Source organism: Alteromonas sp. 07-89-2 (assembly GCF_013113925.1).
Classification (GTDB): domain Bacteria; phylum Pseudomonadota; class Gammaproteobacteria; order Enterobacterales; family Alteromonadaceae; genus Alteromonas; species Alteromonas macleodii.
Map to the genome: position 1 here is coordinate 1 of NZ_VTYM01000019.1, position 57,671 is coordinate 57,671.

The following is a 57,671-nucleotide window of genomic DNA, read 5'->3' on the forward strand; positions in this document are numbered from 1 at the left end:
AAGCCTTTTACTCTTTGTCACAGTCCTTTAACTTAGCCCGCTAGGCTTGCAGGACTGTTTCGCGATTAAAAGGCTTCCATTTAGACCAAAATTCGTACACCAAAAGTCAACAGGCCCTAGGCTGAAAGAACCTTTTCAACAAGCTGGTTTTTCTGCTCCTGCGGTAAAAAACTTGCCTTGAAACTATTTGCTACCAACGTACGAATTGTTTTTTCGTCAATACCCAGCGACTGGTGCAACGCTTCAAAATTGTCATTTAAGAAACCACCAAAATACGTAGGATCATCAGAGTTAACCGTGACCAGAAGCCCAGCATCAAGAAGCTGGACAATATTGTGGTCTTTCATGTCATCAATTACGCAAAGCTTGAGATTGCTCAACGGGCAAACAGTAAGTGGAATTTGTCTTTCTTTCAAGAGGTCCATAAGCGCCTCGTCTTCTTGGCAGCGCACACCGTGATCAATACGATCAACGTCCAATAGCTCGATGGCTTCCCAAATGTAAGATGCCGGTCCTTCTTCTCCAGCATGGGCGACAATTTTAAATCCCAGCGCTTTGGCTTTTTTGAAAACACGTTCGAACTTTGATGGCGGATGGCCAAGTTCGGAGCTGTCTAACCCTACCGCCGTGATGTGCTCGTAGTAGGGCTCTGCTGCAGAAAGCGTATCGAAAGCAGCATCTTCAGGCAAATGACGAAGAAAAGACATGATTAAATAGCTACTGATACCGTATTCATCTTTTGCTTTTTCCATCGCCTTCAAAAAGCCTGGCATGAAAATATCGAAACCTATGTCACGCTCTGTATGGGTTTGCGGATCAAACATAATTTCTGTGTGGACGATATTGTCCTCATGACACCGCGTTAAGTATTCCCACATTAAAGCAAAGAAATCATCCTCATCGCGAAGCACGCCCGCCCCTGCATAATATAAGTCAAGGAAGCTTTGTAGATCTTCAAAGTTATACGCCGCTTCTATCTCTTCCACGCTAACATAAGGAAGTGATACACTGTGCTTTTCAGCTAGGCGCCACATAAGTTCAGGCGTTAAGCTACCTTCTATATGCAGATGCAGTTCGGCCTTTGGAATGTTTTTAATTATTGATGACAGCGACATGGCCCCTCACTTATTTGCACCACAACAATGCAATGGCATTTAATTGGTGCGTAATAGTTTATCTTTAATGCTATCTGTAAACGAGTTCTATTGCTCATTTAGGTTTTGTTTGCGGTTTTTTTGACTTCATCTATGTTGATTACTAACCGTTTGGCTGGCTTTGTGCTGCCTGGCTAGTGACCTTGAGTCACGCAATGGCTATTAGTTAGTCATTGTACTGAAAAGTAAGTTAGCACAAAACACACCAACAAGTTGACTAATTGGTCAGTTTATTGCTTTCAACGCACAAAACACACAATGAAATACTAACAGAGAACTCTTGATGTCCAACAACGTAATCGAACGGCTATTTAAGCTGCAGGAACACGGAACAACAGTAAGAACAGAGATCATTGCAGGACTTACTACGTTCGCAGCCATGTCTTATATACTCGTGGTGAACCCAGGTATTCTTGGGTTAAGTGGCATGCCCGTAGAGGGCCTAATTACAGTGACAGCAATAGCGGCGTGTATTGGCACTTTAATGATGGCGCTAATGACTAACTACCCTATTGCGTTGGCACCAGGTATGGGCTTGAACGCCTTTTTCGCGTTTACCATTTGTCTTGGTCGTGAAATTCCATGGGAAGCAGCGCTTGGAATTGTTTTCTGGAACGGCATTCTCTTTTTACTCCTTTCTCTTACCGGAGTTCGAACCAAAATAGCCGAGTCTATACCGCCTTCTCTTAAAATCGGCGTGCAGTGTGGCATAGGTTTGTTCATTGCCTTTATCGGCCTTAAAAATGCGGGGCTGATTGTTGATAATCCTGCAACCTTTGTACAGCTTGGCGACCTTTCTGATCCAGCAGTAATGTTAGCGCTCATCGGCATTATTTTTACTATCGTTCTTATGGTGAAACGCGTTACGGGCGCTATCTTAATCTCTATCGTAACACTCACCTTAATTGGTGCTTTTATCCCCACTGAAAACGGTACCTTAACTGCAACGCCTTCTGCTGTAGTTGGCATGCCAGAATCTATTTCAAACACCTTTATGGCAATGGACTTTTGGTACCCAATTGATCACCTTGCTGAAACGTGGGACCTCATTTTCGCACTTATGTTTGTGAACATGTTCGATACCATTGGCACCTTAATCGGCGTATCTCGAAAAGCCAATCTACTTACTCCCGAAGGCAAGCTACCGAAAATTGGCTCAGCAATGACAGCCGATGCATCAGCGAGTATTGCTGGCGCATTAGTGGGTACATCTCCAGTAACTAGCTATGTGGAGTCCGCTACGGGCGTATCGGCGGGCGGCAGAACCGGGCTTACCGCAGTAGTGGTTTCTGTCTGCTTCTTACTCTCGCTATTTTTAACACCGCTAATGAAAGTTATCCCGCTAATGGCCACTACGCCAGCGCTATTGATGGTAGGTATTTTAATGATGGAATCGATTCGACAGGTTGATTTCGACGACTTAGGTGCGTTAGCCACTGCTTCTGTTGCACTTATCGCCATGCCGCTCACATTCAGCATTAGCGAAGGCATTGCCCTTGGTTTTATTACTTATGTTGGCATTAAGGTAGGTACGGGAAAATTTAAAGAAGTAACACCGCTCACTTATGCACTAGCGATTGTTTTCTTATTACGATACTTATTGGATTTAAAATAATTCAACGGCGCTTATTGGGTGCCTGTAAGTTAACGCTTTAGATACAAAAAAGGTGGCTTTCAACGCCACCTTTCTTATTAGACTAGGCAAGTGAAAAAGATATACGTTTACTTCAATCCATCGTAAGTGAAGGTAACGGCTTTATCACCCATAAATACGATTTTAACGTGCTTACTGTCTTCATTGCCCCATGTACATGCCATGGTACCCATTGTTTTTCCGCAGTTGTCAGCTGAACCCAGAATTGCTTCAACTTCGTCCTGAGACATACCCATATTAGGGGCTGTTAACCTTTTCTGTGCATTTTTGCAGCGTCTGTATGTCATCTAGACAAGGAGGATGTTTGAAGGTCTAGTGGGCCTAAATCGAAAACATTCAACGCAGTATAGATGACATACAGGCGCTGCCCGGAGGGGTCGTCATGGAAGCCTTTTAGACCAAAACTGCACAGAAAAGGATAACAGCCCCTTAGTTATCGTAGTTTTCTTTAGTCAGCTTTGAGCATGCTGTCAGCGCTAGCGCCCCAAGGGCAATAATGGCGAGTTTTGTTTTCATGGTTTTGTCCTTTATTAAGTGAAGGCGATAGCGCTCCATTTGTTTCACTTTCGTCTCTTCACTTTACTGTACTTCAAATATAGTAGGCGTACTGTAAACGCTACGTACGCGGCTTGTCACCACCATCTTTAGGATGAAGCTCCAACCAGTGACGGGCAATTTGCTCTCGTGTCGCTAGCCATACTTTATCATGAGACTTAACGTACTCGATAAAGCGCTTAAGTGCGGCGAGTCGAGCAGGCCGTCCTATTATGCGATTATGAAGGCCGATAGATAGCATCTTAGGCGCTTCTTCTCCTTCTTCATATAACACGTCAAACGCATCTTTTAAGTAGGTGAAAAACTGTTCCCCACTGTTGAAGCCCTGAGGCGTGGCAAAGCGCATATCATTGGTGTCTAATGTGTACGGCACCATCAATAACGGCTTGCTGTAATGGCAGTCGTAGTAAGGTAAGTCGTCAGCATATGAATCGGCGCAATATAAGATATCGTCGCGCTCTGCAATCAACTTCAGCGTATTCGGACTCGTTCTTCCTGTATACCAACCTACAGGTTTACTGCCCGTTAACTGCTCATGAAGAATAATCGCCTCATCAATTTGTTTACGCTCTTGCTCTTCGTCCATGTCTTGATAATGCACCCAGCGCATGGCGTGGCTGGCGATTTCCCAACCTGAATCCATCATGGCTTTTACGGCGTCAGGGTGTCGTTGCATAGCCATAGTGACGCCAAACACAGTAACGGGAATGTCGTATTTATTAAGCAAACGGTGTAAACGCCAAAACCCTGCACGACTACCGTATTCGTAAATAGACTCCATGCTGAGGTGGCGGTCTTTATACGCTTGTGCGCCGATAATTTCCGATAGGAATATTTCCGACGCCTCGTCACCATGAAGCACGCAATTTTCGCCACCTTCCTCGTAATTTAATACGAACTGAATCGCGATTTTTGCTTCGCCCGGCCACTTAGCGTGAGGTACATGTTGACCATAACCAATCAGATCACGAGGGTAAACAGACTCTGTCATGCTACACCTCGAAGTTTTCTGGCACAGATAACCCACAGCCACCGAGCACGAGTTTTACCACTTGTTTTGTAGCGTCTTCAAAATCTGATTTTGTCATCTTTTTACCGCGTAGACGGGTTATTTGCGCAGAGAAGTCAGCATAGTGCTGGGTACTAGCCCAAATAGTGTAAAGCAAGTATTCACCTTCAACAGGAGGCAGTTTGCCGGCCTTTACCCATGCATCAATAACCGCAAGTCGCCCCTTCATCCAAAGCGCATGCTCTTCATCAAAGTAGCCACTTAAGTTTTGTGCACCATTGATAATTTCCATCGCAAAGATCTTTGAGGCCATTGGATGCGTTCGCGACACTTCCATTTTCTCGGCGATATAATTGGCGAGTACCTCGGCTGGGTCGTCTTCTACTGTGGCTTTATCAAAACGTGAGTTCCACAGCGAGAGGGTTTCTTCTAGTACCGCTACGTAGAGCTCTTGTTTTGTTTTGAAATAATACAAAACGTTAGTCTTAGGAAGTCCTGCTTCATCAGCAATTTTTTGTACTGCTGTGCCTTTGAAGCCAAACTGTGCAAAACATTTTTCAGCGGCTTGGAGTATTTTTCTTCTGTTCATAGCGCCAACGCCAGCGTCAGCACTTTTTACCTTCATCATTATTATTAAAATTCCTTTGCAATCTACTTTGCAAGCGCACGGGCAGTATAAATGCTGCATGCCTTTTCGATAGGTTAGCATTTATTGCCGACGAGTTGCTATGCTCTTATAGATCATACATACCCTATGCAGGGAGTGTTAACCATACTAAAACACGAATTACGCGAATAGTTCAAAACCTTGCACGAATCTTGCCTTATTCTTTATTAACAAATCGACGTAGTGCTTAGCAAAAGAAAAATAGAAAGGTATCACTTCTTTTTTTCCAATCAAATTTGCGCAAAATCATGGCCTTTTAGAACTCGGCCTTTTTTTATAAGCAATAAATTGACCAAATGGTCTACTTTTATTGAAAAAATACAGCTATATTAATGAATACAAGAATGAATATAACAAGAAGGTGTGAGTATGATTCGCTTTCTAATAAATAACGATGTCGTTGAATTAAATGAAGCGCGGGCCGACCTCACCCTTCTACAATTTATTCGCGAACATCGCAAAAAAACAGGCACAAAAGAAGGCTGTGCAGCAGGAGACTGCGGTGCATGTACCGTAGTACTTGTGGAACCAGCCTCTTCAAATAGCTCTGCAGAACTTAATTATCGAACAGTGAATAGCTGCATCACGCTAATGAGTGCAGTTCATGGGAAGCAGCTTCTATTCGTTGAGCATTTAAACGATGGTAAACACTTACACCCCGTACAGCAGGCGTTAGTTGATCACCATGGTTCTCAGTGTGGCTTTTGCACGCCTGGGTTTATCATGTCGATGTTTGCCTTATACCACAGCAATACAAAACCAAATCGCGACGATGTGCTGCACGCTTTATCAGGCAACTTATGTCGCTGCACAGGCTACCGCCCTATTATCGATGCTACGATGGCGGTGTGCGAACAAACACCTGATGATCAATTCACTGCACGCCAAGCTGCCACCCTTTCTACATTGCTATCATTATCTGGTGAGAAACCCACTGGTACGGGAAATATCCATACGCCAACGTCTCGCGAAGAACTGAAGACTCTGATTCAAGCGCATCCAACTGCACAGCTAGTCGCTGGCAGCACGGATTTAAGCCTTCAGTTCACGCAACAGCTAAAAGATGTAGAAACGCTTATCAGTGTGACGCATATTGATGCACTAAAACAATGCACCAAAAGCGAGCATTCTCTTATTCTTGGTGCAGCTGTACCGCTAAATGATGCGGCACCTTTATTACTAAATGCATTTCCGCAAGTGGCTGAGCTTGTTACCCGATTTGCCTCGTTGCCTATCCGCAATCAGGCTACCATTGGCGGTAACGTGGCTAACGCTTCCCCAATTGGTGATATGCCGCCGTTATTACTCGCATTGAATGCCATACTGCATTTAGATAACGGCGAGAGCGTTCGTATGATCCCAATTAGCACATTCTTCACAGGCTATCGCGAGACCATGCTGGCGAAAGATGAATGGATAAGTGCAATAGAAATACCATTGAAACAGCCCAATCAAGTATTAGCTGCATATAAGATATCGAAACGATTTGAAGATGATATTTCTGCAGTATGCGCCGTATTTAATGTCACACTCGACAACGGCAAGGTAGAAGCCATTAGCAGTGGCTTTGGTGGTGTAGCAGCAGTTCCGTCAACCTGCAATGCGCTAGAAAACGTTTTGAAAGGTAAGCAGTTCGCTAGCAACGAATGTTTAACATTGGGCAAACAAGTCTTATTCGATGCATTTTCACCTATCGATGATGTGCGCGCTACAGCCCAATACCGTAAAACTGTTTTAGCTAACCTGTGGCATCGCTTCTGGTTAGAAAACCAAACAGCAAACCAAATTGAAACACGGGTGGTGCAGCATGCGTAAGTTAATTGATGCCCCTAATCCACTGCAACAAAACGACAAGCAAAGTGTCGTTCATGTATCTAAAAAGCACGAGAGCGCAACACGCCAAGTACAAGGCAGCGCCAACTATGTTGACGATGTTATTGAACCTCAAGGCACTCTTTATGCTGCCGTTGGTGTAAGCCAATGCGCAAAAGGTACGATTAACTCGATAAATCTTGACGCTGTTCGCCAAAGTGAAGGCGTTGTAGATGTGGTTACGATTGACGACGTGCCTGGCCATAAAGATATTGGTCCTGTGTTCGAAGGCGATCCGTTACTTGCTAATGGCGAAATCAAATTCTTCGGTCAGCCTGTATTTGCAGTGCTTGCCACTTCGGTAAACCTTGCCCGACAAGCTGCGCTAAAAGGGAAAGTAGAGGTGAGTGAAGCCAAACCTATACTTAGTGCCGAAGCTGCCCACCAGCAGCAAACGTTTGTGCGTCCCCTACATCGGTTTGGCCAACATACTGACCGCGTTGAAAGTACATTTGAAAAAGCGCTCCACCAAGCACATGGCACGCTCAGTATTGGTGGACAGGAACATATGTACTTAGAAGGACAAGTGAGCCTTGCGCTCCCTGATGAAGAAGATCGCATGAAAATCTATACGTCTAGTCAACATCCCAGTGAGGTACAAAAACTCGTTGCCGAAGTGCTCGATGTAAAATTGCACCGTGTAATGGTAGACATGCGACGTATGGGCGGCGGCTTTGGCGGAAAAGAAACGCAAGCCGCGCAATGGGCCTGTATAGCGGCTTTACTGGCATCGCGAAATCAATGTGCGGTTAAGCTTCGCTTACCACGCTTCACCGATATGCATGTTACTGGCAAACGTCACCCGTTCGAAAACGAGTTCGACGTGGCCTTTGACGAGACAGGTAAAATTGAAGCCACCCGCATGACAATTAATGGTATTTGTGGGCACTCGCCTGATTTATCTGACGCCATTGTCGATAGAGCCATGTTCCATGCGGACAACGGTTATTTCTTAGGTGATAGCGACATTGTTGGCCACAGATTGCAAACCAATATGGTATCGCACACCGCTTATCGAGGTTTTGGCGGACCGCAAGGTATGATTATGGCTGAAGCCATGATTGATAAAATTGCCCGTGCTATTGGCAGCGACCCCCTATCGGTAAGAAAACGTAATTTATACGGCCCCACGACAGGTAGTCTGACTCCCTATGGAATGAAGGTAGAGCACAACCTCTTACCCGATATGATTGCCGAGCTAGAAGAAACCGCTCAGTATTGGCAGCGCCGTGAAGCTATTGCAGCATTTAATCGCGAAAGCCCGGTGATTAAGAAAGGTTTAGCGCTAACGCCTGTCAAGTTTGGAATTTCATTTACCGCGAAGCATTTAAACCAAGCTGGCGCTTTAGTGCACATTTATACTGATGGTAGTATTCAGGTGAACCATGGTGGTACTGAAATGGGACAAGGGCTTCATACCAAAATAGGCCAAATTGCAGCCAATGAATTTGGACTAGATTTGGATATGATTGAAGTCACTGCAACACGCACTGACAAAGTACCTAACACTTCACCAACAGCAGCTTCAAGCGGCACTGACTTAAACGGAAAAGCCGTACAAAATGCGTGTATTACGCTAAAAGCCCGTTTGGCCGAGTGCTTTGCCAAAAGCTTAGGTCTAGAGGACCGCGCTGGCGACGTGCTATTCATTAATGAGCACGTGGTATTGGATGAGCACAAAATTACCTTTACCGAGCTTGTGCAGCAAGCGTATTTTGCTCGTGTATCTTTGTCTTCAAGCGGTTTCTACAAAACACCAAAATTACAGTATAACCGCGACACCGGTGAAGGCCGTCCGTTTTTCTATTTTGCCTATGGCGTCTCAATGAGCGAAGTCTCTGTCGACACACTTACCGGTGAATATACGGTAGATAAAGTTAACGTGCTCCACGATGTTGGCAACAGTCTCAACCCTGCCATTGATATTGGCCAAATAGAAGGCGCGTTTATTCAAGGTATGGGCTGGCTTACCACAGAAGACCTTAAATGGAATGAAGCGGGTAAGCTGATAAGTGAAAATATGGCGACCTATAAAATTCCGGCAATTGGCGATACGCCAAAAGAGTTTAATGTGAAGTTGTTTGGTAGAAAGAACGCTGAAGATAGCATTTACCACTCAAAAGCGGTTGGTGAGCCACCATTTATGCTGGCTATTTCAGTGTGGTGCGCCCTTAAAGACGCCATATCTAGCCTATCTGGTTACACAATTGACCCGCAACTAGATACACCAGCCACACCAGAACGCGTGTTAAATGCAGTAAGTGCTATGCAGCAGTCTTCCAGTCGAGGCGGTGTTTTATGACACTCACGGCAGCAAAGTCATCTCGCGCGCCCCAATCATTTCGTGCAACAAACTGGTATGAGGGAATAGCCGAATGCCAAGCGCGTAATGAAGGCTATGTGCTTGTGACTGTGGTTGGCACTGCAGGCTCTACACCTCGTGAACCCGGGAGTAAAATGGTGGTTACCGCGTCGCATAGTGTAGATACCATTGGCGGCGGGCATCTTGAGTTTGATGCCATTGCCCGCGCACGAGAGTACCTTGCCAAAGGCGAAGCATGCACTGAACTTCACAGCTACCCGTTAAGCAGTTCTTTAGGACAGTGCTGCGGTGGTGCGGTAAAGGTGCTATTTGACGTGTGTAACGTTCATCAGCAGCACATCGCCATTTTTGGTGCAGGCCATGTTGCAAAAGCACTGGTGCCTATTTTGGCTCAATTGCCTGTACGCATTTCGTGGATAGACAGTCGCGAGGAACTGTTTCCATCGTCTTTGCCAGCCAACGTGCACAAAGTCGTGGAAGAAGCACCAGAGAGCGAAGTTAGACACCTTGATGAGAACAGTTGGCTGATTATACTCACCCACGATCATCAATTGGACTATCGAATTACAGAGCAGGCGTTAAAGCAACCTTCGCTCCCCTTTGTTGGGTTAATTGGTTCAGACACCAAAGCAAAGCGCTTTATTACCAAGCTAACTCAGCGCGGGTTTGACGACAATGCGCTGACTAGGCTAGTTACCCCTATTGGCAATCGAGATATACCTGGCAAGCGCCCCATTGAAGTTGCTGTCTCTATATCTGCTCAAATTATTGAGCGTCTTCATATGAAAGAACCAGCGGGTTGCGCTGTTGGTAAATCAAGCGTTTCAGTGGAGTACGCCGAGAATAAGCGCCACAGACAGCAGACGCATCATTCCAATGAGAGACAACAAGTTTCGGCGCTTCAAAATAAAAAGGACACCACCAGTGACATTAAATGATGTAAATGTGCTAAGCACAGAAGAGGCTTCGTCGTGGTTTGAACAATGCTGCGCGTCGAAAACCTGGATTTACCAGATGGTGAAAGCACGCCCCTACAGCGATATCGATGCACTTACTAACCAAGCCACAAGCGCCTGGGCCAAATGCAGTGATGACGACTACCTTGAAGCTTTTACGGCACACCCCATGATTGGTGACGTTGATTCGTTGCGCAAAAAGTTTGCAAATACCAAAGCCATTGCTGCGGGCGAGCAGTCGGGTACAGCCAGCGCGTCCGAGGCCGTTTTACACCAGTTAAAGGAAGCCAATCACGCCTATTTAGACAAGCACGGGTTTATCTTTATTATTTGTGCCACCGGTCTTTCTGCGCAGACTATGTTAGAAGCATTACAAGCTAGGCTACCCAATACCACACAGCAAGAGATTACCAATGCTGCTGCAGAGCAAATAAAGATAACCCTATTGCGTATTAACAAAGCACTGGATTAACCCCCGTATTTTCAAAAATATGGTCAATACGCATTGAATAGTTTTTAAGGAAAATAGTATGAATACGCTTTCTAGCCACGTACTCGACACTACATTAGGTAAGCCAGCACAAGGCATTGCCCTTACACTTACACTACCTGACGGTAGCACCCTTTCGGGTGAAACGGATAATGATGGGCGTTTTAACAAGTGGGGCGTTGAAGACGGTTTTGCCGCAGGCGTTTATACCCTGCGCTTTCACTGCAAGCCTTACCTTGTAGAAACGCATGGCAAAAGTTTCTACCCACACATTGATATTACATTTGAACTTGATGAGAATGGCGGCCATTATCATGTGCCACTTCTTATCTCTCCATTCGGTTTCAGCAGCTACAGGGGCAGCTAACAAACATGCAGCTTTTTCGTGCAAGCATTGCGCACTTTCCTAACCAAACTACACAGTTCGATAATGACATCGCTATATTCAAAGACGGTGGTTTGTTAGTAGACAATAAAGAAATAAAGGACATTGGCACATTTGAAGAGATAGCAAAGCGCTACCCGGCTGCCAATGTGACAGATTTTTCAGGCAAGTGGATTTTGCCAGGTTTAATAGACAGCCACCTGCATTATCCGCAAACGCAGAGCATAGCCCATTATGGCGAGCAGCTGTTGAGCTGGCTTGAAAACTATACGTTTCCAACAGAAATGCAGTTTGCTGACAGTGAGCACGCCGAAACCATTGCTAACGTATTCTTAAGCCAATTGCTAAAGAACGGCACCACCACTGGTTTTGTTTTCACTACGGTTCATAAAGGTAGTAGCCAGGCGTTATTCAGCGCAGCTAGTGAAATCGATATGGCAATAGTGGCAGGTAAAGTATGCATGGACAGGAACTGCCCTAGTGCGCTTAATGACTGCGCCGACACAGCACAAGCTGACAGTGCAGAATTAATCGAAACCTGGCATAACAAGGGCCGCAACCGCTATGCGCTAACGCCCCGTTTTGCGCCAACCAGTACTGAAGCTCAGCTTGCTGCATTAGGGGAACTTGCCAAGCAGTATCCCGATGTTTTCATTCAAACACACTTGTCTGAGAACTTAGACGAGATTGCATGGGTGAAGAGTTTATTCCCTAAAGCGGACGGCTATTTAGATGTATATGACACCTACAACCTTGTGCGTGAACGTGCGGTGTTTGGCCATGGCATTCATCTTACGCCTAACGAATGGGCGCGCTTAGGCGAAAGCGGCGCTACGGTGGCCTTCTGCCCTACATCTAACCTGTTTTTAGGAAGTGGCCTTTTTGATATGACCGCAGCGCGTGCTAACAAGGTCCATGTGGCTATGGCCACCGATGTGGGTGCAGGCACTACGTTTAACATGTTTAAAACCTACGGCGATGCATACAAGGTTAGTCAATTGCGCAGCGAGCCCATCAGCCCGTTAGAAGGCTTTTATCTTATGACCCAAGGCGCGGCTGTAGCTCATGCGCTTGATCATGAAATAGGCAACTTAAACCCAGGCACCACCGCTGACTTTATCGTGGTTGAGCCTAGGTTTGACGAATTGACACAATTGAGAATAAAAGAAGACGCAGACTTTGACGATGTGTTTTTTGCCTTGAGTATTTTAGGTGATGACCGCGCTATCGACCAAACGTGGATAAGCGGCACCTGCCGCTATAAAAAAGAACATCATTAATAACAGGCTGCTGTAGGGCCTTTTGGCCCTAAATAAGGAGAACAATAATGCCGTGGCTAGATTGGATAAGTTTATTTGTACGTTGGTTCCACGTTGTAGCGGGTGTAGCGTGGATTGGCGCGTCATTTTACTTCATTTGGTTGGATAACAATCTACGCACGCCACCTAAATGGAAGCAGGACAAAGGTATCAAAGGCGACTTATGGGCTATTCACGGTGGCGGCTTTTATGAAGTCGCAAAATACGCCTATGGCCCAGAGAAAATGCCAGAAACACTGCACTGGTTTAAATGGGAAGCCTATACCACGTGGTTGTCGGGCTTCGCACTACTCATTATTGTTTATTACTTTGGTGCTAGCGCTTATCTTATCGACCCATCGGTAAACGCCATGTCACCGACCACGGCAATATCTTTAGGTTTAGGGTTAATCTTTGGCGGACTAGCCTTATACGAATTTGCGTGTCGTAGCCCATTGGCAAAATATCCACTCGCCTTTGGTATTGGATTAGTCGCGCTTGTTTGTATTGTCAGCTACCTGTCTACCCAGTGGTTTAGCGGTCGCGGTGCCTATATTCACGTTGGCGCACTTATTGGCACTATCATGGCAGGGAATGTCTTTTTCAACATCATGCCGAACCAGCGCAAAATGGTAGCAGCTGTAGCCAATAAGAAAGATATTGATCCTAATTGGGGGGCGAGCGCTAAACTGCGTTCGGTGCACAATAACTACTTTACGCTGCCACTGCTGTTTATCATGATTTCAAATCATTACCCCATGACGTATCAACACCCGCAAAATTGGCTGGTACTGATTGCGATAATGGCCGCTGCAGCTTGGATACGTCATTTCTTTAACTTGCGTCATGTGGGCACCACTAAACCTGGTATTTTAGTGTCTGGCGCAGTCGCCATGCTAGCAATCGCCCTATGGGTGTCATGGCCACAGTCGCCATCACATACATCGAATGAAGGACATGAAGATGTGAGCCTTGTCGATGAAGTAGGTAAAAAAGTAACGGCTAACAATGCAGTCGCTCAAGCGAGTTCTGAAGTAAGCAATGAGCGCGTAGTAAGCTTAATTACAACCCATTGTGTGGGTTGCCACTCGCGCACGCCAACCGACGATATCTTTAAAGTCGCGCCTTTAGGCGTAGTATTAGATACATGGGAAGATATTGAAAGGTTTGCGCCACAAGTGGTTCGAAGAACCACCGTGACCAAAGACATGCCATTTTTAAATAAGTCAAAAATGACAGACGAAGAGCGTCAGGAAATAGCGCGCTGGTTCGCTCAAAGACAAAAATAAAATGGCGAAAGCGATGTAGATATCGAGTCTCAGAAATAGCTATCTACATCGCTTTATCAATCGCGGTTAAAACTTGCTGATAACGCTTTTTTCCGTACATTACCTCGTCGGCCTTATCTAGCCACTCCTGCACAGTTTCAATGCCTTCGCTCCACTCAACCCAGCCTACGCTAAAACTGATAGGCACTAGCTTCTTACCATCTACATCGACTTCAAATTTGCAATCAGCAACACGGTTGAAAAAAGCTTCGGTCTCTTTTGCATCTGTTCCATACAATAAAATTACAAACTCATCTCCGCCAATACGTCCAAACCTATCACTATCACGAAGCAAACCACTCATTCTTTCAGAGAATTCAACAAGCGCCTTGTCTCCTACCTTATGACCGTATTTATCGTTAATTTCTTTGAATTTGTTTAAGTCTATATACACGAGCGTTGACGTTTGTTGGCCACGATCCATACGAGAAATTTCGTCACTTAACTGGCTAAATATCTCTCTCCTATTGGCAAGTCCAGTGAGCGAGTCGGTTTTCGACAGGTGCTCTAATTTAGTGACGGCGCTCATCAAAGCTTGTTGCTGCGTTTTCTCTCTTGTTATATCGTCGGCCGTACCTAAAATAAGCGACTGCATTTCACGGTCGTCAAATATCAAGCTTCCGCGATCGTGAAGGTACTTCACTTCGCCCTTCGAGTCGTATATACGATATTGAATATCCCAATTCTGCAAAGGGCGTTGACTGAACAGTTTTAACACCCGTGCTTTATCATCCTCATGTACATGATCAATAAAGCTCATAGGGTTACAGTAAAGTTCGTACTCGTTGCGACCGAATATGTTTGAATAGCCATCGTTAACGTATTGCAGTTTAGACAAGTCTGGCGTCGCCACCCATATAAACGTTCTATCAGAAAATGCGCTAACAATTTTGCTAAACAAGGCATCAATTTGAAAGAGCTCAGACTGTATGCGCTTCTTCTCGTCGATATCTTCCACAATAGAAATAAAATAGTCTGGGTTGCCGCGCTGATCTCTTACTAAAGACACTGTTAACTTCGCCCAAACTTGCTCCCCATCGCGTCTTACATATCGCTTTTCAATCGCATAGTCATCGATATCACCTGACATCAGGCGCTCTAAGTAACTTAGATCTTCATCAAGATAATCTGGCGCAGTTAACTCTTGAAAGGTTAACGTCGTTAGTTCTTCATCAGAATATCCTAAAAAATCACACAGTCGCTTATTCACACGTATAAAGCTTCCATCCACGCTTACGTGAGCGAGCCCAACAGGACAAAAGTGAAAAGTTTTTTCAAACATAGGGCATCGCCCCGTTCGGTAATTGCATTCCGTCGCCTCAAGAGGTGGCACTCAAAGGATAATGAGTACTTTTTATACTTTGGTATAAGTCATTATAGATTAACTTTTTTCATTCGCTAAAAAATGCATCTAAGAAAAAGGCTTAGATAGCGTCTAACTGCGGCATAGCGGTAAAAGGCATTTGATGGTGGAGATTGCTTTTCACCTGAAAAAAGTTGCTAGTCAGCTTTAAACGCTAACCATTACTCCTTTAGTTGCCTATGTTAGCGTTTTTTCTTAATAGGACAGTAAAATGATCGAGTTTTCAGTCGTAATCTATTCTCAACCAAACCAACAAGATGCACTTTTAGACGCACTGTTACCCTTGGTTAAATCAAGCCGAGAAGAAGTCGGCGCAGTGATGTATGACCTACATGCAAGTGAAGAGGGTGTGTTTGTTATTACGGAGAAATGGCAATCTCAGGATGCCCTTGATGCTCATGAAGCTACTGAACACTTTGTTGGTTTCCAAGAAAAAGCCGGAGAGCTTGTTGAAAAAGTACTTCGATTACCGCTAGTGTCGGTCTAGCTCTTTATAAAGCAAATGCGGTGAGATAAATGCTCACCGCTAGCGGTATTTAATCATTCGTGTGGTTTTCAGACCAAACTCTTAGCTGTTCAAGAATATCTAGCGCTGAGCGCCCAAACTCGGTGAGACTATAAGCAACCGCAATTGGACGAGAGTCGATAACGTTGCGGATCACCATACCGTTGTTTTCCAGCTCTTTAAGGCGCTGATCGACCATCTTCCGGCTGGCGCCGCCAAGCATTCTACACAAATCATTAAACCTAACAGGCTCATCTTTGAGATGATAAATAATAGAACCCGTCCACTTTCCACCAATTAGGCGCATTCCACGCTCTATAGCACAAGGTTCTGTGCACGTATTTAGAACGGTTTTTCTACCCTTAGCGTCTGTTTTTATTTCACTTTCCATCTATTTTCCTAAAAAAGCCACCTAGTTACTAAAAGTATACTAATTGTTTGTTTGAACAAGGTAACTAAAATAGACCACATAAGCAAGTTTGGCCTCTAGTATACCTTTAGTTAATTAGTCTAACTCCAATTCGAAAGGTTCATTCGGGCGTCTATGGAGTAAGCGGTTATTAAAGGGAGAGCCAACGCGGCCAGATTTTAATAATACCAATTAAAACAGGCAAAACAGACCGTTCAAACCAAGTACAGCGCCTTGGCGAGAGCATATTAAACATTAACTTCACGGTGACACAAACCATGATTGAATTTACGTTAAATGGAAAAAGAGTGCAGACAAATGCCGCATCAGATACGCCTCTCGTTTGGGTAATACGCGATGAATTTGGACTAAAAGGTACCAAGTTTGGGTGCGGTGTAGCGATGTGTGGCGCATGCACGGTACATATTGATGGTAACGCTATTCGCTCTTGCTCCTATCCCGTTTCGTTAGCTAAAGATAAGAACGTAAACACTATTGAAAGCTTCAACAACGCGCATCCGCTGCAATCTGCTTGGGTAGAAGAGCAGGTTCCTCAGTGTGGCTATTGCCAGTCTGGCCAAATCATGCAAGCAGCGACATTGCTAGATAGAAATCCAAACCCGAGCGACCAAGATATTGTTAATCACATGAGCACCAATTATTGCCGCTGTATGGCTTACGCGCGCATAAAAAAGGCGATTAAGCGCGCTGCAACGTCTTCTGTTCAATACTTTGATCCAACCGCTTCATCAGAAGGGGAAAACGCATGAGCATGAAAAATATCTCTCAAGAAAAGAAAGACATGATCAACTTATCTCGCCGGTCTTTTATGGTGGGATCAGTGAAAACGTCTTTATTCATGGCATTTGGTGCTGCCGCTATTCCATCCCTGCTGTCGGCGAAAGAAAGTATTGAAGCCAAACAGTTTTCTCCAAATATTTGGTTTGAAATGGATACAGATGGCAACGTTACCGTCAACATAGCCAAAGCTGAAATGGGTCAGCATATCGGCACGCCAATCGCTAGAATCTTGGCTGATGAGCTTGAGTGCGACTGGGAGAAAGTGTCTATAGTGCACGTTGATACAGACCCGAAATGGGGCTACATGGTAACAGGCGGCTCTTGGTCAATTTTCCATACTTACAAGCCAATGTCTCAGGCGGGCGCCGCTGGCCGCATGGTGTTAATTGATGCAGGTGCGAAGCTACTTGGCGTGCCTGCCGATAGTTGTAAGGCAGAAAAAGGCTTTGTTATCTCAGGTAACGAAAAAATTAGCTACGGTGATATCGTAGCGAATGGCAAAGTAGACAAAACATTCAGTGCAGATGAGCTTGCTGAATTGCCAATTAAACCGGGTAAAAAACGCCACCTTATCGGTGTTAACGCAGACTACAAAGCACTCGACATCCCGCCTAAAACTAACGGTACTGCGGTATACGGCATTGATGTGGAAGTGGAAAACATGCTTTATGCACGCCCCATTCTGCCTCCGACTCGTTATGGCAGTACAGTAACAAATGTCGACGACAGTAAGGCTAAGAGTCTACCGGGATATAAAGGTTATAAAGTGCTTACCGATCCGAGCGGTACCATCGAAGGCTGGGTCACTGTATTGGCTACAGACTACCCCACAGCGATTAAAGCCGTTGATATGGTGAAAGTCGGCTATAACGCCGGTAAAACCGCTAATGTTTCTGAAGCTGATATACAAAAAGAAGGCGAAAGAATTGTACGCGATCGTAAGGAAGGCACCGTTTTTGTAGACGAAGGAAATATAGAGCTGGCGCAAACACAAGCGGCACAAACCATTGAAGCTTTATACACCACAGCGACTGCCAATCATTTCCAGCTAGAACCACTTAACGCCATTGCTGAATTTAAAGGTGGTAAATGGCATATACATACGGGTAACCAGTGGCAGAGCCTAACACTTCCTACTGTAGCTAAAGCTGCAGAAGTGCCAGAAAGTGATGTGGTCCTTCACCAGTATTATCTTGGCGGTGGCTTTGGGCGACGCCTTTTTGGTGATTGGGTTGTTCCAGCTTTGCTTACAGCTAAAGCTGCTGGCCGGCCAGTCAAACTGGTGTTCATGCGCCCGGATGATACATTATTTGATCAACCCCGCTCTGCCTCTACTTCACTGTTTAATGCGTCGTTCGATGAAAATAATCAGTTTTTAGGCATGGAGCATGCGCTAGCGGCAGGCTGGCCAACACTAAAAATGGCACCAGGATTTCTAGCACCAGGAGTAAACGGTGAAGGGAAAGTCGATATGTTTTCGGCATCTGGTGCCGACCACTGGTACACCATGTCTCACCATCGCGCACGCGCGGTTAACAATAAGGTAGCGCAAGATACGTTTACGCCAGGTTGGCTGCGTTCGGTAGGTCAAGGTTGGATTGTATGGGGCTTAGAATCATTTATTGACGAAGTGGCAGTGAAAGCCAACAAAGACCCCGTCGACTTCAGACTTGCTATGTTAGATGGTAAAGGTAAACAAGGGGGCAAAGCGCCTGAAAGTGTCGGCGGTGCCACACGACTTGCCAATACGCTTGAAATTCTTAAGAAAAAGACTGCGAAAGTTAAACTTGGTGCTGATGAAGGCATTGGCTATAGCGTAAGTGCGGGTCAAGAACGCACTATGCCAGCTTGGCTCGCGACTGCAGCTCATGTTCACGTTAATAAGCGCACTGGAAAGATAACGGTTAAGAAGTTATGGGTTGTGTCTGATGCTGGTATTGTTATTCATCCAGATGGCGCGATGGCACAACTTGAAGGTTCACTGCTGTGGGGACTGAGCTTGGCACTGTTTGAACATAACGAAGTGAAAAACGGTCAGGTTTCAAAAACAAACTTACATACCTACCTTCCTCTACGTATGAACGATGTCCCAGAGATGGATATTGAACTTGTTGAAAGTGAGGAGTTCCCAGTAGGACTGGGTGAACCAGGCGTTATTGGTGTCGCGCCGGCTATCGGCAATGCCGTGTACCAAGCCATTGGTGTACGGCTACGTCATTTGCCCATGCTTGCTCAACACGTTACCGCAGCATTAAAAGCATAAGGGCAGTATGATGAAAATGATAACAGTCCTATTGATTGGTGCTCTCTCATCATTCGTCCTGAGTGGGTGTATTGCAAATAAAAATGACGATAGCGACCATAGTAATTTGACCGCTAGCGATTCAAAAGCAACTAACTCAACGCCTGCTTTTGAAGCTTATCAGCAAGATCCTAACCCAACGACAGCATTTAACTACTTGTTCGATGTAGCAACACATCCACGGTGTGTGAACTGTCATGGTGTTATTGAAGATGGCGCTCACCGACCGACAGTGGGCGACAACAGCGTCCCCCACCCTATGAACATTACCTCTGTGAATAACTTGAAAATGGCGGTGCAAGATGGAAAGTTTGTTCAGGTTGGCGAAACGCACCCCGTAAACTGCCGCGGATGTCACCAAGATGAAAATGCGCGTGAACCTGGCAGGCCACCTGGCGCAGCAAACGAGCTAATGCCAGGTTTTGTATGGCACATGCCGCCTCCTACCATGATAGTTGGCAGCGACATGACACCCTCAAAATTATGCAACAATTGGTTAAATCCCCGTTTGAACTCTTTTCTTGCTCAACGTGGGGGAAGAGATGACATGAAAACGTTCAAAAAAGAATTTGAACACCATGTCAGTGATGATCCATTAGTGAGATGGGCATGGAACCCCGGCCCAGGCAGAACACCTGCACCTGGGACACATGCACAGTTCGCTAAGGCAATGTCGGTTTGGATTAACGGCGGCGCACCTTGCCCGACAGAAAGTTAAGTTAAAAAAGTCTTTGCCAAAAATGAACAGCCCGCGTTTTAAGCGGGCTGTTCAACAAAAGAAGTAGGCATTGCTTGTTTAGGCGAGATTAGAAATGGTAGTGAGCGCTCAATACAAACGATTCTGAACCAGGGTTCGTGTCCCCTAGCCCGCCGTTAGAAATGTGGCCAATTTCAGCTTCTAGCGAAAATGATTCAGAGAAATTGTAGAGTCCGGAAAGTGATGAATAGAACTCAATGGTGTCGCCTAGATTTTCAGATTCATCAACAATGCCTGCGTGAAATGCAACGCGTACTGAAAAGGCATTGTATTTGTAGACATCTTTTGCCAAACCCGCTGCGAAGTAATGTTGGCCTTGGTCCGCATTAACCAGAAGTACGGTAGGTCGTAAACCGTAAAACGAGTCTAGCGGTTTATGGATGTAGGCAACGTGCAATGCGTAACGGTCTGCGTCATCAAACAAGTTCCATACCGCAGCCCCTGCTTTAAGCTCACTTCCTTGCGGCAGGGCTTGAGTAGAAAAAGAAACAAGGGGAGAAAGTAAAGATAATGCAAGTGCGAGTGTTTTTACTGGTGTTTTCATGTTTATACTGTTCTAAGCAAAAGTTAAAAATAGTGTTCCGTCGACACTTCTATTCGAAGCTGTTTTTATACGTGAGTACATAATGGTAATCAGGTTACTTTTTTCAACCTAATAAATATTGGTAACCTTATAACTTTGAGGAAAAACACATTCTTATTTGCTCTAAACGTACAGATTGAATTATTGAATAACCTAGGGTCTTTTGACCTTTGCTGTGTTTTTGCGCATTAAAAATCAACGGATCCTTATAGCTCAACGAGAGCTGGCTGTAGCACTGAGTAAAAATGTATGACTGACGAGAACAACATTGAAAGCAATGTAGAGAGCACCAAGAAAAGTAAGAAAGTACTGGTTCTCTTTGCCCACCCCGCGCAAACCCGTTCAGAAGTAAATGTGCCGCTTTTTCACGAAGCAAAAATGAATAAACACGTTACTGCTGTTGACTTGTATGCAGAGTATCCAGATTTCAATATTGATATTGAACGGGAGCAGCAGCGTTTAATCGACCACGATGTCGTTGTTTTTCTGTTTCCACTTTACTGGTATTCCACACCTTCAATCTTAAAAGAATGGCAAGATTTAGTGTTGGAATATGGTTTTGCCTATGGGCATGAAGGCACTGCACTTAAAGATAAATTATTTCTTTGCGCATTAAGTGCAGGCGGTAAGGAAGAAGCCTATGAGACTGATGGCTTTAATCATTACACCATCAGGCAACTACTCCAGCCTTTAGAGCAAATGGCTCAGATCACGCATATGACCTACATTGCTCCTTTTGCGATCTTTGGCTCTCGTACTGCGCAAGAAGAGCATCGCGTTGCTGAACATAGAGGTAAGTGGACAACCTTGCTAAACAAATTGACCACTAACACCCTGAATCTAGAAAAAGCAAAGCACATCGAGAATCTCGCAGACCTTTGTACGTCGCAAGGAGAGTAACGTGACTGGCTATTTCTTATATGCATTTATCTATCTGGTCGCCGCCGTAATTGCAGTGCCCATTGCGAAGCGTCTTGGATTAGGGTCTGTACTAGGCTATTTAATAGCAGGGCTAGTGATTGGCCCCATATTCGGCCTTGTTGGTGACGAAACTGTTGCCATTCAACATTTTGCTGAATTCGGCGTAGTCATGATGCTGTTTTTGGTTGGGCTAGAACTAGAGCCTCGCTCGCTGTGGGCGATGAAGTCAAAACTAATGGGATTGGGCGGCCTTCAGTTAGCGTTAACCACCGCCCTTATCACAGGCGTAGCCATATTGCTTGATCAGCCTTTTAGCATTGCCCTTACAATAGGCCTTATATTCGCCCTTTCTTCAACCGCCATTGTTTTACAAACGTTGCAAGAAAAAGGGCTGCAAAAAACGGAAGGAGGCAAAAGCGCTTTTTCTGTGCTGCTGTTTCAGGATATCGCGGTTATTCCCATGCTTGCGCTAATCCCCCTCCTTGCCATACCCGAACTGGTCGAAGCAGGAAATGCACATGGCGGCGATACAGGGTCACACGATAGCTTTAATTTAGTTGAAGGGCTTGCCCCTTGGGCTTCAGGTCTTGTGATCATTAGCTCAATTGCCTTTCTAACCATTGGAGGACACTACTTAAGTCGCCCCTTATTTAAGTTTGTTGCTGCATCGGGTTTACGGGAAATTTTTACCGCCACTGCGCTCATGCTCATTATAGGAATTGCAGCACTAATGGGACTTGTAGGTCTGTCTCCCGCCCTTGGTGCATTCTTGGCCGGTGTAGTTTTGGCAAACAGTGAATTCAGGCATGAACTTGAAGCTAATATCGAGCCGTTTAAAGGCTTATTGTTAGGCCTCTTTTTTATAACGGTAGGCGCAGGCATTAACTTTTCCGTTCTTAGTGAGAGCCCAATGCTGATAGCAGGGCTAACCGTAGCTGTTATGCTTGTGAAAGCCATTGTGCTTTTTATCATCGCCTTAATTTTTAAAATAAAAGGCACTAACAAATGGCTGTTCACACTAAGTCTTGCTCAGGCGGGTGAATTTGGCTTTGTGCTATTAAGTTTTGCCTCGCAAAACTATGTGCTGCCCAGCGACATTATTTCTGTTCTCTCGCTTGTTGTTGCCATTTCAATGTTCCTAACGCCAGGACTTTTTATTCTTTTCGACAAGGCCATCATTCCTCGCTACAAAAACGCGAAATCACAGCGAGCTGAAGATGAAATTGACGAGAAAGGCACAGTCGTTATTGCTGGAATTGGGCGCTTCGGACAAATCATTAACCGTCTTTTAGTGGCCAACGATGTAAATACCGTTGTGCTTGATATTCGCTCTGAGCAAATAGACCTTATCAGACGGATTGGCACCAAAGCCTATTTTGGCGATGCATCCAAACCAGACATTTTGCATACTGCTGGCGCCCATGAAGCATCGTTACTAGTTATTGCTATAGACGATAAAGAAACCGCTGCCGAAATGGTGAAATACGCCAAGCACGCATTTCCTAACATTAAAGTGCTTGCGCGTGCCTTTGACCGCGGTCATGGGTATCGCTTGCGCCAGTTGGGCGCAGATTTTGTGGTATCTGAAACGTACCACAGCGCTCTTGAGATGGGCGCAGAGGCACTTCGCTCGCTCAATATTCACCCTTTCCAAGTTGAACGGCAAAAAATGGCGTATAAAAATATTGAGGCTCAGCAAAACGATGTGCTGTATCACGCGTGGGCGGATGAGGCCAGCGGAGAACGAGTAGACAATAATTATCTGAAACTCTTTATTGAACTTGAGTCGCTAATCGAAAATGCGCTAAAAGCAGATTTACATGACAAGCATTCGAAAATGCGTGGCTGGACGCCACCACCGAAAGGCTATGCTGAAAACCTCGCGCCCGATGAGAAACCTGACTAGGGTGAATTGCGAACTAGCCGGCGGTATTTAGAGAGAGTAATTGTCTGATAGTGACCGGACACCCACGAATATTTATGGGCGGTAGCATACTATTGCCTTGTAAAAATAAACAAAAATCTGATCGAAAAGAGAAAAAAGCGCTATAACCTGTATGTATATCAAACTTGTCGTATATTGGCTTTTTATCTTTCACGTTCAGAAGTTAACACGCGCCTTGTACAAGATAACCCATTGCCTTATTGGGAATAAAAAGCGGTCTATTTAAATGGAGAGTTACCATGTTGTCTGAAAAAAGTCTCTTTCACAGCTTAGCCCTGCGCACTGTGATGGTATTTACTGCACTCGCTGGATTAAGTGCGTGTGAAGAAGCCCCCACGCCTCCCAAAGCAGTCTCATCAACACCGGTAACGCTTTATAAAGTGCAGCACTCAGACGAAACCATCGCTAAATTCCCGGGGCAAGTGGAAGCGGCTGAATATTCGAACCTTTCGTTTCGCATTGGCGGCAAACTCCAAGAACTCAAAGTAAAAGCTGGTGAAGAAGTTAAAGAGAACCAGCTTATCGCTAGACTTGATGATAGAGACGCGAAAGCACAGTTAGCCACCGCCCAGTCTCAGTTTGACGTGTCATCGGCTATGTTTGAACGTATGGAGGCTTCCGTTGAAAAAGGCGCGGTAAGCCGCTCTACTTTTGATGAAGCGAAAGCCAATTTTTTAGCCGCTAAAGCCAGTCTGACCAACGCACAGGACCAGCTAAGCTATACGGAGCTTCGCGCACCGTTTGCTGGGCTTATTGCGTCTGTTCCTGTTGAAAATTACCAAGTTATTGTACCGCAGCAAACCATTGCCGAGCTTCATATGCCGGGTGCAATCGACGTTACGTTTCAATTGCCAGAGCAAAAAATGCGTATGATTGATCGCTCACGAGCCCGTGAAAATCGAACATCTGAAATGGCATGGGTGAGCTTTTCAGGTATGCCAGACAAGCGTTACGCGGCCATGTATAAGGATCACGAAAGCACCACGCGACAAGGCGAGCTTAGCTATGAGGTAACAATTACTCTGCCAGAACCAGACGACATCAATGTTCTAGCGGGCATGAGCGCCACCGTATTACTTGATATGTCGAAACTCATTGAGTCTAACGCGAAGCTTTGGCTAGTGCCTTTTGGTGCGGTGGTTACTGACAATTCAGATCCAGACAAAGCGATTGTATGGCGTTTTAAGCCTAGTGATAGCGACGCGACGAAGGGCACCGTAGAAGCAGTAGAAGTGATGATTACGCGCGGTATTTCCAACGGTCTGTTAGTTGAAGGCCCGCTAAACGACGATGATAAAATCGTTGCTGCTGGAGCTCATCTTGTAAAAGAAGGCCAAGCTGTTACGGAGTGGACGAAAGAAGGGGGCCTATAAGCCATGGTCGAGTATTTTTTTCGTCAAAAAGTAATTAGCTGGATGGTCGCCATCATCTTGGGTGTTGGCGGCATTGTGACTTTTCTTGGCTTAGGTCAGCTAGAGTTTCCCGAATTCACCATTAGAAATGCTCTGGTTATTACTCAATACCCAGGGGCAACGCCTGAGCAAGTTGAGGAAGAAGTTACGCTGCAGCTTGAAAAGGCGATTCAGCGTATACCCAACGTAAAACGAATCAGCTCAGTAAACATGGTTGGGCTATCACAAATTACCGTTGAGCTTAAAAGCAGTGTCCAGGCTAAGGACCTAGAGCAATACTGGGACAACTTGCGCCGTAAAGTGGGCGATGCACAAGCATCACTGCCACCTGGCACCAGTACCTCTATTGTGAATGATGACTTTGGTGACGTTTTTGGCCTGCTGCTTACCCTTAAAAGCGAAGACTACTCCCTTAAGCAAATGGAAGACTTTGCAGATTTAATGCAGCGAGAGATTCAGCTTGTTGACGGTGTAAAAAAGGTGTCGATTGCTGGTACCGTCAATGAACAGATTATTGTGTCGTTAGATCACGATAAAATGAAAACTCTAAATGTTTCTGCAGAATCCATTGCAGGCCTTTTAACCGCGCAAAATGTAGTGGGCAACGCGGGTTCGATTAAGGTTCAGGGCAAGCGCCTGTCCATACAGCCCACTGGCGAATTTGATAACCTAGAAGCGTTAGGTCAGGTGGTGATTGGCTCACCTGCAAGCGGCCTTATTCGCTTAACAGATATTGCGACTATTGAGCGCAAGCTTAACGATACCCCTTCAATCCTTTATCACAGTTCTGGCACGCCGGCTCTGTCAATTGGTGTGTCGTTCGCGTCGGCGGTAAATGTAGTTGATGTAGGTAAACGACTTGATAGCAAAATTGCCGAGCTAGAGCAGCGTATGCCCCTAGGTATGACGCTGGATACCGTTTACAACCAGCCCACAGTGGTCGACGATTCTGTAACTGGCTTTCTTATCAACCTTGTTGAAGCCGTGGCCATCGTTATTTTCGTGCTGCTACTTTTCATGGGCTGGCGCAGCGGCGTTCTGATGGGGCTCATTCTTGTGCTTACCATTCTTGGCACTTTTATATTGATGTCGGTAAAAGGCATTGAGTTGCAAAAAATCTCTTTGGGTGCGCTTATTATTGCTCTTGGCATGTTGGTCGACAACGCCATCGTGGTAACCGAAGGCATGTTAATTGGTGTGAGAAAAGGACAAACCAAGCTTCAGGCGGCAAAAGACGTGGTGTCGCAAAATGGGTTACCGCTGCTTGGCGCGACTGTGATTGCCATCACCGCTTTTGCGCCAATTGGTCTATCGCCAGATGCCACAGGTGAATTCGTCGGCTCCCTCTTCTGGGTACTGTGCTTTTCGCTTTTCTTAAGTTGGATCACCGCACTTACCATTACCCCCTTCTTTTTCGACTTACTGTTTAAAACTGAAAAAGAGCGCGGTGCTAATGACGAAGATGACGACCCATATAAGGGCATTATTTTTACGGTATACAAGCGTGTGCTTACTGCTGCTATCAATCATCGTTACGTGACAATTGTACTGGTACTTGTTGCATTAGTAGGCAGCATGGCGTCAGGTAAATTCGTAAAAAATGCATTTTTCCCTGATTCATCCACACCGCTGTTTTTCGTCGATTTGTGGCTGCCTGAAGGTAGCGACATCTTAACCACCGAGCAGTCTATTCGCCGCTTAGAAGACAACGTGTTAGGTATGGAGAATATCGCCAACGTAACAAGCGTTATTGGCGGTGGAGCACAGCGTCTTACCCTCACCTATGCGCCAGAAGACAGATACGCCAGTTATGGTCAGCTTATCGTTGAAACTGATACGGTTGAGTCTCGTGATGCTCGTATGCGAGAAATTATCGAGTTGGTGCGAGAAGACTTTCCTAATGTGCAATACAAGGTAAAAGCACTTCAAGTAGGCCCTTCTGCAAAAGCGGCAATTGAAGCGAGAATCTACGGACCAGAGCCTGAAGTTTTACGTGAGATAAGCAGCGACATTGAAGCCATATTCCAAGCAGAGAAAACCATGGACAGCGTTCGCTTGTCGTGGAGCAACAAAGTCCCATTTGTTGAACCTGTGTTTCTGGAGGAACAAGCCAGACGTATCGGCGTAACGCGAGATGCCGTTCACACCGCGTTTTTACTGAACAATGAAGGTGAAACTGTGGGCCTTTACCGCGAAGGTAGCGATTTAATACCTATTGTCATGCGCAACGATCCAAACCAGCGCTATGACATAGATAACCTCGCCTCACTCAACGTATGGAGCCAAGAACAAGGTAAATATATAAGCATGGCTGATGTTATCAGCAATGTGGATGTATCGCTTGATAACCCTATCATCAAACGCCGCAACCGGGTGCGGATGCTGGCAGTATATGCAGAGCCCATGCCTTTATCCGGTGAGACGGCTGCGAGCGTGCAAGCTAAAGTTCGCCCTCTTGTAGAAGAGCTTAAACTGCCTGATGGCTACCACATTGAATGGGGCGGCGAATACGAGACATCAACAGACGCGCAAAGCGCCCTATTTGCAAGTATGCCTATTGGTATATTAGGTATGTTCATTATCACCGTTTTGCTGTTTGGCAAGCTTCGTCAGGCGTTAGCGATATGGGGCGTAATTCCGCTCACCACTATCGGAATTATTGGCGGCTTGGTGTTAGTTGGTGCACCCTTTACATTCATGGCGCTACTCGGCAGCTTAAGCCTTATTGGTATGGTGCTTAAAAACGGGATCGTATTAATGGAAGAAATAAACGTACAGGCAAAGGGTAACAGTGGCGCATTCGATGCCGTAGTAGCCGCGTCAGTATCTCGTGTACGTCCCGTTTCAATGGCAGCCATCACTACCATACTGGGTATGATCCCGCTGTTTTCTGATGCGTTCTTCGCGTCGATGGCCGTTGTTATTGTATTTGGTCTGACCGTTGCCACCGTACTTACACTGCTTATATTGCCTGTGCTGCACTGTACGTTCCACGGTATAAAGTCAGAATAAAAAGTACGCACAACAAATTCGATTAGTTGTGCGCTAGTTCGTGTAGGTAGCGCAAAAACGGTGCGAACCTAATATTGTTAACAGCCAGTATGAGGAGAGTCTACTCATGCTGGCTGCATACTATCGCTTAGCTGCAATCTAACCTCCCCAACAAAAACTACACCCAGCAGTTTACTTTTAACAAAATTAGTTTATTATGTGTAAACTACACTGTGCAGTATACTTTTTTTATTTAAGGTGAGAGCATGCCCGTTTTTAATCGCATACGCTTTCTTGTTGGAGTTTTACTTATGACATCTTTCTGTGGTTCTTCAAACACCCTTGCTGCAAGCGCGCCGCAACCTGAAAAATTCACTAATACTCATATTGAATATAAAACGACGTGGCGAGACATGTGGAAAGTCACCAAAGCGTATTTTCGTGACAATAGAGATGCTGCAACGCCAACGTTTGACATACCCGTGTCGGCACTTACCCTACAAATGCTTGACGCAGTTGCAGAAGACAGCGTGATAAAGCTGGGCCACTCTACTACCCTATTGAAACTTGCCGAGCGTTATATATTGATCGACCCGGTCTTTAGTGAGCGTGCTTCTCCCGTCCAATGGATGGGACCCAAGCGTTTCCACCAAGCGCCAATTTCACTGGAAGACTTGCCTAAATTAGATGCCGTTATCATAAGTCACGATCATTACGACCATTTAGATAAGGGCAGTATTGAAATACTAAAAAACAAAGTCGACGTGTTTATTACACCGCTAAAAGTAGGCAATCATTTACGTGACTGGGGTGTGGATGCAAATAAAGTTGTTGAGCTAAATTGGTGGCAAAGTACAAAAGTGAGCGACATTGAAATAGTGGCCACACCGTCTCAGCATTTCTCAGGACGAGGTTTATTTGATAGAGACGAAACTCTTTGGGCAAGTTGGGTTATCAAGTCTGCAAATACCAATATCTTTTACAGCGGTGACTCGGGCTATTTTGACGGATTTAAAGCCATTGGTGAAAAGTACGGTCCGTTTGATTTATCGATGATTGAAACCGGTGCGTACAACGAGCTATGGTCTGACATTCACATGCTGCCTGAAGAGAGCTTGCAAGCCCATATTGATATTCAAGCTAGTGTCATGATGCCCGTGCACAACAGTACCTTTGATTTAGCACTACATAATTGGAATGAGCCTTTAATAAAAATCACAGACCTTGCTGGTGCTAAGGGTGTTCCCACCAGTATTCCTATCTTTGGCGAAGTTGTTCCGGTTAAGGGTGCAGGCGAAGCTCCGAACAAAACGTGGTGGTTAGACGAAAGGTGAGTAGCTAATAAATAGCGCTTGCTTCATTATTCTGGGCCTTAATTGCTCGCTTAACTCTATGTTTTGCAGTACATTTATTATTCGCCGCTTAGGCACTATTGGCGGGTATAACAAAAGCCTCAATCAAAGTGATAGTACTCGATTTGGTTGAGGCGAATAATAAATTTCTCAGTTAAAGGAGCTAACTGCTAGCAATGAAGCTGTCTAGTCAAATTAATTTGGGCGTTTTTGCCCTTATGCTTTTAGCATTTACGGTGTTGTCGAGTATTGAGCTAAGCGAAATAAAATCTCGCACTTCAGTGTCAATCGAGCAAGAAGCTGAAGAAGCACGGCTGCGTTACGAAACAACCGTCTTACAAACCTCTGCCTTGTCTTCTCAGTCGAAGCAATCAGTGATTGATGCCTTGCTTCGTCAAATGGTATTGCAGCCGTTTTTATCCGCAGCCAAAGTCATTGATGTCGAAGGAAATGTGTTTGCGAAGTACGAGCGCTCGCCTAACACTATTGTTCCTAATTGGTACTTACAGCTGGACTCCGCACCTGCCGTTAACAAGAAAATTCCTTTTTCGAACAATGATGGTTATTTGTTAGTTACGTCAGACACGTCTTATATTTACACTGAAATCACCGCTATTCTCATCAAAAATGCTGTTATCTTTTGTGGGCTATTTTTCGCCCTCGCGCTATATATCGTCACGGTAACCAAATTTGCTAGGCGCCCCATTGCCAACACCATTAAGAAGCTTAATGAGATAAATAGCCACGACTTCACCCCCTCGCAGGTAAATGCGTTTACAACAGATTACCGCCAACTTACCAGCACAGTGAACACCTTAACCACGTCGTTAGCATCAAAATTTAATGACATTGCTCAGCAATCTGAGCGATTCAAAACAGAAGCCAATAAAGATACATTGACGAAGTTGTCGAACCGCAGTGCATTCGAGCGACACACTCGCGCGCTGTTGTCTGACACGTCTAATTTTCAGGAAAAAGAGCTTATTCTCATCAGGCTCGCTCAACTTACCACTATTAATACTAAGTTGGGCATGTTGGCTGGTGACAATTATGTAAAATCTATCGCGGACTTTCTTGTGCATGAGGCGAAGCACAATTGCAAAAGTGGCTTTGTATTTCGGTTATCAGGCGGAGATTTCGCCTTGATAAGTGAAATTATGGGGAGGGACGAACGGGATTTGATGTTAGAAAATATGTCGAAGCAGTTTGCAAACGCCACGCCACTTCGAGATGGAAGCAAAGCAACGTGGATGGGCGTAACACGTTTTTCTAGCCAAATGTCGTTACAGCAGGTAATGGAAAGTGCTGACAGTGCGTTGATGGCGGCAATGAAAACGCAAAAAGGATGGCAGTTTTCTTCAGAAGTGTCTCAGGTTCATAGCAATACGAAATGGCGTGAGCGCCTCAATTACATCGTGTCGCAGCAATATGCCGATATTCTCATTCAACCCGTGATGAATGTAGAGCGAAACGCACCAGCATATTACGAAACGTTCGCTCGATTTAAAGACAAAGACACCAATGATGTTATACCCATGGCACAACTTATCCCCGCATCGGAGCGATTGGACCTTATTCCTCAAGTCGACAAGTTGGTTGCAGGCATTGTGTTTAAAAAACTAACAGTAACGTCTCATCAGGTTGCTATAAATATTAGTAACGCCTCAATTGCCAACGGCGAGTTTAGACAATGGTTAATTGAAGAGCTTCGAACCCGGGAAACGCTATGCCCAAGACTTATTTTTGAAGTCGAAGATGCAGCGCTTATTCATCATCGAAAAGTAGCCGAAAACTTTTGCCGTCAACTCATACAACTGGGCTGTAGAATTACCATAGAACACTTTGGCGATAACTTTGCCTCGCTTGCGGGTTTAAGAGCAATTCAGCCTCAATTTGTTAAGCTTTCGGGACGGCTAACCCAGGGAATTCATACCAACAAAGATAATCAGTTATTTGTCTCTAGCCTTATCAATATTGCGAAAGGCCTTAATATCCATGTTATTGCGGAAATGGTAGAAAACGAGGCTGAGTCTGTTGCACTGAGCAAGCTAGACGTTGAACACCAACAAGGCTATTACTTTTCTAAACCCTCACTTTGGACAATGTACTAAGTGTAGGCTCGCTGGTCTGAGGCACTGAACGTCAGAATAAGTATTGACGCGTTAAGTGAGACCTCGCGCTTTATACGACTTAATTGTGCGTCGATTCAATGAAACGTTTAAGGCGGTGTTGTGAAAATCTCTTTCATATACACCTCCTTTTAACCGCATTTACTGTTCGTTAAGCAGCTTTATAATGGCGTCAGAGCTAATGGGTTTTGAATACAGAAAGCCTTGCACATATTCAACGTTAAGAGACTTACAGTAGTTCGATTGATTTTGAGTTTCCACGCCTTCAACAACAATGTTTAAATCGAGTTTGTGACCAACATTCACGATAGCCTCCATTAACGCGCTATCGTAGGCATTTTCCGGTGCACCTCTTAAAAATGAACGATCTATTTTTAAGTGGCTAACGGGAAACTGTTTTAAATAACTAAGCGAAGAATAACCCGTACCAAAGTCATCAATCGATATTTCAACGCCTTGGTCGCGTTGCGCTCTCAAATTCTCTAAAATCGTATTGTCAGACTTAATGAGCACATTCTCAGTAAGCTCTAACCCAATATCTTTAGGCAGTAAACCGTGCCGCTCTCGACACTCCCTTAGGCGTTCGAAATAAGCATTCTGCTCTAACTCTTTTCCTGAAACATTGATATCAACGCGAATATTAATGCCCTGCTCTTTCCATAACTGTGCCTGTTTGCACGCCTTTTCTAACACCCAATTTCCAATGTGAACAATTAACTCACTGCGCTCAGCAATGGGGATGAAGATATTGGGTGGAACAGCCCTATCCTCATCTTTAGGACGCCACCTTAACAGCGCTTCACACGATGCCACTTTTCCAGTGAGCAAATCGATTTGAGGTTGATACAAGAGTTCAAACTCATCGTTAACCAAAGACTCATGGAGATAAGCTGCGATACTTCGCTGTTGTCGAACTTTCTGACTTAAAGCGTGGGTAAAAAAATGAAAACGGTTTCGGCCTTCAGCTTTCGCCTGATACATTGCTACGTCTGCATTTTTCAGAAGATCATCAATCTCACTTCCGTCTTTAGGGTACATACTAATACCGATACTTGAAGTGATATGCACGTTTTCAGTGCTAAGTGCGAAGCTCTGCTTGAAACACTCAGTAAGTTTCTTAGCAATGTCAGCACTTTCATTTTCAGAAGTCACTTGTGTGGCGACAAAAACAAATTCGTCTCCACCAAACCGAGCCAGTAGGCCTTGTTCGCTTAGACAATCTGACAGCCGCTTAGAAACAGAGCGCAGTAATTCATCACCCCAGGTATGCCCAAGCGTGTCATTAACTTCTTTAAACATATCTAAGTCAATGAAAAACAAAGCGAAGCCAGACTCATTGCGCGATGCATCCTCAATAGACGACGTCAAAAACTGCTCTAACAGGCGTCGATTAGGCAACTCGGTTAACAAATCTGTGGATGCCATTCGCTCAAGTTCTTGCCTGATGTTGTGCTGCTCACTCAGGTCAATATCCACACAATACATTTCGGGTGAATCTGTGCCTTCTTTCAGCATGACGTGAGATGAGAAAACATGGATAGGCTCGCCACTTTTCTTCTCAAGCACGAGTTCGTCTGAAGGAATTGCCTCACCGTAATCTATCCATCGCTGATGTAGCTTTATCACTTCACTTTTCATGAACGAGGGAATGATGAGATCTTCAAGTTTTTGACCTAGTGCTTCGCACTCACGAAAGCCATACATGTCTTCACTTGATTTATTCCAGTAGATAACTTTTCGGTGCTTGTCATAACCTTGCACCGATACCTTTGGCAAGGCACTAATAAGCTGAAGGAACCGCCTTTCAGCCGAACCATGCTGTTCAAATAACGGGGGCTCTTGGTATTTCTGTAAGCTCATCGTACTCCCGCGAGTGCTAAATTGTTAGATAGCAAAGATATAAAAATGGCCACCATTCTTTTAGTGTAGTCCAAATCACACAGACCACCCGATATTAAAAAGTTAAATTACTCGTGAATATCGCTAAATAAAGAAAAGGGTACCAATGCGTGTTGCGCAGAACTTGGTTAAATAAAAGATGAAATTAAATCGTAAGATGGTGCGTCTACCCTGATTCGAACAGGGGACCTCTACCATGTCAAGGTAGCGCTCTAACCAACTGAGCTATAGACGCATAAAGAATTTTGTTGCACCTGATAGGTGGGCGAATGCCAAGCAACGGCGCGTATAATACTTAGCACAGACACTAGCTGCAAGTAAAACTTATCAAATGATGATTCAAGTGACTAATTTGACAGCAATTAGCCACTTTCTTCAACAATTGCGATTAACTTATATCATTTTAAATGGAAGCGGCTTGATAGCGTCTACTAAGGATCCGTCGTTAACAGCACGCATAAAATATTCACCCAACCTGTCGGTTTCTTTCAATACTGTTTGCCAATACTGGATGCGCGTTTTTGCATCGAGTACTTCAAAATCTTTCCTATCGGGGATTTTGCTATAAGGCAAATTAGCAACAAACGATGCCGAAGGCACAAGCATTACAACGTTATCGTAGCTTGAACGATGAGGCACTCTGCCCTTCAAGCCCTTGTCAAACCACCCTGGAATGGGCTTGTCATAAAAATGAGGGTATAACACTAAGCCATCATCTGGTCCGAAGGACAAATCGAAATGGTAGTCAATAATACCGCCATCTCTATACATTCCGGCTGGCGCCCCTTCAATATGCTGTACGCCCTCAATAACCACAGGAATAGAACCAGACGCTAGCAGCGCGGTATGAATATTTCCATGCGTTAATGCATGGTACTGAGTAGGCAATTGATACGGGTCGTTTATCGCAAACTCCGTACCCGGCGTTGAAAACACGTAGCGCTTATATAAACGAGAAAGGTGTCGTCGGTTCACTGTATTGGCCGCTGCACTCATTGCCAAGCCCGAAAGTTGCCTAAACTTACTTTCAAAACGAGTAGCACCTAAACATTTAGCAACGATCAGGTGCGCTTTAAAGCGGGAGTTAGACAGCACTTCTTGCTTACCTGCTTCATCCACCATTTCTTTCAGCAGGTCTTCAGCTTTAGCCGTAATTTCTCTAGGCGTTGGCTTATCACTGCTATAGGTCGTTGTTGAATAAGAAGAGGCTAGACGATTTATGGCTGCTAGGGGATCATTTTGAACAGCGCAAATGGTACGAAACGCACCTGCTGAAGAGCCAATCACGTGAATTTGATGCTTAACGTTGGCAAACCACTCAGGGAACAGTACGCGATCTAGACCAGCCAGAGAAAACCATTTCGGGCCGCCAGATGCCCCCAGAAAATAGCTAAATAACTCAGGCGTAAACCCGTTTTTCATTATGGATTCACGTGCTTTTTTACCTGCGTATATTTCTAAGGGTGCCACTCAATGTCCTCGCTGTGCGCTAAATAGAAGATCTGTATAAAGCGCTTGATAAATATTTAGGGGGTAGCAAGCCATGACTAATAAACCCAATAACTTCCCCATTTAATTAGTTTCGGGGGAATTTAACAGTTAAAGGCGCGAAAGTAACCTTTATAGCAATGCCCTCACATCTGCTCAGACCAGACTTTTCAACGACTTCACCCGAATCTTAAGGCGTTAGTGCATCTATCACTTTTACAAATATTCGATACTCATCTTCAGTGATATTTTCCAAACGCTTATTTTGCCAAGCCACAATTTTAGGCAACAGCGCCCGATAGATTCGTTCTCCTTCCACTGACAATGAAATTAATGTGGCCCGTTTATCTCGCTTGCTCACACGCTTAACGATAGCATCTCGCTTAACCAATCGCTCCAGCGCTCGCGAAACCTGCACTTTATCTAGTCGTGTTGCAATAGCGATTTCTTTTGCCGTTAGCAGTGATTTTGGCGAGCTTTCATTTCGACCGCCTAATGTGGCTAAGATTCGCCACTCTGGTTTAGTAAGTTTATATTCTGCATATTCTTTTGAGAGCGATTCACTTAAATCGCTCGCAAGCATGGCTACCTTGTAGGCAAGCATATCTTCTAACTGCATGTTTTAAGCCCTTATCACTGTATTACTCTTGCTCTATTTACTTCTGTGACCGCCTTAAGAGCCATGGTTGTTTTTCATTTACCTTAGGCGTTACTTATACCCCACAGTGTCGCTACCATCGGTCGAGCGTTCAGGCGCGCTCAACATTAACCCAGGTAACTTTCACAGCTAACATCGTGCATTAAAAACACACAATACGTGTAACCTTGTAATGGCCCTCACATGAAAGGTGTAAAGCTAGCGTACCAAATGACGTTGGCTCCATTCCCTCTACTCGCCCTTCGCCATTGATTTACATTTCATTTACCTCTAGCCTAAATCACATAGTTTCATTTGTAACTACTTTATTTAGCATTCATCTGTACAGCCACATCGATGGCCGCCTGTGGGAGGGTTTATGGATAATTTATCGTATTTAACGGGTTTTAATAACGAGCACGAGACAGAGGCGCTGCCGGGTGCCCTTCCTAAAGGCCAGTTCAGCCCACAAAAAGTGAATTATAAGCTTTACGCTGAACAGTTTAGCAGTACAGCATTTACTGCCCCACGAGCAGAAAACCGCCGCAGCTGGACATATCGTTTACGCCCTTCTATTGCTATGGGCGACTTTGAAAAAATTGATAACGGCCTGGTAAGAACAGCACCTGAGTCTGATGTCCATTGCCCTCCGAATGTACTCAGGTGGGACCCTGTACCCTTACCAGAAAAAGACGTTGATTTTGTAGACTCGCTTGTAACCATTGCCACTAACGGTGACGCTAAAGCCCAAGTAGGTATGGGCATTCACTGCTACAGTGCCAGTGCTAACATGCAAAATCGTGTTTTCTACTCATCAGACGGAGAAATGCTTATTGTCCCCCAGCTAGGTGACATGCTGATCACCACCGAGTTTGGAAAGCTCAACCTGTCTGTAGGTGAAATAGCCGTTATTCCTCGTGGCGTTCGATTTTCGGTTAACCCTAATAATGGGCCAATTCGCGGATATATATGCGAAAACTACGGTCATCCTTTTGTGCTGCCAGAGCGCGGCCCAGTAGGCGCGAATGGTTATGCGAACCAGCGTGATTTTTGCTATCCCACGGCTTGGTTTGAAGATAATGAGACGCCTCACACTTTGGTAAACAAGTTCTGTGGAAACTTGTTCGAAGCAAAACTCGATCACTCTCCCTTTGATGTGGTGGCTTGGGTAGGTAACTCTGCCCCTTATAAATATGATTTGTCCCGTTTCAACGTTATGAACACCGTAAGTTTTGACCACCCGGATCCATCGATATTTACCGTGCTTACCTCACCATCTGAGCTGGAAGGTACGGCGAACGTTGACTTCGTTATTTTCCCTCCAAGGTGGATGGTTGCTGAAAATACATTTCGCCCACCGTATTACCACAGAAACATTATGAGCGAGTTTATGGGGCTAATTGAGGGGATGTACGACGCCAAAGAACACGGTTTTGTGCCCGGCGGCATGAGCCTTCACAACTGTATGACTCCCCATGGCCCAGAAGCTGAAGTATTTGAAAAAGCCTCGAACGCCGAGCTTTCACCGCAGCGTTATGAAAACACGCTGGCGTTTATGTTTGAATCTCGCTATGCCATTGCGCCAACGGAGTTCGCTTTAAACAGTGATATTCGTCAACGAGATTATTTGGCGTGCTGGAAAGGCCTTAAAAAGTACTACGATGGTGAAAAATAAGCGCCCTGGGATTTGTAACGTTACACGTACCGATACCTAAACGAGCAATTGTACTGATTTTTGAACACTACCGACAAGCATCACCTTTGCTTAATAGTATTTATTTTCAACAAGTTAGGGGAAGTTAGCTTTCCCTAACTCAGCTTCTCATTCACGGGTGAAAACAAAACGTTACAGCTTTGCTTTCCATGCCCAAAATCCTTGAACTCGACACCTATTGCTTGCTTTTTCACTGCGCCCTTACAATCAGGTAACAATTATAAAATGTGATTTACGTTGAGGATGTATCGCTATGGCTGATTTGTTTGAAAACCCTATTGGTTTAGACGGGTTTGAATTTTTAGAGTTCACTGCGCCGAAAAAGGGCATGTTGGAACCCATTTTTGAAGCTATGGGCTTTACCCTTGTTGCTCGCCACAAATCAAAAGACGTGGAATTATGGCGTCAAGGCGACATCAATTTATTAAGTAACTACGAAAAGAAATGTCATGCAGCCTATTATGCCGAAGAACACGGTCCATCAGCGTGTGGTATGGCATTCCGCGTTAAAGATTCACAGCACGCATATAAAGAAGTGCTTGCCCGCGGTGCTCAGCCTATGGACACCCATACCGGTCCAATGGAACTGAAACTTCCTGCTATTAAAGGTATTGGCGGTGCGATGCTTTACCTTATAGACCGTTATGAAGGCGAAAATACCATTTACGACATCGACTTCAATTGGATTGAAGGCGTTGATCGCCATCCTGAAGGATGTGGCTTCCATACGCTCGATCACCTCACCCATAATGTGTACCGCGGCCGCATGAATTTCTGGGCAGGGTTCTACGAAAAGCTATTCAACTTTAAAGAAATTCGCTATTTCGATATTAAAGGTGAATACACGGGTCTATTATCGAAAGCAATGACGGCACCAGACGGTAAAATTCGCATACCGCTAAATGAAGAGGCGGTTGGCGGTGGTGGCCAAATTGAAGAGTTCTTAATGAAGTACAATGGTGAAGGTATTCAGCATATCGCTTTCGCTTGTGACGACCTAGTGGCGTGTTTAGATAAGCTTAAAGCGAAAGGTATGAAGTTTATGACGCCTCCACCAAACACTTACTACGATATGCTTGAAGAGCGTCTTCCTGGGCACGGCGAAAACGTAGATGAGCTACAAAAGCGCGGTATTCTATTAGACGGCACGACGGAAAATGGTGAGCCTCGCCTACTACTTCAGATATTTTCTGAAACCGTTTTCGGCCCAGTATTCTTTGAATTTATCCAACGCAAACAAGATGAAGGTTTCGGCGAGGGTAACTTCAAGGCACTATTTGAGTCAATTGAACGCGATCAGGTAAATCGCGGCGTGCTAAACAAGTAATTCGATAGCTAACACAATACTAGGGCAGCAAGTCTCATCACTTGCTGCCTTTTTCATAAAGCGCGCACGCAGCGCCGCTTGGGTCAATAATGACACAAAAGCTGTCTTTGCCGTGATGACGTATATCACCCGCCTGTTTTCCACCTTTGGAAGTAACTTCTTTCAACGCGGCATCTAGATTTTCTACGGTAAAGTAATTAATCCATCCGCTTGGGTACTGCGCGTTTACACCCCGCTTATGACAAATGCCGCCCACAGGTGTGCCGTCGGCCTTCATCATGACATAATCATTGTAGCCACCCATATCTATGGGTTCTTTCTTCCATCCAGTCACCGCTTCATAAAAGCTGACAAGTTCGTCTGCGTTTTCTACCGTAATATCGCACCATGAAGAATCTGACATTGTCTCTCCCTCTGTTCTTTTGTTTAGGGCTGTTGTTTTGTTAGGGCTCTATTTATGGTTGAGGCATTTTTTCTAGTCAGCGCTTTTGTTCTGATTAGAGATCAAATACCCAGTAAGCTACATAACTGATAAGCGCAATGCCCCATTGCTTCAATAACCAAAACCCAAGACTAAATTAACTACTAACAGTAGTACCTTACTGAATATTTGTTAACTAATAGATCATTTTAATGTACCGATGTTTTAAAGGTAAAAAGGCTAGAGTCTATTGACCTTTGCTGTACATCAAAGATCAACATGGCAAAAAGAGTTCGATCATTTGAATCTCGCGTTTTAGTAATACGCAAATTTCTGAAAAAAGCCATGGTTGTCAAGCTAAGAAATTGCAAAATTACAAAACATTTTTTATTTTAGTTGTAGACATGGCCTGTGGAAAATGCTTGTGAAATTGAGAATGTTATCCACTGAACATTGTTTGTACAGTTTATTTATTCTTTTAAATACATGCACTTACAACAAAGCCCCAAACTACTCAACAAACTTATCCACAGATTAAGTGGATAACACGTAGCACTTAATCACAGTTAGTGGTTTAATGTGAATATCTTCGAAGTTATCTTTTTTTCGGTTTCTCATGCCCAAACAAACACTTTTAGTCAGAGAATCTTTGTTTACCATTCACAGCTTGGATCCTGAAACCAATATCCCCGCATCTGTACTTAATAGCCCTCTTTTTTTCTTAGGTAAAACAGAAGATGAACTATCTATTGTTGTGCCTGACTCGGTAGACGTACCGTCACTAGATAGTGATGAAGGTTGGCGTGCACTTGAACTGTTAGGACCTTTGCACTTGTCCATGGTAGGGATCATGGCCCAAATTGGCCAAGTGTTAGCATCAGCAAAAGTGGCCATATTTGTGGTATCAACCTTCGACACTGACTTCTTTTTAGTAAAAGACAATAAACTAAAAGATGCCATTAGTGCGCTTAAGAAAGCTGGCTATTCGGTAAGTGAGGACGTTTAATACCGTGAATGCTAAGCAACTACAATACGCACCAGACAGTTTTACCAAGCAGTTTGTAACTTTAAGCCCATTTTCAGGGCAAGTGGTTTCACTCTCACACATTGACGATCCCTATTATAAAAGTGGCCTTTTGGGGCCTGGTGCAGCAATAAGCTCAACGTCAAATACTGTCGTATCGCCTTTCGCTGGAAAAGTATTAACTGTTTCCCCGCTAGATTACGCAATCGACATACAGTCTAGCGCGGGCCTTAAATGCAAGATTAAATATGGTGGCGATACTAGTCATTTGCATGGCGCACAATTCGCCTGTTCTTTGAAGCGGGGCGATGAAATAAGACTTAAACAAGTACTTTTTACCGTGAATGCTGCATGGCTAAAGCAGCGCGGTGTTAGCAATACCTGTTCAATGACGTTGCTTAATGCAAATGCGCTTATAGGCGTAGTGCCTACGCATCAAAAGTTTGTCGAAGCGGGCGAAGATACGTTGTTGACACTTTACCTCTAAGGCCTGTTGACCTAATTGTAAAACCGGCTTTCAGTCCTGAATGATTTACTATTAAAAATCATCGCAAGTGAGTTTATCAACGTATCAACAGCTTGTATGATGGAGCACATTGAAAAACAAAAATGTACAGGCGCACTGTTTTCGGGCTATTGCGGTTTTCTATTTTCTCTAGCTCTTCGAAACAGCGCCACATAATGGCACTGTTCTAACCAGCGTCTTTCATTGCAAACAACAAAGTAGTACGGAATAAATCACCATGAGCACAATCCTTTATGGGATCCCAAACTGTGACACCATTAAAAAAGCAAAAAAATGGTTAGCAGACAACGATATCGCTTTCACATTTCACGATTACCGCAAGGACGGGATAGATAACGACTTTCTTGTACGCGCCGAGTCTGAGCTTGGCTGGGAAGCAATGCTCAACAAACGCGGCACGACCTTTCGCCAGCTAGAAGAGCAAGAGAAAGCGAATCTAGATAAAGATAAAGCACTGGCCCTGCTAGAGCTTCATCCTGCCATGGTTAAACGCCCTATCCTTGTTCATGACAACGCGTTTTATATTGGCTTCAAACCCGCGCAGTATGAGGAAATATTTTGTTAAACGACTCTGTTATTGAAATTGCGAAAGAATTAATTAACCGCCGTTCTGTAACGCCAGAAGACGCAGGTTGCCAAGAAGCCATGGGCGAGTTTTTAGGTGCTTTAGGGTTTAATAACGAAACCATGGTATTTGAAGACACGACGAACCTTTGGTCTCGCAGAGGTAAAGAAGGCCCGGTATTTTGTTTCGCAGGCCACACTGATGTAGTGCCTAGTGGCCCTGAGTCAGCATGGAAAACACCGCCATTTACCGCGACAGAAGTTGACGGTTATCTGCATGGGCGCGGCGCAGCTGACATGAAAGGCAGTCTTGCCGCTATGCTAGTTGCCACCCGCGAGTTTGTGAACAAATACCCTGATCACAAGGGAAGTATTGCGTACCTTATTACTAGCGACGAAGAAGGCCCTTTTATAAACGGTACCACCCGCGTTATTGATACCCTTGAAGCCCGCAACGAAAAAATTGATTGGTGTATTGTTGGCGAACCCTCTTCAACCGATGAAGTAGGCGATATTGTTAAGAATGGCCGTAGAGGTTCATTAACGGGTGATTTAATAGTAAAAGGTATCCAAGGCCATGTCGCCTACCCTCATTTAGCTAAAAACCCTGTTCATAGTGCAATGGCGGCCCTTGACGAGCTAGCTAAATCTCATTGGGATAACGGTAACGACTTTTTCCCTCCCACCAGCTTCCAGATATCAAACATTCACGCGGGTACAGGTGCGGGCAATGTTATCCCGGGCGAGATGCACGTTTGCTTCAACTTCCGTTTTTCAACGGAAGTAACCGACCAAATTCTCATTGAGAGAGTCACGGCAATTTTGGAAGCCCATGAACTGGAGTACGAGATTAAATGGACGTTTAACGGTCAACCCTTTTTGACCGATACGGGTGCCCTGTTAGAAGCCACTCAAGGTGCAATAGCGGCAGTTAAAGGAACACCTACCGTGCTGTCTACTGCTGGCGGTACATCAGATGGTCGCTTTATCGCGCCAACAGGTGCACAAGTGATAGAGCTAGGCCCGGTGAATGCCACTATTCACAAAATTGACGAGTGCGTGAAAATGTCTGACCTTGAACAGCTTGCTGATATGTACTTCGGTATCTTAGAACGCTTGCTGGCTAAATAGCCGCAATTGATGGTTATGAATCAAGTGCCAGAAAAAGCGTGGTTGGGCCAGCACAACGACTATCTCGTTGATGCTGGCAACGGCCATAGACTGCATCGCGACGTGATATCGCCGTTTCTTGCCATGCAAGATGCTGCGCAAAAAGACGGTATAGACTTACAGTTGGTCAGTAGCTTTCGTGATTTTGACAGACAAACTGCCATTTTTAACCGCAAATGGGCAGGTCAAGCACAGCTTCTTGATACCAACGGTGAGGAACTGCCATTCGAGGCACTAAGCGATAATGAAAAGCTTCATGCTATTTTGACATGGTCAGCACTTCCTGGCGGCAGTCGCCACCACTGGGGCACTGACATCGACGTGTACGACAGAGCTGCCGTGCATAACTGGGGGGGTAAGTTTAATCTTGTCGAAAGCGAATATCTGCCTGACGGACCGTGCCATGCTCTTTCATGTTGGCTAGCTGACAATATGGAACAGTTTGGCTTTTATCGTCCTTTTTCGGTTAATACGGGTGGCGTCGCAGTAGAGCCATGGCATTTAAGCTTTCGAAACACAGCGTGTGTTTTCGAAAATGCCAGGCATTTAGATGGCTTTACAAAAGCCATAGAACAAAGCGATATAGAAGGTAAAACATGTATTTTGCCACAGCTACCTAGCTTGTATAATCGCTACGTATTGAACAAAGGGCTGTAGCCTACGGAATTTTTATGAGTACTACCTGGGTCATCATCATTATTGTTTTAGTATTGGGCGTTGTGATTGGGAATATCACGCTGCTTAAATACAGTGCTAGATTTAAATTTCCGACACCTTCTAATCCTTATGATGAAAGTGACGACGATTCAAACAAGGGCAGTGAAAGCGCGAGTACATCCCCTAAAGACCAAGATAAAAACAGCAACACCCCAATGAAATAACCCTATTCTGATAGAGTCTGTCGCGGCATTTTAATCGAAGCCCTGAGTAGAGCTTTTATAATTAGAATCTTTTACCCATTGTTGGCACTTCAGTATTAGGGCTCTCAATTATTCATTCACAAATCACTTTTCACATTTAAACACACTCTAAGAGGTTCTAGACGTGTCTAAAAAACAATCCTTACTGGGCAATATCGGCGTACAAGTTGTCATTGCCATGATTATTGGCACCGCTGTTGGCGCCTTTATGGGTGAAAGCGCCGAAATGTTCGCACCACTGGGCGCCATTTTTATCAATTTAATTAAAATGCTGGTCATTCCACTGGTGGCAGTGGCCCTTATCTCTGGCGCTGCGGGGCTTGGCAACAGCACTAATGCAGGAAAAGTGGGACTAACTACCCTTGCTTATTTTGCTTTAACGTCAGCACTTGCCGTAACACTGGCCCTCATTATGGGTGAAGTGTTTAAGCCAGGAATAGGTATCGACGTTTCTGCGGTAGAAGGTATGTTCTCTGGTGAATACGCTTCTAAAGGTGAGCTACCTTCGTTTTGGGCTACCGTTACGGGTATGATCCCCACCAACGTATTTGCGTCGTTAACCAACGCGAACATTCTTCAAATTTTGGTGTTTTGTTTGTTCTTTGGCCTCGCCCTTTCTAAACAGCCTAAAAAGAACCGCGAGCCTATTTTAAATGGCGTGAACACTATCGTTGATGCCATGGTGTGGATGATCAACTGTGTGATGAAAATCGCGCCTATCGGCGTATTTGGTTTAATGGCTGAGGCAGTAGGAACATTTGGTTTTGCCGCGCTCATGGTGGTATTCAAACTCTTCTTGGTGTTTACTGCGGCGATTTTAGTATTTGGTTTTGTGGTTTACCCGCTTTTGGTACAGCTATTTACAAAAACGTCGGCTAAATCATTTCTCGTGGCTATGAAAAAGCCTCAGGCGGTAGCTCTTTCAACCGCGTCATCCATGGCGACACTGCCGGTTACTATGAATACAGTAGAGAATGAGCTAGGTGTAAGAAACGCAACGGCATCTTTCGTACTGCCGTTAGGCGCCACCATCAACATGAGCGGAAATGCCATTTATTATGGCTTGGTAGCGGTGTTTTTTGCGCAGCTTTTCAATATAGATTTATCAATGGGTGCATATGTTGCCATTATCCTAACGTCTACCCTTGGCGCGGTTGGTCAAGCGGGCGTTCCTGGGCCATCATTCTTGGTCGTTGCAGTGTTGCTTGCTGCCGGCATTCCCATTGAAGGTTTACCCCTGCTATTTGCCTTGGACAGAATTTTCGACATGATCCGCACTGCGCTAAATATTACGGGTGATGCAGCATGCGCAGTGATCGTAGATACGATTGCCATTGATGCTGATGCTGTTGAAGAGCAGGTAATAGAAAATACGGCCAATTAAAGCTGCGCTTTACAGCAAACGAAAAAGGTGGCCTTTGCCACCTTTTTAGTCTTGTTAGCAACGCGAACAACACGCTACTGTGGTTGTGTAGCGCCTTTGTTTTTCACATACTTTTCAAGCCACTGATCTTGTTCCCAAAGCGTGTGTAAAACACTTTCCTTGGCACGATATCCATGACTCTCCTTAGGCAACATAACTAAACGTGTCACCGCACCTAAGCCTTTGAGCGCGTTAAAATAACGCTCACTTTGCATCGGGTATGTACCGGAATTATTATCAGCCTCACCATGAATAAGTAAAAGCGGGGTTTTCATTTTTTCAGCATGCATAAATGGCGACATGGTGTAATACACCTCTGGTGCATCCCAGTAATGGCGCTCCTCCGACTGAAAACCAAATGGTGTGAGTGTGCGGTTGTAAGCACCAGAACGTGCAATTCCTGCGGCAAATAAGTCAGAGTGCGACAACAGGTTTGCCACCATAAACGCACCATAACTATGCCCGCCCACTGCAACACGCGCTGGGTCAATAATTCCTTTTTGGTCAAGTGCATCTATCGCCGCTTTTGCATTAGCAACGAGCTGAGGCCTAAAGGTATCATTTGGCTCTTCATCACCCTCTCCTACGATAGGGAATGAAGCATCGTCCAATACAACGTAGCCCTTGGTAACCCAATAAATAGGTGAACCGTACCACGGGTAAATGAATCGATTGGGGTTTTGCGTGTTTTGACCCGCGCTTGACTTGTCCTTAAATTCTTCTGGATAAGCCCATAAGATCATAGGGTAGCGCTTGCCTTGCTCATAGTCTGTTGGCAAATACAAAGTGCCCGTTAAGTCCAATCCATCTTTACGCTTGTACGTAATCACTTCTTTTTTTACGTTTTGAATGCTTTCAAACGGGTTTTCAAAGTGTGTTAATTGCGTCAACGTATTGTTTTTTAAATTGCGGAAATAGTAATTAGGGTAGTCACGCTTAGACTCAATTCTTACCAACAAGCGATCGTTTTTAATATTGAAATCACGCAAGTCCTCAAATTTGTCTGTGTACGCGCTTTTATATACACGCGATGTTTCAAGGGTTTCTAAATCTAACTTATCCAAGAATGGAAACTGTCCTTCAGGTGTAAACCCATCCCCTAACAAAAACGCATTATTTCCTTCTACTGCTAGCACATCTTTAAAATATCCATTTTTACGGGTAACAAAGTTGCCAGGGTCGCTGTATTTATCTTGATAGCTTCGATTTGAAATAATTTGCGCAGACTGACTTTGGTCTGGGCTAAACAAGTACGTTTTAATATTGCGCGTATTCCACCAATAATCCATGGCGATGGCAACGCTATCGTTATTCCAAATGAAGCGGTAGAACCTGTCTTCTGTTTTAAGAATTTGCTCTGCTTCACCGTTAAACGGTGCTTCCAGCTGCATAAGTTTATCGCGGTGCGTCACCTCGACTTCTGGGTCGCCCCCATCAAGCGCTTCGGCATACACAATCGTGTTGGGTTTGTCGTTGCGCCATTGAACATCGCGAGGCCCCGTTCGAACAGCCATAAAACCTTGTGGTAGGTCTTCAATAAGCGGAACGTCTACGAGCGTTTTTACTAGCTTGCCTTTTTTATCGTATAAGTTAATGCTGTGCCCAAAGCGCTGATAGGTCACTAAATAAGAAAATGGCGCTTTATATTCCTCGACCATCACATAGTCGCCGGCGGGAGAAACGCTAACATCGCCATACATACCTGATGCAAGCCAAGGTGAAGCCTTGCCTTTTAGTGGAACCTTATAAATTTCAGACCGCGCTAGTTGCTCAAAATTAAACTCGTCGTTTTTGTTTTTGAGTAAGTCTTGGTAGGTGCGGTTTTGTGCTTTTTTGCCGTCACTTACTGAAATCGTTGGGCCGCTTGGCACGGCAACACTGGTATCGATTAACGCTTTTCTGTCTTTCGGTACGACTTTAGCCAAAAGAGAACGACTATCCGCATTCCAGTTCAACGTATCGCTCATATTTGCATTGATAGGTTTGTCAAAGACCTTTCTGGCGGTTGCTGCTTCAATATCAAGCACCCAAAGTTCAACGCCCTTCTTCGCTGTATGAGTAAATGCCATGTAGCGCTGGTTAGGGGACCAAGTAAAATTGGTTAACCGAGGCGCTTCTGGCATACCTTTAATAGTAAGGCTATCATTACTACCTACCCGCTGAACCTGAAGATTGTTGTAATACGTTACGCGGCTTCCAATGTTAGTAGTAGGGTCAATTCTTAGCCCTGCTAAACGAAGCTCTTCTTTCGATAAGTCTTCTATCGACTTATAGTTGTCGCGAAACAACAGCACTATATTCTGTTGTGCATCGTCTACCAGTGTCGCTGGAGCTAGCGTAACGTCAACCAAATCGAGAATTTCTTTAGACGGCTTTTGATATTTCAGTGCGTCCTGCGCAAATAGCTGACAGGAGCATGCGGCGAGTAGGACAAACATCCATTTTCTTAGCATTACATTTCCTTAGTTTGAACTTTTGAGGATAAATAGGAACGAAAAAGCGAGGTATTGCCGTCGTTAAGAACAACTGGCGAAAACCTCGCTTTGATCAAGTAGGTAATTGCATACTTTGAGGTGTGCGAGCTTTTTGATTTTATAAAGGGGTTGTTTTCACTGCGGTACCGCTAATGCTCACCATAAGCATACTGCCTTTATCGCCAATCACTTGATAGTCTAAGTCGATGCCAACCACAGCATTTGCGCCCACACTTCTCGCCTCGTGCTCAAGCTCAGTAAACGCTAACTTTCGTGCAGTGGTTAGCTCTTCTTCATATGAACCTGAGCGACCACCCACGATGTCGCGAATAGAAGCGAAAAGATCTTTAAATACGTTTGCGCCCATCACGGCCTCGCCCACAACAATACCGTAATAAGCTTCAATTTTATGCCCTTCAAGCGTTGGGGTAGTTGAAACAATCATGCGTAACTCCTTTTAATGTGAACTGTTTATTCTGCGCTATTTAGGACAAACGTCCTTTAGCTGTTATCTTTAAACCACTGCTGAATAGACTTAACAAGCGCCTGTGCATTGTTGGAATCATAAGCCACAGTGGGCTGGTTGCCCCACACCGGTTTTGGCCACGCACAATCATTTTCAAAACGTGCGACGTGATGAACATGAAGCTGCCTTACCACATTGCCTAGTGCTGCCACATTAAGTTTAAGCGGTGAAAACAAGGCCTGCATGGCTTTTGATGCCAATGCAGACTCTTTAAGTAAAGTAATCTGCTCTTCTTCTGACAAATCGATAATTTCCGCAATATCATTTCTCATTGGCACTAAAATGAGCCAAGGAAACTGACTATCATTCATCAACAGTACACGACACAGCGAAAGATCACAGACAAAAAATGTATCATTGTGTAAACGGCTATCAAGTTTAAACATCTAGCTTATCCAACGTAGTAGGCACAACGGTTAACAAGGCGCGTTGCCCAATGGCCACTTTTGCATTCGGAAAAACAATGGCTTCGCCGTCCTGCTCTGCTATGTACTCTTTACCCGGTTCAGAAGCCAATACCGTACCTTTAGGGTAGTCAGTAAAGTTGGGCGTATCGTCATCGAAATGAAGCGTAAACTGTTCTTCGTTTCGGTTTATAACTTGGTTCACGCGATAAATATCAAGGTCATCCATATCAACCGTAGGCGCGTACTCGGTTTGAGTAATTAGCTGCGTTATCGCTTGTTTCGCATCTTCAAATCGACGCATATCGTTTTGCCCAAATGGACGCACTTTGCCGAGTTCAACCGTAAACGCGTGCGCGTTGTATTGATATGACGAGAAATAGCTAAAGGTGGTTGTCGAACTTTCCGACAGCAATATGGTTTTCACACCACACGCTGCGAGAAATGCCAGCTGGCCTTTGCTGTGTATTCTGTCATGAAGATAAGGATATACCGCAAACTTTTCATTTTTTGAGGCGCGAATTGCGGTGTGTAGGTCGTAGTGATATCGGGTGCCCTCACCCGCTTCGAAGAAAGACGCCACAGCGCCTTCAAGCTGTTTAGCACGAACGCGCTCTTCGTTCACTAAACCTTCGCCTTTCGAGTGTGCTCCGCTAAACAAGCGGTTCATGTTCTCTTCAACGAAACGCTCTGCAATATCCATCGCGGGCAGGTTGCCAAATAAGAACAAAACATCATGTGCCAGCGTTATGTTCCCTGTAAGGATCCCCTTAACCAAATCATCACAGATTTCGATAGGTGCGGTTTCATTACCGTGAACACCACACGATAAAACAATGCGTTTATTAGGCTTAGAGGTTGGCTGCACTGAAAAACTAATAATGCCAGGTGCGGTAATATCGACGAGTGTACCATTAGCTAATGTAAATTGATGAGAGCGTTCAAATAATGCGGAATTACGGCGAGAAAGTGTTAAAAATTGGCCGCTTTCGATAAGTTCTTGCATAAGTGTGAGCTTTGTCTACGTTGTCTAATCTCGAATGCTTCCAGTGTACCCAGACAGGCCTTCAAAATCACGTTATCTCACTGTTTAATTCCCAGTAGCTGTAAGCATTGAACAACGCAACTACAGTTTGCCGCTCTTTCAGATACTACGCTTGAGCGCGTCTAGGCGAGTTGCCGATAATTATCTCTTGTTGGGTAAGCTGTACGAAATCATCGAATGGAATGGCGCGAGAGAACAGGTATCCCTGCCCTTGTGTAACCCCTATTTCTCTGAGTATGTGAAGCTGCTCTACGGTTTCTATGCCCTCGGCGACTACACAGCACTCTTTTGCATGCCCTATCACTTTCGCCGCTTCGATAATGGCGCGATTAACAGGGTGAGCTTCAAGTTCCATCACAAAGGACTTATCGATTTTCAGCGCATCCAAATCCAGATCTCGAATATAAGCAAGATTTGAATACCCTTTACCAAAATCATCTACAGAAATAGATACGCCTAAGCTTCGCAGCTCATCTAACTGCTTTTTCACCATTAATGAATTAGACAGTGCCACGTCCTCGGTAAGCTCCAACTCGATTAACGAAAGCGGCATTGAATACGTACGACTCAGCATCGTCAGTGTTGGGACTAACTGGTTGTCGTATAACTGTGTGGGGGAAATATTCACAGACAGCATTAAGGACCGCTTTATTAGGTCCAATTCCGAGAGCGCCCTAAAGGCTTGCTCAAGCGTCCAGTAGCCCAGTTCGCTCATCATATTATACGACTCGGCCGCTTCGATTAGCGGACCTGGAAATAAGACGCCATCAAGGGGGTGATTCCAGCGAAGTAAGCACTCAGCCCCCACTACTTCTAGCGTTGTCAGATCGACTTTTGGTTGATAGTAAAGCTCGAGTTCATTTTGTGCTAATGCACGTTTTAAATCTGCTTTTAGCGCTAAACTTCTGCCCGTGTCGGTTTTGTCTGACTTAGTCAACGCGAAGTAATTTTCGTATTTGTTTTCTTTTGCTTGTTTTAAAGCCGTTTCCGCTCGGGAAACAAAGGAAGTGATATCAAAGTCATTCTTAATACTGCACACCACACCTACGTTAAAGTCTGCGATAAAAGCCGTACCATCGTAATGCATTGGCGTTTTGAAATGCTCGACTAAGCGTTCGAACATTTGTCGCATTACGGTTTCATTACTTTCATTAGGAAAAACGATGCCAAAAACATCACCACTGATACGGCCAATCGATACCGCAGTTCCAAATAGGAGTTGGATGCGGTTGGCTATTTCAAGTAAAAAGCGATCGCCTACATGAATGCCCAGACTGGTTGTCACATCAGAAAAACGCACTACATCGACCAGCATCAATGAAATAGAAGCACTGCGAGACGCTTGCTTCGAAATGCTATCGATAAACGCATAGCGATTGGGAATGGTTGCCAGTGATGTGTGTTGGCTCATGATGTTTTCCTTGAGCTTTACGCTTCGAGGTACTAAAAACAACTAGTTATATAAAACCATGGCGCTACGAAAGGCGCAACGACAGTAACGTATTATTTTGTATACCGTCTTATACTTTTGTACAACATTAGCCTAATATTGGACAAAAACATGGCTGTAGTACTTATTTCTGGTGACGTTAAGAACAAACTGCGCCGTATTTTGAACCCAATACGAAACAACGAAGAAGTATTTAGAGGGTAATAAAAAACCCGGCGAGTGTACCACTGCCGGGCTATTTCTTTACGGTTCTGCGATTAGCTTTCAATCTTACACGGTGAAAGTTTCCAAACGCGTTCTACGTAGTCACGAATTGAACGATCTGAGGTAAATTTACCCATCTTCGCTGTATTGATGATGGCCATTTCCGCCCAACGCTCTTTGTCGCGGTATGCAGCATCAACTGCAATTTGTGCATCAGAATAAGCACGGAAATCTGCAAGCACCATGTACGGGTCACCGTTATCAAGTAAGCTTTGCTTAATTGACACCAATGCACCTGGTTTACCTGGCGTAAAGTAATCCGTTTCTAACCAATCCAGTACAGCTTTAATTTCTGGATCTTTATAGTAGTAGTCATGTGGGTTATAGCCATTCGCTTTAAGCTCGTTCACTTCTTCTACTGTAAGCCCGAAGATAAAGATGTTGTCATCGCCCACTTCTTCAGCAATTTCAACGTTTGCACCATCAAGTGTACCAATAGTTACCGCACCGTTCAGTGCAAGCTTCATATTACCGGTTCCTGATGCCTCTTTACCTGCCGTACTGATTTGCTCAGATACGTCTGCCGCTGGAATCATTTTTTCAGCGAGTGATACACGGTAGTTTGGTAAGAATGCTACTTTAATCTTGTTATTTACGCGCGGATCGTTGTTGATCTTATCCGCTACCTTGTTAATAGCGAAGATAATATCTTTCGCAAGCTTGTAGCCCGGTGCGGCTTTAGCACCAAACACAAATACACGCGGGTGCATATCGTAATCAGGGTTTTCTAGAATACGACGGTATAGCGCCATAATATTCAGAAGCGCTAAGTGTTGACGCTTATACTCGTGCAAACGCTTAATCTGCACATCGAAAATGGCGTTAACGTCTACTTCTATATCAAGTGACTTGCGAATTTCCTCTGCTAGCAACTCTTTGTTCTCAAGCTTCACTTTCATGAACTGCTTCTGGAACGTTTTATTGCTCGCAAATTTAGCTAACCCTTGCAGTTTGTCTAAGTCGCGCGGCCAGTCTTCACCAATCTTTTTATCGATTAGCTTAGACAGCGCTGGGTTACACGCTTTCAACCAGCGGCGTGGTGTAATACCGTTGGTTACATTAGTTAGCTTACCTGGGTATAGTTCATCGAACTCTGGGAACAGAGACGACTTAACAAGACGAGAGTGCATTTCTGCCACACCGTTAACGGCAAATGAACCGATTACCGACAGGTGGCCCATACGAACCATCTTCTCGTTACCTTCTTCAATGATTGAAAGCTTAGCTTTCATGGCATTGTCACCAGGCCACTTCTTATCAACCTCTGCCATAAAGCGGTGGTTAATTTCATAAATGATTTCTAGATGACGAGGAAGGATCTTCTCAATCATGCGCGCAGGCCACTTTTCAAGTGCTTCTGGTAGCAAGGTGTGGTTGGTATATGCAAATACTTTTGTACAAATCCCCCACGCTTCATCCCAGCCAAGCTCTGCGCGGTCAACAAGAATGCGCATTAGCTCTGGTATAGAAATAGCTGGGTGCGTGTCGTTTAGCTGAATAACAACCTGATCGGCGAAACGGCTCCAATCGTCACCATGAGCACGCTTGTAACGACGGATAATGTCTTTAAGCGAGCACGAGCAGAAGAAGTACTGCTGAATAAGGCGAAGTTCTTTACCCGCTTCGGTCTCATCGTTTGGATAAAGTACTTTTGAAATCGTTTCAGCTGATACATTTTCACGCTGTGCATCAACATAACCACCCGCATTGAATACGTCCCAGTTGAAGTAGTCAGACGCTTCTGACTGCCACAACCGCAGTACGTTTACGGTTTTACCTTCGTAGCCTACAACCGGAATGTCCCACGGCACACCTTTTACAATTGAGCCAGGGTGCCATTCTTTTAGCACTCGTCCGTTGTCGCCATATTTAGTCTCTACATAGCCGTAAAGCGATACTTCTTGAATAGATTCTGGACGGCAAATTTCCCATGGATTACCGTAGTCACGCCAGCTGTCTGGACGCTCGATTTGCGCACCGCTTTTAATTTCTTGGCGGAACAAACCGTGCTCGTAATGAATACCATAACCTATTGCAGGTAATTCCATTGTCGCCAGTGAGTCGATGAAGCAAGCCGCTAGTCGGCCAAGGCCACCATTACCTAGCGCCATATCAGGCTCTTCTTCAAGAATGTCTGAAATTTCAACACCTAGCTCTTTCAACGCGCCACTAGCTACATCGAATAGGCCAAAGTTTTGCAGGTTGTTTGAAAGCAAACGGCCCATTAGGAATTCAGCAGAGAAATAATGAACGGCGCGCGTGTCGTTCAGGTAATGACTTTTCTGGGTTTTGCGCAACCCTTCAAGTACTTGTTCTTGAATTGCAGCGCACGTTGCTTTCCACCAAGCGTGATTGTTTGCTTTGTTTTCGTCGGTGCCTAGCGTGCAGTGTAAGTGTTTAATAACCGCTGCTTTGAATGCAGCCTTATCGATCACTGGAGAGGGTTGCGTCTTGGTCGCTTTTGCGTTCATTTTGCGTCTCACTCTTAAGTAGAAGCGGTGTTTACACACCGAAAACGTAATTTAATTACAGAATAACTTCAGAATATGACAGCAATATAGCAGCGCTTAAACGATTATGTTGTAATAATTTTGTTAAAATAACAAAAAATCGCATGAATTCGTATGCATTCGTGCGATTTTTAACAATTAATTTACAAAAAGGAATTTAAAGTGATTTATTTTTGTACTTATTTAATTATTTTTCCGACTAAGGCTTCGGCTTCAGCAATTAGATCCTGTAAGTGGCTTTCACCGTTAAAGCTTTCTGCATAGATTTTATAAATTTGTTCGGTGCCAGACGGACGCGCTGCGAACCAGCCATTTTCTGTCGATACTTTAACGCCACCAATTGCCGCGTTGTTACCTGGCGCATGGGTTTGAACGGCAGTGATAGGCTCGCCCGCCAACGTATCGCTAGTGACGACAGATGCATCCATCGCCGAAAGCTTTTGCTTTTGTTCAAGGGTTGCTGCCACGTCAACACGGCTGTAAACCGGCGCTGCAAATTTTTCCGTTAGCGCTTTGTAGTGCTCGCCAGGATCTTTGCCTGTGATGGCTAGGATTTCAGCTGCCAGCAAACAAAGAATAAAGCCGTCTTTGTCTGTCGCCCACGTGCTTCCATTGCGTTCAAGGAAAATTCCACCAGCACTTTCTTCACCCGCAAAACCAATAGTGCTGTTTGATAAACCATCAACAAACCATTTAAAGCCTACCGGCATTTCAGCTAAAGGTTTACCTAAGCTGTTGGCTACGCGATCAATCATACTGCTAGACACCAGTGTTTTACCGATATTTAAATCGCTAGGCCATTCTGGGCGGTGAGTATAAAGGTAGTTAATAGCCACGGCCAAATAATGGTTTGGGTTCATTAGGCCCGCACTTTTGCACACAATACCGTGACGATCGAAATCAGGGTCATTGCCCCAAGCTAAGTCAAAGTTATCTTTCAGCTCGATAAGCCCTGCCATCGCATAGGCAGACGAACAATCCATGCGAAGCTTACCGTCTTTGTCCCGGCGCATAAAACCAAACTGTGGGTCAACCGCGTCGTTAACAACGGTAATGTCCAAGCCATATTTATCTGCAATTCGCGACCAATAGCCTATGCCTGCACCACCTAATGGGTCAGTACCTAACTTCAAGTTAGCTTTTGCAATCGCTTCCATGTCGATAACGCTTGCAAGGTCTTCAATGTAAGGTTCCATGAAGTCTTCTTCACGAACCAATTTGCGGGCGGAAGCTTGACGAATATCAATGCGCTTAACATTTTTATTGCCATCTGCAATTAATTCATTTGCGCGTTCTTGAATTTGTTTGGTTACGTCGCTGTCCGCAGGCCCACCGTGAGGCGGGTTGTACTTAAATCCACCGTCTGAAGGAGGGTTATGAGAAGGCGTAATGACGATACCATCTGCCTTGTCGGTGTTACCTGCACGATTGTAGCGAATAATAGTACGTGAAATAACAGGTGTCGGCGTATAGCCCATGCTTTCATTGTCTGCGCGCTGCACGACAACATTGACACCGTTTGCACACAAAACTTCGATAGCGGTAATCATGGCAGGCTCAGATAACGCGTGGGTATCTTTACCAACGAACAGCGGACCGTCGATACCTTCTTGTTTACGATACTCTACCAATGCTTGGCAAATTGCACTGATGTGGGTATCGGTAAACGTAGCGTTGGAAGCTGTACCTCTGTGACCTGACGTGCCAAAAGAGACCGCTTGACCCGGGTCATTCATATCCGGTTTATAGCTGTAATACTGGCTCACTAACTGCGCTACGTTAATGAGTTGCTCTTTTGCTGCATGCTGTCCAGCCTGCGGATGTAATGCCATGAAAAAAATCCTTATTTAGAAGTTTCGTTGTTCTATACCTTGGCTTGCTATTTACCTTCTGAAGAGAAACGCGCAATCACGGTTTCAATAACATCGGGTTGATAGCCTAAGTTACGCAAAACTTGTTCCAGCATATTCGTTTTCTTGGCAGTATTGTTATTTGTTACCACCCAGAACGGGCTATCAGGGATAGCTTTAGGATTAGTACTGCTGCCGTTTTCCAACAATGCCGCCTTACTTGTCGCAAAGTACGTACGGTTTTTACCTTTTATACTTTCAACACGAGTAAAGTTTTCTGCATTAAGCTTGTGCGCTGCACTTAAAACAAACAAGAACTGGTCAACGCGCTTGGTAAATGTGCCTAATGCATCTTTTGACACCGCATCAAGAATGTCTCTTTTCGAGTGAGCTTCTGTTGCTGGCGTTGCTGAAGAGACTTCTGGCGTCTTCTTAGTTGCCCTTGAAGTTGCAGGAGATTTTGCTGCCGTTGCTTTAGCAGGTGCTTTCTTCGCTGCGGCTTTTGGCGCTGCTTTTACTGCTGCACTGGCTGTCGCTTTAGTAGGCGCTTTGGTTTGTACTTTAGTCGCCACTTGAGTTTCAACTTCGGGTGTTGACTCACTTGCGTTATCTGCGGTTTCTACAACGTCTGTACTTTTTGATTCGCTTGTTTTTACAGATGTAGATGAAGCCCCACCATGCTGGACACCATGGGACACGGCACCGTCTTCAGGCAAAAGTAAACGTCTTAAAATTTGTGATGCACTCTCACCAATATGCTTCGTTTGGCTGGCGATGAAGGCATATAAATCGTCATCTATTTCAATGCTTTTCATAACTACTTCCTTTTTAAGAGGCACCATTATAGACAACACAGATAAACTCCGCAGCACTTAATAACAGATGTTTTGCGGGAATCTATGCTAATAAGGTAGGAAAGTGACGTTTTACTGCTTCCCGTTCCGTCGTATTTACTGTCGATATAGTCCATGTAAGCCGTTTTTACTTTTTTTAAAATAGACGTCGCCTTAACAACATTAAGAACATAGGAGAAACAACTCAACGAACCATCAAGTCGCTGATATACCTGCGTATAAAATTTAACAGGTAATTCAATAGAAAGCCTTTCACTATCGTTGCTATTATTAAGAAGTAGTGACCTTCGAAACACCGCATTGTCGGCACTCGTTACCGTTCGCTAAACATGTAAACTAGAACATGAACTCAGACATGAACTTAAACATCATTGCGCAACATCCTTAGAAAAGCCTTAATCGCTTTCTCACTGTTTAATACGTAGTGTGACAGAGTAACTTTAAACTTAAGTGACAATTATATGCGCCAAGATATCATCAATGTACAGCGGGCTCTTAGTCAGAAAATTATTGGTAAAGATCACCAGTTAAAACTCGCAATAACTTGTTTACTTGCCAATGGCCACTTATTAATTGAAGACTTACCGGGAATGGGTAAAACCACCCTTTCTCATGCGCTTTCCCAAGTTTTTGGCCTACAATATTCTCGCATTCAATTTACTTCTGACTTACTCCCATCAGATATGTTGGGCGTAAACATTTTTCATAGTAATGAACAAGACGAGGCAAAGCGCTTTTCGTTTAGACACGGCCCTATTTTTAGCCAAGTGGTGTTAGCGGACGAGCTAAACAGAGCCAGCCCAAAAACACAAAGCGCCCTGTTAGAAGCGATGGAAGAGCGACAAGTAAGTATAGATGGTGTAACCCATGCGCTACCCTCTCCATTTTTTGTTATTGCTACACAAAACCCAAGCTATCAATCGGGCACTTATCCCTTGCCAGAGTCCCAACTCGACCGTTTCTTTATGCGTATCTCTTTGGGCTATCCAGCGTGGGAAGCAGAAAAAGCCATGCTATTGCAGCAGGATGCATCAGCACCGCTTGCACAAATACTAAATGAGGAAAATTTGCGCGAGATGCAACGAGAGGTAGCCGCTATTCATACCAGCGATGCCATTATTCATTACATTCTAAGATTGGTGAGTGAAAGTAGAGAAAGTAATGATTACCCTAATCCCCTATCGCCACGAGCGAGTAGAGCGATACTCCAAGGTGCCAAAGCCTGGGCGTTAGTTTCCGGAAAATCATATGTTACTCCCGAAGATGTACAGGCCGTCTTCGTGGCCATTACCGCTCATAGGCTAACATTGTCTTCACATCAGTTGGCACAAGGGCAGCAAACCCATGCTTTTGACGGTGAAAAACTGAGCCAGAAATTACTCGATAGTATTGACCCACTGGCAGCCTAGCATTCATGAATTTTCGGAGCGCTAAAGGTGCGTAGAATGCCAGCTTCACTTTCAAATTACCTACAACGCAGGCTATTAAAGTGGTTAGACAGGCGAGTTCCGGCTTCTCACGAACATCACCTCAACGTAAACAGTATTTTTATATTGCCGAGCGGATTCGGTTGGTCTTTTATTATTCTATCGCTGTGTTTGTTTTTACTTGGCACTAACTACCAAAACAACTTGATGTTGCTGCTTAGCTATTTGTGCTTAAGCATTATGCTATTAACGCTGTTTTACACTCATCAAAACTTTGCGCGTTTAGCGCTTAAAGCGACGCCCCCCAGTCCATTTCACTGTAACTTACAGGGTGAATTGCAGCTTCAGGTTATCCCTCACGCGGCAGCGTCAACGAAAACGTGCAATGGTGTATTAGCAATAAAGTGGCTAAATACAGTGCGCCCCATGGATACGACTGCTCATGCAAGCAATGAAAACATCTCAGTGGACCAGCAGACGTACAGCTTTTCTTTAAACGACAATGAAGTTACGGATACAAGACAAACGCAAACCCTCAGCGTGCCTCTTTCAATACCAGTCCGGGGGCGATTTGCACTGGGCAGACTAACCAT

General features: G+C 44.7%; 49 protein-coding genes and 1 tRNA gene (1 of these 50 running past the window's edge). 29 read left to right on the forward strand and 21 right to left on the reverse strand.

The window, feature by feature from the left end; genetic code table 11:
* Positions 1 to 116: 116 nt before the first annotated feature.
* Positions 117 to 1,115: an adenosine deaminase gene (locus F0261_RS13220; protein ID WP_171338193.1), complete on the reverse strand. Its 999-nt coding sequence runs from the start codon at positions 1,113 to 1,115 to the stop codon at positions 117 to 119.
* A gap of 322 nt (positions 1,116 to 1,437) precedes the next feature.
* Here F0261_RS13220 and F0261_RS13225 point away from each other — a divergent pair, with 322 nt between their 5' ends.
* Positions 1,438 to 2,769, forward strand: coding sequence for an NCS2 family permease (locus F0261_RS13225; RefSeq protein WP_171338194.1), 1,332 nt, complete (start codon positions 1,438 to 1,440; stop codon positions 2,767 to 2,769).
* Positions 2,770 to 2,876: 107 nt separating this feature from the next.
* Here F0261_RS13225 and F0261_RS13230 read toward each other — a convergent pair whose 3' ends face one another.
* From F0261_RS13230 to F0261_RS13245, 4 genes are all read right to left on the reverse strand, one after another.
* A complete protein-coding gene (locus F0261_RS13230) occupies positions 2,877 to 3,044 on the reverse strand; it encodes a hypothetical protein (protein WP_231514267.1) in 168 nt (55 codons plus the stop codon).
* Positions 3,045 to 3,237: 193 nt separating this feature from the next.
* A complete protein-coding gene (locus tag F0261_RS20120; protein WP_275446548.1) occupies positions 3,238 to 3,372 on the reverse strand; it encodes a hypothetical protein in 135 nt (44 codons plus the stop codon).
* 52 nt (positions 3,373 to 3,424) lie between these two features.
* A complete protein-coding gene (gene puuE, locus F0261_RS13240; protein WP_014949074.1) occupies positions 3,425 to 4,354 on the reverse strand; it encodes an allantoinase PuuE in 930 nt (309 codons plus the stop codon).
* A gap of 1 nt (position 4,355) precedes the next feature.
* Positions 4,356 to 5,000: a TetR/AcrR family transcriptional regulator gene (locus tag F0261_RS13245; RefSeq protein ID WP_014949073.1), complete on the reverse strand. Its 645-nt coding sequence runs from the start codon at positions 4,998 to 5,000 to the stop codon at positions 4,356 to 4,358.
* A gap of 408 nt (positions 5,001 to 5,408) precedes the next feature.
* On the opposite strand from F0261_RS13245, the gene xdhA reads away from it, so the two are divergent.
* Genes xdhA through F0261_RS13280 form a run of 7 tightly spaced genes read left to right on the forward strand, consistent with a single transcriptional unit; the run spans position 5,409 to position 13,652 of the window.
* The gene (gene xdhA / locus F0261_RS13250) at positions 5,409 to 6,854 is read left to right on the forward strand and encodes a xanthine dehydrogenase small subunit (RefSeq protein ID WP_014978976.1); all 1,446 of its coding nucleotides are present in this window, start codon (positions 5,409 to 5,411) and stop codon (positions 6,852 to 6,854) included.
* Positions 6,847 to 9,213 carry a xanthine dehydrogenase molybdopterin binding subunit gene (xdhB, locus tag F0261_RS13255; RefSeq protein ID WP_171338195.1) on the forward strand — a complete coding sequence of 789 codons (2,367 nt, stop codon included), beginning with the start codon at positions 6,847 to 6,849 and terminating at the stop codon, positions 9,211 to 9,213. Before xdhA ends, xdhB begins: the two co-directional genes overlap by 8 nt.
* Complete coding sequence (gene xdhC, locus F0261_RS13260) at positions 9,210 to 10,172, forward strand: xanthine dehydrogenase accessory protein XdhC (protein WP_014978974.1); 963 nt, start codon at positions 9,210 to 9,212, stop codon at positions 10,170 to 10,172. Before xdhB ends, xdhC begins: the two co-directional genes overlap by 4 nt.
* Positions 10,159 to 10,662 carry a 2-oxo-4-hydroxy-4-carboxy-5-ureidoimidazoline decarboxylase gene (gene uraD, locus F0261_RS13265; protein WP_014978973.1) on the forward strand — a complete coding sequence of 168 codons (504 nt, stop codon included), beginning with the start codon at positions 10,159 to 10,161 and terminating at the stop codon, positions 10,660 to 10,662. The genes xdhC and uraD overlap by 14 nt, the downstream gene beginning before the upstream one ends.
* Before the next feature lie 58 nt (positions 10,663 to 10,720).
* Positions 10,721 to 11,047 (forward strand): hydroxyisourate hydrolase, encoded by a 327-nt coding sequence (gene uraH / locus F0261_RS13270; protein ID WP_171338196.1) that lies wholly within the window; start codon positions 10,721 to 10,723, stop codon positions 11,045 to 11,047.
* Positions 11,048 to 11,052: 5 nt separating this feature from the next.
* Complete coding sequence (guaD, locus tag F0261_RS13275; RefSeq protein WP_171338197.1) at positions 11,053 to 12,345, forward strand: guanine deaminase; 1,293 nt, start codon at positions 11,053 to 11,055, stop codon at positions 12,343 to 12,345.
* 47 nt (positions 12,346 to 12,392) lie between these two features.
* Entirely contained in the window at positions 12,393 to 13,652 is a 1,260-nt protein-coding gene (locus F0261_RS13280) for a urate hydroxylase PuuD (protein ID WP_171338198.1), read from the forward strand.
* A 43-nt stretch (positions 13,653 to 13,695) separates the two neighbouring features.
* Here F0261_RS13280 and F0261_RS13285 read toward each other — a convergent pair whose 3' ends face one another.
* Positions 13,696 to 14,973, reverse strand: a complete 1,278-nt coding sequence (locus F0261_RS13285; RefSeq protein ID WP_171338199.1) for a diguanylate cyclase — start codon at positions 14,971 to 14,973, stop codon at positions 13,696 to 13,698.
* Between the two features lie 292 nt (positions 14,974 to 15,265).
* Between F0261_RS13285 and F0261_RS13290 the strand changes: the two genes are divergently transcribed.
* Complete coding sequence (locus tag F0261_RS13290) at positions 15,266 to 15,541, forward strand: putative quinol monooxygenase (protein WP_014949064.1); 276 nt, start codon at positions 15,266 to 15,268, stop codon at positions 15,539 to 15,541.
* A 49-nt stretch (positions 15,542 to 15,590) separates the two neighbouring features.
* Here the strand turns inward: F0261_RS13290 and F0261_RS13295 are convergent, their stop codons facing one another.
* Positions 15,591 to 15,950: a helix-turn-helix domain-containing protein gene (locus tag F0261_RS13295; protein ID WP_014949063.1), complete on the reverse strand. Its 360-nt coding sequence runs from the start codon at positions 15,948 to 15,950 to the stop codon at positions 15,591 to 15,593.
* Between the two features lie 296 nt (positions 15,951 to 16,246).
* Between F0261_RS13295 and F0261_RS13300 the strand changes: the two genes are divergently transcribed.
* Genes F0261_RS13300 through F0261_RS13310 form a run of 3 tightly spaced genes read left to right on the forward strand, consistent with a single transcriptional unit; the run spans position 16,247 to position 19,789 of the window.
* Entirely contained in the window at positions 16,247 to 16,738 is a 492-nt protein-coding gene (locus F0261_RS13300; RefSeq protein ID WP_171338200.1) for a (2Fe-2S)-binding protein, read from the forward strand.
* Entirely contained in the window at positions 16,735 to 19,032 is a 2,298-nt protein-coding gene (locus F0261_RS13305) for a xanthine dehydrogenase family protein molybdopterin-binding subunit (RefSeq protein ID WP_171338201.1), read from the forward strand. The genes F0261_RS13300 and F0261_RS13305 overlap by 4 nt, the downstream gene beginning before the upstream one ends.
* Before the next feature lie 16 nt (positions 19,033 to 19,048).
* Positions 19,049 to 19,789 carry a hypothetical protein gene (locus tag F0261_RS13310; RefSeq protein ID WP_253819414.1) on the forward strand — a complete coding sequence of 247 codons (741 nt, stop codon included), beginning with the start codon at positions 19,049 to 19,051 and terminating at the stop codon, positions 19,787 to 19,789.
* Positions 19,790 to 19,877: 88 nt separating this feature from the next.
* Here F0261_RS13310 and F0261_RS13315 read toward each other — a convergent pair whose 3' ends face one another.
* A complete protein-coding gene (locus tag F0261_RS13315) occupies positions 19,878 to 20,372 on the reverse strand; it encodes an acyloxyacyl hydrolase (protein WP_171338203.1) in 495 nt (164 codons plus the stop codon).
* 288 nt (positions 20,373 to 20,660) lie between these two features.
* Here F0261_RS13315 and F0261_RS13320 point away from each other — a divergent pair, with 288 nt between their 5' ends.
* The 6 genes from F0261_RS13320 (at position 20,661) to F0261_RS13345 (ending at position 31,143) form a co-directional block, all read left to right on the forward strand.
* Positions 20,661 to 21,311, forward strand: coding sequence for an NAD(P)H-dependent oxidoreductase (locus tag F0261_RS13320; RefSeq protein ID WP_171338204.1), 651 nt, complete (start codon positions 20,661 to 20,663; stop codon positions 21,309 to 21,311).
* Between the two features lies 1 nt (position 21,312).
* Positions 21,313 to 23,238: a monovalent cation:proton antiporter-2 (CPA2) family protein gene (locus F0261_RS13325; protein ID WP_069944075.1), complete on the forward strand. Its 1,926-nt coding sequence runs from the start codon at positions 21,313 to 21,315 to the stop codon at positions 23,236 to 23,238.
* Positions 23,239 to 23,516: 278 nt separating this feature from the next.
* Positions 23,517 to 24,650 (forward strand): efflux RND transporter periplasmic adaptor subunit, encoded by a 1,134-nt coding sequence (locus F0261_RS13330; RefSeq protein WP_171338205.1) that lies wholly within the window; start codon positions 23,517 to 23,519, stop codon positions 24,648 to 24,650.
* 3 nt (positions 24,651 to 24,653) lie between these two features.
* Positions 24,654 to 27,701: an efflux RND transporter permease subunit gene (locus tag F0261_RS13335; RefSeq protein WP_171338206.1), complete on the forward strand. Its 3,048-nt coding sequence runs from the start codon at positions 24,654 to 24,656 to the stop codon at positions 27,699 to 27,701.
* 245 nt (positions 27,702 to 27,946) lie between these two features.
* Positions 27,947 to 29,014, forward strand: coding sequence for an MBL fold metallo-hydrolase (locus F0261_RS13340; RefSeq protein WP_171338207.1), 1,068 nt, complete (start codon positions 27,947 to 27,949; stop codon positions 29,012 to 29,014).
* A gap of 194 nt (positions 29,015 to 29,208) precedes the next feature.
* Positions 29,209 to 31,143, forward strand: coding sequence for an EAL domain-containing protein (locus tag F0261_RS13345; protein WP_171338208.1), 1,935 nt, complete (start codon positions 29,209 to 29,211; stop codon positions 31,141 to 31,143).
* Between the two features lie 159 nt (positions 31,144 to 31,302).
* Here F0261_RS13345 and F0261_RS13350 read toward each other — a convergent pair whose 3' ends face one another.
* The 4 genes from F0261_RS13350 to F0261_RS13365 form a co-directional block, all read right to left on the reverse strand.
* The gene (locus tag F0261_RS13350) at positions 31,303 to 33,021 is read right to left on the reverse strand and encodes an EAL domain-containing protein (protein ID WP_014978958.1); all 1,719 of its coding nucleotides are present in this window, start codon (positions 33,019 to 33,021) and stop codon (positions 31,303 to 31,305) included.
* Between the two features lie 197 nt (positions 33,022 to 33,218).
* Positions 33,219 to 33,295 (reverse strand) — tRNA-Val (locus F0261_RS13355).
* A 158-nt stretch (positions 33,296 to 33,453) separates the two neighbouring features.
* Positions 33,454 to 34,530 carry a patatin-like phospholipase family protein gene (locus tag F0261_RS13360; RefSeq protein WP_171338209.1) on the reverse strand — a complete coding sequence of 359 codons (1,077 nt, stop codon included), beginning with the start codon at positions 34,528 to 34,530 and terminating at the stop codon, positions 33,454 to 33,456.
* A gap of 208 nt (positions 34,531 to 34,738) precedes the next feature.
* The gene (locus F0261_RS13365) at positions 34,739 to 35,167 is read right to left on the reverse strand and encodes a MarR family winged helix-turn-helix transcriptional regulator (RefSeq protein ID WP_014976177.1); all 429 of its coding nucleotides are present in this window, start codon (positions 35,165 to 35,167) and stop codon (positions 34,739 to 34,741) included.
* A gap of 397 nt (positions 35,168 to 35,564) precedes the next feature.
* Here F0261_RS13365 and hmgA point away from each other — a divergent pair, with 397 nt between their 5' ends.
* Both hmgA and hppD read left to right on the forward strand, forming a co-directional pair.
* Positions 35,565 to 36,860, forward strand: coding sequence for a homogentisate 1,2-dioxygenase (gene hmgA, locus F0261_RS13370; RefSeq protein WP_171338210.1), 1,296 nt, complete (start codon positions 35,565 to 35,567; stop codon positions 36,858 to 36,860).
* Positions 36,861 to 37,152: 292 nt separating this feature from the next.
* Positions 37,153 to 38,226 carry a 4-hydroxyphenylpyruvate dioxygenase gene (gene hppD, locus F0261_RS13375; protein ID WP_014949049.1) on the forward strand — a complete coding sequence of 358 codons (1,074 nt, stop codon included), beginning with the start codon at positions 37,153 to 37,155 and terminating at the stop codon, positions 38,224 to 38,226.
* Positions 38,227 to 38,263: 37 nt separating this feature from the next.
* On the opposite strand, the gene F0261_RS13380 is transcribed toward hppD, so the two are convergent.
* Positions 38,264 to 38,629 (reverse strand): VOC family protein, encoded by a 366-nt coding sequence (locus tag F0261_RS13380; protein WP_171338211.1) that lies wholly within the window; start codon positions 38,627 to 38,629, stop codon positions 38,264 to 38,266.
* A 634-nt stretch (positions 38,630 to 39,263) separates the two neighbouring features.
* Here F0261_RS13380 and F0261_RS13385 point away from each other — a divergent pair.
* The 7 genes from F0261_RS13385 (at position 39,264) to F0261_RS13415 (ending at position 44,235) form a co-directional block, all read left to right on the forward strand.
* Positions 39,264 to 39,653 carry an ACT domain-containing protein gene (locus F0261_RS13385; RefSeq protein WP_014949047.1) on the forward strand — a complete coding sequence of 130 codons (390 nt, stop codon included), beginning with the start codon at positions 39,264 to 39,266 and terminating at the stop codon, positions 39,651 to 39,653.
* 4 nt (positions 39,654 to 39,657) lie between these two features.
* Positions 39,658 to 40,158: a PTS glucose transporter subunit IIA gene (locus tag F0261_RS13390; RefSeq protein ID WP_171338212.1), complete on the forward strand. Its 501-nt coding sequence runs from the start codon at positions 39,658 to 39,660 to the stop codon at positions 40,156 to 40,158.
* 256 nt (positions 40,159 to 40,414) lie between these two features.
* A complete protein-coding gene (locus F0261_RS13395) occupies positions 40,415 to 40,762 on the forward strand; it encodes an ArsC family reductase (RefSeq protein WP_014949045.1) in 348 nt (115 codons plus the stop codon).
* Positions 40,756 to 41,892, forward strand: a complete 1,137-nt coding sequence (dapE, locus tag F0261_RS13400; protein WP_014978913.1) for a succinyl-diaminopimelate desuccinylase — start codon at positions 40,756 to 40,758, stop codon at positions 41,890 to 41,892. Before F0261_RS13395 ends, dapE begins: the two co-directional genes overlap by 7 nt.
* Positions 41,893 to 41,901: 9 nt before the next feature.
* Complete coding sequence (locus F0261_RS13405) at positions 41,902 to 42,588, forward strand: M15 family metallopeptidase (protein ID WP_014978912.1); 687 nt, start codon at positions 41,902 to 41,904, stop codon at positions 42,586 to 42,588.
* Between the two features lie 14 nt (positions 42,589 to 42,602).
* A complete protein-coding gene (locus F0261_RS13410) occupies positions 42,603 to 42,812 on the forward strand; it encodes a DUF2897 family protein (RefSeq protein ID WP_171338213.1) in 210 nt (69 codons plus the stop codon).
* Between the two features lie 163 nt (positions 42,813 to 42,975).
* On the forward strand, positions 42,976 to 44,235 hold the full coding sequence (locus tag F0261_RS13415; RefSeq protein WP_014978910.1) for a dicarboxylate/amino acid:cation symporter: 1,260 nt from the start codon (positions 42,976 to 42,978) through the stop codon (positions 44,233 to 44,235).
* A gap of 74 nt (positions 44,236 to 44,309) precedes the next feature.
* Here F0261_RS13415 and F0261_RS13420 read toward each other — a convergent pair whose 3' ends face one another.
* The 8 genes from F0261_RS13420 to seqA all read right to left on the reverse strand — a co-directional run bounded on the left by F0261_RS13420 (position 44,310) and on the right by seqA (position 55,612).
* A complete protein-coding gene (locus F0261_RS13420) occupies positions 44,310 to 46,727 on the reverse strand; it encodes a S9 family peptidase (protein ID WP_171338214.1) in 2,418 nt (805 codons plus the stop codon).
* Between the two features lie 139 nt (positions 46,728 to 46,866).
* Positions 46,867 to 47,193: a heavy metal-binding domain-containing protein gene (locus tag F0261_RS13425; RefSeq protein ID WP_014978908.1), complete on the reverse strand. Its 327-nt coding sequence runs from the start codon at positions 47,191 to 47,193 to the stop codon at positions 46,867 to 46,869.
* Between the two features lie 56 nt (positions 47,194 to 47,249).
* The gene (locus tag F0261_RS13430) at positions 47,250 to 47,660 is read right to left on the reverse strand and encodes an HIT domain-containing protein (protein ID WP_171338215.1); all 411 of its coding nucleotides are present in this window, start codon (positions 47,658 to 47,660) and stop codon (positions 47,250 to 47,252) included.
* Positions 47,653 to 48,684: a succinylglutamate desuccinylase gene (astE, locus tag F0261_RS13435; protein WP_014978906.1), complete on the reverse strand. Its 1,032-nt coding sequence runs from the start codon at positions 48,682 to 48,684 to the stop codon at positions 47,653 to 47,655. Before astE ends, F0261_RS13430 begins: the two co-directional genes overlap by 8 nt.
* Positions 48,685 to 48,829: 145 nt before the next feature.
* Positions 48,830 to 50,134: a bifunctional diguanylate cyclase/phosphodiesterase gene (locus tag F0261_RS13440; protein WP_014978905.1), complete on the reverse strand. Its 1,305-nt coding sequence runs from the start codon at positions 50,132 to 50,134 to the stop codon at positions 48,830 to 48,832.
* A 296-nt stretch (positions 50,135 to 50,430) separates the two neighbouring features.
* Positions 50,431 to 52,908, reverse strand: coding sequence for a glycogen/starch/alpha-glucan phosphorylase (locus F0261_RS13445; RefSeq protein ID WP_014949036.1), 2,478 nt, complete (start codon positions 52,906 to 52,908; stop codon positions 50,431 to 50,433).
* Positions 52,909 to 53,126: 218 nt separating this feature from the next.
* Positions 53,127 to 54,779: a phosphoglucomutase (alpha-D-glucose-1,6-bisphosphate-dependent) gene (gene pgm, locus F0261_RS13450; protein WP_014978904.1), complete on the reverse strand. Its 1,653-nt coding sequence runs from the start codon at positions 54,777 to 54,779 to the stop codon at positions 53,127 to 53,129.
* 47 nt (positions 54,780 to 54,826) lie between these two features.
* Complete coding sequence (gene seqA, locus F0261_RS13455; protein WP_171338216.1) at positions 54,827 to 55,612, reverse strand: replication initiation negative regulator SeqA; 786 nt, start codon at positions 55,610 to 55,612, stop codon at positions 54,827 to 54,829.
* Positions 55,613 to 56,112: 500 nt separating this feature from the next.
* On the opposite strand from seqA, the gene F0261_RS13460 reads away from it, so the two are divergent.
* Positions 56,113 to 57,060, forward strand: coding sequence for a MoxR family ATPase (locus tag F0261_RS13460; RefSeq protein WP_171338217.1), 948 nt, complete (start codon positions 56,113 to 56,115; stop codon positions 57,058 to 57,060).
* A gap of 36 nt (positions 57,061 to 57,096) precedes the next feature.
* Positions 57,097 to 57,671, forward strand: the 5' portion of a protein-coding gene (locus F0261_RS13465; RefSeq protein ID WP_171338218.1) for a DUF58 domain-containing protein. It continues 559 nt past the right edge of the window; the window shows 575 of its 1,134 coding nt (coding positions 1-575); its start codon is at positions 57,097 to 57,099; its stop codon lies beyond the right edge, outside the window.

Coding starts and splice junctions, on each gene's coding strand:
- F0261_RS13220 (WP_171338193.1), bottom strand. CDS start 1,115: ATGTCGCTGTCATCAATAATTAAAAACATTCCAAAGGCCGAACTGCAT.
- F0261_RS13225 (WP_171338194.1), top strand. CDS start 1,438: ATGTCCAACAACGTAATCGAACGGCTATTTAAGCTGCAGGAACACGGA.
- F0261_RS13230 (WP_231514267.1), bottom strand. CDS start 3,044: ATGGGTATGTCTCAGGACGAAGTTGAAGCAATTCTGGGTTCAGCTGAC.
- puuE (WP_014949074.1), bottom strand. CDS start 4,354: ATGACAGAGTCTGTTTACCCTCGTGATCTGATTGGTTATGGTCAACAT.
- F0261_RS13245 (WP_014949073.1), bottom strand. CDS start 5,000: ATGATGAAGGTAAAAAGTGCTGACGCTGGCGTTGGCGCTATGAACAGA.
- xdhA (WP_014978976.1), top strand. CDS start 5,409: ATGATTCGCTTTCTAATAAATAACGATGTCGTTGAATTAAATGAAGCG.
- xdhB (WP_171338195.1), top strand. CDS start 6,847: ATGCGTAAGTTAATTGATGCCCCTAATCCACTGCAACAAAACGACAAG.
- xdhC (WP_014978974.1), top strand. CDS start 9,210: ATGACACTCACGGCAGCAAAGTCATCTCGCGCGCCCCAATCATTTCGT.
- uraH (WP_171338196.1), top strand. CDS start 10,721: ATGAATACGCTTTCTAGCCACGTACTCGACACTACATTAGGTAAGCCA.
- guaD (WP_171338197.1), top strand. CDS start 11,053: ATGCAGCTTTTTCGTGCAAGCATTGCGCACTTTCCTAACCAAACTACA.
- F0261_RS13280 (WP_171338198.1), top strand. CDS start 12,393: ATGCCGTGGCTAGATTGGATAAGTTTATTTGTACGTTGGTTCCACGTT.
- F0261_RS13285 (WP_171338199.1), bottom strand. CDS start 14,973: ATGTTTGAAAAAACTTTTCACTTTTGTCCTGTTGGGCTCGCTCACGTA.
- F0261_RS13290 (WP_014949064.1), top strand. CDS start 15,266: ATGATCGAGTTTTCAGTCGTAATCTATTCTCAACCAAACCAACAAGAT.
- F0261_RS13295 (WP_014949063.1), bottom strand. CDS start 15,950: ATGGAAAGTGAAATAAAAACAGACGCTAAGGGTAGAAAAACCGTTCTA.
- F0261_RS13300 (WP_171338200.1), top strand. CDS start 16,247: ATGATTGAATTTACGTTAAATGGAAAAAGAGTGCAGACAAATGCCGCA.
- F0261_RS13305 (WP_171338201.1), top strand. CDS start 16,735: ATGAGCATGAAAAATATCTCTCAAGAAAAGAAAGACATGATCAACTTA.
- F0261_RS13310 (WP_253819414.1), top strand. CDS start 19,049: ATGATAACAGTCCTATTGATTGGTGCTCTCTCATCATTCGTCCTGAGT.
- F0261_RS13315 (WP_171338203.1), bottom strand. CDS start 20,372: ATGAAAACACCAGTAAAAACACTCGCACTTGCATTATCTTTACTTTCT.
- F0261_RS13320 (WP_171338204.1), top strand. CDS start 20,661: ATGACTGACGAGAACAACATTGAAAGCAATGTAGAGAGCACCAAGAAA.
- F0261_RS13330 (WP_171338205.1), top strand. CDS start 23,517: ATGTTGTCTGAAAAAAGTCTCTTTCACAGCTTAGCCCTGCGCACTGTG.
- F0261_RS13335 (WP_171338206.1), top strand. CDS start 24,654: ATGGTCGAGTATTTTTTTCGTCAAAAAGTAATTAGCTGGATGGTCGCC.
- F0261_RS13340 (WP_171338207.1), top strand. CDS start 27,947: ATGCCCGTTTTTAATCGCATACGCTTTCTTGTTGGAGTTTTACTTATG.
- F0261_RS13345 (WP_171338208.1), top strand. CDS start 29,209: ATGAAGCTGTCTAGTCAAATTAATTTGGGCGTTTTTGCCCTTATGCTT.
- F0261_RS13350 (WP_014978958.1), bottom strand. CDS start 33,021: ATGAGCTTACAGAAATACCAAGAGCCCCCGTTATTTGAACAGCATGGT.
- F0261_RS13365 (WP_014976177.1), bottom strand. CDS start 35,167: ATGCAGTTAGAAGATATGCTTGCCTACAAGGTAGCCATGCTTGCGAGC.
- hmgA (WP_171338210.1), top strand. CDS start 35,565: ATGGATAATTTATCGTATTTAACGGGTTTTAATAACGAGCACGAGACA.
- hppD (WP_014949049.1), top strand. CDS start 37,153: ATGGCTGATTTGTTTGAAAACCCTATTGGTTTAGACGGGTTTGAATTT.
- F0261_RS13380 (WP_171338211.1), bottom strand. CDS start 38,629: ATGTCAGATTCTTCATGGTGCGATATTACGGTAGAAAACGCAGACGAA.
- F0261_RS13385 (WP_014949047.1), top strand. CDS start 39,264: ATGCCCAAACAAACACTTTTAGTCAGAGAATCTTTGTTTACCATTCAC.
- F0261_RS13395 (WP_014949045.1), top strand. CDS start 40,415: ATGAGCACAATCCTTTATGGGATCCCAAACTGTGACACCATTAAAAAA.
- F0261_RS13405 (WP_014978912.1), top strand. CDS start 41,902: ATGGTTATGAATCAAGTGCCAGAAAAAGCGTGGTTGGGCCAGCACAAC.
- F0261_RS13410 (WP_171338213.1), top strand. CDS start 42,603: ATGAGTACTACCTGGGTCATCATCATTATTGTTTTAGTATTGGGCGTT.
- F0261_RS13420 (WP_171338214.1), bottom strand. CDS start 46,727: ATGCTAAGAAAATGGATGTTTGTCCTACTCGCCGCATGCTCCTGTCAG.
- F0261_RS13425 (WP_014978908.1), bottom strand. CDS start 47,193: ATGATTGTTTCAACTACCCCAACGCTTGAAGGGCATAAAATTGAAGCT.
- F0261_RS13430 (WP_171338215.1), bottom strand. CDS start 47,660: ATGTTTAAACTTGATAGCCGTTTACACAATGATACATTTTTTGTCTGT.
- astE (WP_014978906.1), bottom strand. CDS start 48,684: ATGCAAGAACTTATCGAAAGCGGCCAATTTTTAACACTTTCTCGCCGT.
- F0261_RS13440 (WP_014978905.1), bottom strand. CDS start 50,134: ATGAGCCAACACACATCACTGGCAACCATTCCCAATCGCTATGCGTTT.
- F0261_RS13445 (WP_014949036.1), bottom strand. CDS start 52,908: ATGAACGCAAAAGCGACCAAGACGCAACCCTCTCCAGTGATCGATAAG.
- pgm (WP_014978904.1), bottom strand. CDS start 54,779: ATGGCATTACATCCGCAGGCTGGACAGCATGCAGCAAAAGAGCAACTC.
- seqA (WP_171338216.1), bottom strand. CDS start 55,612: ATGAAAAGCATTGAAATAGATGACGATTTATATGCCTTCATCGCCAGC.
- F0261_RS13460 (WP_171338217.1), top strand. CDS start 56,113: ATGCGCCAAGATATCATCAATGTACAGCGGGCTCTTAGTCAGAAAATT.